The organism is Bacillus sp. TH13 (genome assembly GCF_016651175.1).
GTDB lineage: Bacteria > Bacillota > Bacilli > Bacillales > Bacillaceae_G > Bacillus_A > Bacillus_A thuringiensis_S.
In genome coordinates this window covers 4,185,442-4,243,112 of record NZ_JAEKEJ010000025.1, presented here as the reverse complement: position 1 = coordinate 4,243,112, position 57,671 = coordinate 4,185,442, and the positions used below count along the sequence as shown (strand labels likewise).

Genomic DNA, 57,671 nt, shown 5'->3' with positions numbered 1-57,671 from the left:
CTTTGCATTGCTTCATCGATTTCAGAAACAGATGAAGACCATGTTTTCAAACCATTTCTCATGATATAAGCCATATATTCATTACCTTCAAGTCCTGTTACTGTTCCAATTTCACCAACAACATAACTAGCTACAATACTATCTGATGCCATACCGAGCGTACAATCTAACACTGTCATTCCGCTCTCTAATTTAGCAGCTTGTACAAACGGATCGTGTTCTCCACGCATTAACCTTTTCACACGAAACATCGCTGAGTTCGGATGAAAGAAAAATGATTCTTCCGTACCTTTCGGATAAATAGCTAATCGGTTCTTTCCTACGACAAGTACATCTTGTTCATACTGCTCATGTAATTTATGTACTGGTATTTCATTACGTTTAACGAATGAACGATTTAATTCTGCGGCTACCTGCTTTGCATAATCTGTCATTTCTTTATTCGTTCTTCCTGCTGTTGTTACTATCATTGTTTCACCTCTATATAAAGAAAAGAGGGAGATTTACTCTCCCCCTTCTTTAGCAATTCTTTTCGAAAGCTTGCTCTAAGTTCGTAATAATTTCGTCCATAGTTGCACCTTCAATTTCATGACGGTGAATGAAGTGAACAACTTCTTTTCCATTTAATAATGCCATAGATGGTGAAGATGGAGGAATTTCTCCGAAGTATTCACGCATTTTTGCAGTAGCATCTTTATCTTGACCTGCGAATACAGTTACAAGATGATCCGGTTGTTTTTCAGCACGAACAACCGCTTGACCTGCTGATGGACGTGCTAAACCAGCTGCACAACCACAAACAGAGTTTACAACTACTAAAGTTGTACCTGATGTATTTTCCATAAATTCTGTTACAGCTTCTTCTGTAGTTAACTCTTCAAACCCAGAACGCACTAACTCTTGGCGCATTGGGATTACCATTTGGCGCATGTATTCTTCATAAGCATTTGACATCTTGTAATCTCTCCTTCAACTTTCATTCCAAATTCATCATATCACGCTCTATTAATAGGTGCAAAAGAAAGATAACGATGATTTCATTTTTTTGTAGGGATTTCACAAACCCCACCGCGGCAATGTCCCACTGGAACAAGTTTTCTATTGTTAGCGATATAATCGTATACTTTACTTCCAAAACCAAGTACGATTGATAACTTTATAAAAGGAACGGCAAACCAATAAGATGGAACGGCCTTTGCTAGTACATCTATGCTCTGAATGCCGTCATACCACTTATTATTTTTAAAAATATACAGTCTTTGTTCCATCTTACTTTGTAGTTCTTGAGAAAGCTCATACTTCTCAACTACATCTTCATCTCGAAATGAAACAAATTTCATCTTACCTTTTTTATCTAATTTTTTCGTACGTTCTGCAACCGCCGTACACATCGGACACCAACTATCATAGAAAACAATCATACATTATTCCCCTTTACGAGACTCCGTCATTTGTTTCCATACAGAACCTTTTGCTTCTTCTCCGCCTTCAATACGCTCTAATGCTAGACGCGCTTGCATCGCTACTTCAAACTCTGGATCATCTTGCGCTGCTTTTAATGCTGGAATCGCACTTTCATCTCCAAGCTCAAATAAGAACATCGCTGCACGCCAGCGTACTAATTTACTTGAATCTTTCAGAGATTTAATCATAACGAACATCGCTGCTGGATCACCTACGTCTGATAAGCAATCGCCTGCTGTACGGCGAACACTTACTGAACGATCTAATAACGCTTTATATAATAATGGCAATACTCCATCACCTTTTACCATACCTAAATACGCTGTTGCTAAACGGCGTATTGAAACTTTTTCATCATCTAACGCCATCTTCAACACTGGCATATCTTCTTCAGTAGGATCCATTTGTTCTAATGCTGCAAAACGGTTTTTCCAGTCAGAATCTTTCATCATCTCTTCTGTTACTTTATATGGCTCACGCTTTTGAATCGTTACTTCAACAGCCCCTGCTTGATTTAATAATTCTTTAACCGTTTCATTTACACGTTCTTCTGAATATGCAGCAACAATCTCTTCCACTACTTCTTTCCCAATTTCTTCAAAATTACCGTAACGTGTACTTTGTTCTACCCATTTACGCTCTTTTACAACGTTTGGTGCAGACATTTGTACTTTCATAATTGATTCTTTGAAACGATCTGGTAAGCCAACACGTTCTTCCGATGTTCCATCTGTTAACTTTACTTGCATTGGAATTGTAAAGAACATTTGAACAAACACTTTCACTTCTCCAAAATGAGCAAGTTGTTGTTCTTCACTTTCTTCCACTACTTCTTCGCCAAAAACAGCACGAACTTGTTGTAATAAAACTTTCCAGTCATACTTTGCATTTCGCTCGACTGCTAAAAAGTCAGCTACATGATACACACCTTTAATACCTTCAATTTTCAAAATTTCTTGCACTTGCATTGGTGCTTGTTCTTTATTTTCATTTGTATAATTATTACGCGCTCCTGATGGTAATACTTCATTCAAAATAACTTTCATTGTATTTGGACTTGGCGTCGGTTCAATTGCTTTAATCTTCACGTAAAAAACTCTCCTTTATTGCTTGTTCTTAGCTGTATTGTAACATGTTATTACTCTATACTCCTACTCAGGTGCTTAATTTTACTACTTTCTTCCCGCTACCATACTATTTCATTCTTTTTACATTTTAAATTAGGAATGGGATTTTAAAAGCTTTCGTTTCCAATGATTTTTATTTTTTATCCATTTCTTGAGGTACCGCCAGTATAAAAAAAAACACGCTAAGCAAAAAATATAATAAGCTGTCCATATGGACAGCTTATTTACATAATTTTCGTTAGCGGAAGTTGATTTATAAAAAATGTTCCAAGTATTTTCAATTTCTTTTTAAAAGATATCTTTCACGGGAACCGTAATTTTGCTCAGCTTGAAAATATGCAAGTTTGTCTGGGACACATGAAATGATAGAAGATAAACCATAAAAAGCTATTTTTTCTACCGCAATGTGTAAAGGTAAGTGTTTACCGTCTATATCTTCGTTTAAGGACATAACATAACAGTTATCCTCGGCACCATGATTTTTTAATAGTTGTAGGAGTTCGTCGATGTTAGCTATACGTTGTGTGATGCTTACGATGTATTTCTCATTCAAGGCAACGCTGTAGTTATGATTTAAACGCCATAAGGCATCTCTTCTTTTTTTAGGAGAAAATAATTCAAATAGAACCCTGTCACGTAATCTCTTAGAAAAAAATTTTTTGACAAATGCTTCTTCATATTCTTTGTCCATATATAGTCCTCCGAGTAAATGATTTCTTTAAGGTTGTATTCCATACTAATCAGAGGTAACCTTCTCCGTATATCATATTCATAGTTGGTTAACATAACGTCCTATTATCGGTAGCAACAAAAAGGAGGATTCCTTACTCTCAGAAGGAATCCCTTTTTTTATTTTCTATCACTCGATTCATCTTTTTATACATTTCTATCCTGTGATGGGTTTTACGGTTCTCGTTTGTTACTGGATTAGCCAAAAAACGTTATAAAATTTTGTATACTCTTTACTTGTTTTTTCAAAAAAGTTGGAGATATTCCTTCTTTAAGTTTATTAAAATACTTTCCACAATTTTTTCCGAAGCTATTACTTAAAATCACCTTTTATTACGATGCCCCCTCCCGCCTTCTCTCCAAAAAGGTAATACTCTCAATCACAACTTCAGTTCTATATATTCTCTTGCCTTGTTCATCATCGTAATTACTCGTCTGAATACGCCCTGTAATCCCAACAAGTGACCCCTTCTTACAATATTCAGTTACATTCTCAGCCGATTTTCGCCAAACGACACAATTAATAAAATCGACTTGTTGTTCACCTAAACTATTTCGAAATCCTCTATTCACCGCAATACATATTCTTGCATAAGCGACGCCTTGTTTTGTGTAGTATAATTCTGGCTCCTTTGTCAATCTACCGATTAATACAACTCGATTCATCATAAGTTATACCACCTCACATATTTTTCTTCATTGTAATGAGAAATGTTTGAATGGTAAAAAGCACAAAATGATATATCCGTAAGTAAAAAGTATTATTTTAGACCCTACAAAACAAAAAAAGAAACCATACATAGTTCAAACATGTATGGTTTCAAAATTTATTACACTTCAGTACAAGATATGTAATATCCTCCGCGAGCCATCTTTATTTCAGCACGGTACATTACATTTTCTAAGTAAAACGTAATCGGTTTAACTTTACTCTCAAATTTTAGTCTCTCATTGCACTCAGTTGCATATCCTTCAATCGCTGAAGTAATAACTTCTGATGATGGATACGTTAAAGCTTCATCTAGTTCTATGAAAAAACTTTTAGAAAATAGTTTTTTCATAATCTCCTTCTTCTCTTTCATCATATTCCATCTCCTTCAATTCAAATTGATAACATCCATATTATACCATACGTTCAATTTATCTTTGAAAATAAAAAAATCCTGCATTTTTCATGCAGGATTTTTTTATTAGTCATTTTTCGTAAAGTAAGAAACGAAACGAAGAATTTCTAAGTATAACCATACTAATGTAAGCATTAGTCCCATCGCAGTATACCACTCCATATATTTCGGAGCTTGACCACGTACACCATTTTCGATTAAATCGAAATCTAGTAATAAGTTTAATGCAGCAACTACGATAACAACTGCACTAATAATAATACCGATTGTACCACCTTGGTGAATGTATGGAACAGTTACACCAAACATATTTAGTAGGAATACGACTAAATACATAACCATAATTCCAAGTGTTGCTGCCATAACGCCTGTACGGAATTTATCCGTTACTTTTACTACGCGTGTTGCATATAACACTAACATTGCAAATAGAATTGAGATTGTTAGTAATACAGCATTTAAAACGATAGAATCGCCAAATTTCATTGTATAAACTGCTGAAATACTTCCTAACACAACCCCTTCTACCGCTGCATAGATTGGTGCACCAAAAGGTGAAATACGTGGGAAGAACATAGACGCAAATGCGATGATTGCCGCAACGATTAAAGCACCAATTAATACTGGCATCTTCATCGTCCCCTGCATCATCTGTATGTATGAATAGACAGACGTTGCAAGTAGCAAGATAAGCATAATGAACGTTTTGCCTACTGTTCCGCCAATCGTCATCGCAGAAGCGCTTGCTCCCTCTTTACGGAATGCCTCTTTTTTCAACATTGGATTAGATGTTCTCATTTTTTCCCTCCTAAAATAGGTTCTACCAATAGTGTAAAGTTTTTCTCTTTACTTTTCAATATATGCAGCTTGTTTTTATTTTAATCCTTCAATGATGTCTGATAGTTCACTCCATCTTTCCATCTTTTTTTCTAGCTCTTCTTCTGTTTTCTGCTGTGCTTCAGATAATTCTTGTGCCTTTGTGAAGTCAGATCCAACTTTCGCAAGTTCTTCTCCAATTGACTCAATTTTCTCTTCAAGTTCGGCAATTGTATCTTCAATCGTTTCCCATTCACGCTGCTCATTGTATGAAAGTTTACGTTTACGTTGTTGTTTTGGAGCTTCTTCTACAACTTTTTTCTCTTTTTGAACTTCCGCTTTCTCCATAAGTTCTCTCGTTTTTTCCATTTCTAAATAATCTGTATAACTACCTAGGAACTCACGCACTCCGCCTCCGCCAGTAAAGATGAACAGTTCATCTACTACTTTATCTAAGAAGTAACGGTCATGCGATACAGTTAAAACGACACCTGGGAAATCTTCTAAATAATCTTCTAGTACTGTTAATGTTTGTGTATCTAGATCGTTCGTAGGTTCATCAAGTAAAAGTACGTTTGGTTCTCCCATTAAAATACGTAATAAATATAAACGTCTTCTTTCACCACCAGATAGTTTACCAAGCGGTGTACCATGTGAATGAGTCGGGAATAAGAAACGTTCTAACATTTGAGATGCACCAATTACTTTTCCATCTGTTGTATGAATAACCTCTGCAATCTCTTTAATGTATTCAATCATACGCTGATTTAAATTCATCTCTTCATTTTCTTGCGTATAATAAGCAACTTTTACAGTTTGTCCTACTTCAACTTCACCACTATCAGGAGATAACTTACCTGCAAGCATATTTAATAGGGAAGATTTCCCGCTTCCATTCGCCCCAATAATTCCGATACGATCACCCGGTTTCACAATATGATTAAAATTATGTAATACCATCTTATCGCCAAATTTTTTCGTTACATCTTTTAATTCAAGTACTTTCTTTCCTAGACGACTTCCACTTAGTGCAATATCAACTGACTGTTTTGCAGCTGGTCCTTCTTGTTCCTTTAGCTCATCAAAACGCTGAATACGCGCCTTTTGTTTCGTAGAACGGGCTTTTGCACCACGACGAATCCAAGCAAGTTCACGACGATATAAATTTTGGCGTTTCGATTCTTGTGCCAATTCTTGCTCTTCACGAAGTGCTTTCGCTTCTAAAAATGTACTATAGTTTCCTTCGTAGCTATATAGTTTACCATTATCTAATTCAAAAATACGGTTCGTCACACGATCTAAGAAATAACGATCATGGGTTACAAGTAATACCGCACCTGTATATCTTGCTAAATATTCTTCTAACCATTCAACTGTCTCATGGTCAAGATGGTTCGTAGGCTCGTCTAAAATTAATAAATCAGGCGTTTCAATAAAACATTGTGCCATTGCGATACGTTTTTTCTGTCCACCAGATAAATTCCCAACAATTGCAGTGAAGTCCGTAATTCCTAATTTCGTTAAAAGAGATTTCGCATTTGCATTTGCTTCCCATGCACTCATTGCATCCATACGTTGCTGCACTGCAAATAATTGTTCCTGTACTTTTTCATTACTTGGATCTTTTTCAATATTTAATAGCGCTTTTTCATAATCACGAAGAAGACGAATTAAAGGTGTATCACCATGGAACACTTGCTCTAATACTGTTAGTTTTTCATCAAACTCTGGTTGCTGTGATAAATAACTAATTGTATACCCACGTGAATGCGTCATATCACCTGTATCAGGAGTTTCTAATCCTGCAATAATTTTTAATAATGTCGATTTACCAGTACCGTTTACACCAATAATTCCGACACGTTGTCCTTCTGTAATACTACATGATAATCCATCAAATAACGGCTTTTCTCCATATGATTTTGATAAGTTCTCCACAGTTAACATTTTCATATTTGTGCATTCCACTCTTTCATAAATTGTTCAATAAACTGTTCCATATAACGATGACGAATTTCAGCCTCTTGTTTTGCTGCATTCGTATTCATTAAATCTTTTAATTTCAAAAGTTTTTCATAAAAATGATTTAAAGATGGATCATTATTTTTTCTATACTCTTCTTTCGTCATTTCTTCACGCGGCGGAATAGTTGGGTCATACATTAATCTGCCTTTTGCCCCGCCATATGCAAATGTACGAGCAATTCCAATTGCACCAAGAGCATCTAAACGATCCGCATCTTGAACAATTTTCCCTTCAAGTGACTCTACTGTGCCGCCATGGCCACCTTTATAAGACATATTGGCGATGATATGAAGAATATGTTTACTTTCCTCTTCTTCAACACGTAGCTCTTCTAACCAATCAGAAACTTTTTTCATTCCTGCTGCTTCACTTTCATTTAGCTTTTCATCTGCCACATCGTGAAGTAATGCTGCCATTTCAATTATAAAACGATTTCCACCTTCTTGCTCAGATAAAGAAATCGACAGTTTATGTACACGCTCAATATGATACCAATCATGCCCACTCGCATCTTTTTCTAAAATATGTTTTACAAAAGTAATTGTTTTTTGGATTTTTTCTTGTTTTGTCATTTTATCTTCACCCAGTTACTTATTGTAACACGCCCGCATTTTTTCATCACATATTTTCTTGTCCGCCCATACACTAGGTGGTAGGCATCATCATGAAGGAGGAATAAACATGTTCTATAATAATCAACCGCCTTATCCAAGGCAACCATTGTATCCTCAACAACAAGAACAGAGATACACAGAACAATACGAAGAACAAGAGTTACAACAGCAAGAACCACAATATGACGAAAACCCATATGCAACAACGCAAAATCAAGAAACTGAATTTCAACAAAATCCATATGAAACACGTCCAAATTATGAATATCCTCAAAATCCATATGCAGCACCACAAAATCAAGAACAACAATATCAACAAAATCCATATGTAGCACCACAAAACCAAGAACAACAATATCAACAAAATCCATATGTAGCACCACAAAACCAAGAACAACAATATCAACAAAATCCATATGCAGCACCACAAAACCCATACACAACTCAACCACAACAACCGCAATACCAACAACAAATGTATCAACCAAACTACGACGCACGTGTCTCACCACCTAAACCACCAACAATAGATCCAACTCAACCACAAATCTTACCACCTGGACCAACACTAGACATTACACAACCACAAATCTTACCACCTGGACCAATTACTGAACCAACACAACAACAAATTCAACAAGTTGTCGGTACACAGTTTTTACCGTTCAAGAAACCCGTACTAGATTTCGTAAAACCATGGGTAGATTACGGTTTAAATGAAGCAAAACATACATCACATGAACACGCATTAACAGAAGTTGCTGCGATTATGTTTTTAGTTGGTAAAGGCTTCAATCCGACGATTGCACATTATATCGTTGAATCTTGGGAGAAGAATGAGCAGTTTTAGGGTTGTTTATTTGATAAAATATAAAAAACACAAAAGTGCCAAACCCCTTATACCACAAGGGTTTTGGCACTTTTTAATATCTAAAACAAATTTTATTGAAATAATTATTTTTATAGATTTTCATACTTTTTTATATAGTACGTGAACATATACAGTACAAAATTACACTTTTGTATACACATTTTTAGAAACATCTTACGTTTATCAAACAATAACCAAAAGACGTACCTGCAACCTCATCATATAAATAATAGATATTAAAAAGAGGACACTATAAGCGCCCTCTTCCTTAGGTTTTAAATATGTTCTCCATGATCCATAAACACTTCAATTGCTTCGTTTTGTGGTATGTCTTTTACATTAGTAAGACCAAAAGTAAAAACAGCGGATAACATCATCATTAATAAGATTGCTTTTTTCATTTTAGCGCCCTTCTTTCTATGCTCTTTTTGTCTGCATCTAAAGCGATGTGCAAATACTTGCTTGCTTTTCTGTGATTTTCTGAACCATAGAATCTTTCACCTAAAAGAGAAGCATATTCTTTTACCCAATCATATAATTCTTCTTTTTCAAAATACGAAATACCTTCTATAACCACATTTTCTAATTCTTCTTGCGGTACATAGTTATGTACTGCTTTTAAAATTCGGAAATGATGACGATAACATAAGTCGCTAATCTTATAGCCATTCTCAATATATTCATTAGCGATATGACTATAACCTAACTTAAAATGTTCTCTTGCTAAAAGAAACATAGTTTTAGCGTTATTTTCTAATGAATCCTCTAAGTGTTTAATTGCTAACTCTGGCATGTTTTGACTTGCGTATAAAAGTCCTAAATTATGCTTAACTCGTTTAATAAGAAGTTCATCATTAGATTTTTGGAAGGTACCTAGTGCTGAAAGTAAATATTCCTCTGCACTTTCGAATTCATTTAGTCGAATGTGTGCCATTCCTAAAGTATTTAAGCATGCTGCAGTTTTTAATTCATACCCTGGACTAATTGAAAATACTTCATTCGCCTTTGTAGCAAATTGAACTGCTAGGATCGGTTTTAATACGTGATAGTAATGGACTGCAAGCCAATAATTAAATTCAGCTTTTTCAATTTCATCATGCATGTACTCTAAAAACGTTTCAGCTTTTTCAAATTGCATTCTTGCTTCACTATGGTTTGCTTTATTAATAGCGTAAATTGCTTTAAACAAATGATGATAGTACTCTAAAAATGTTTCTGTAGACTCTGGTAAAGGCTCGATTTTGTCCAGAATATCTTTTGTACTATCCATATCCCGAATTAGCAGTTTATACCGTGCATTCAATAAAGCGTAGTAGACTAATATTGTTTGGTCTTCCTTAATATTATTGATTTTATTTGCAATATCTTCTTTTATTTTCTGAGACTGTAATACACGTTGTGAAATCATAGCTTGATACCATTCGTTTAATAATTTTGTGATTTCTTCTTTAGAAATAATGTCAACACTCATCTACTTCTACCCCCTTTTGTTAAATGTTATCATGACATGCTTGTTTGCATAAATAAGTTTTTGAATATTCTAACTTGAAAAAATTATTTTTGAATATTCATGTTAACAAAATGGTCCCTTTTCAAACCTTAAAAAAGAACACATGTTTGTTTGTAGTGGAGTTAAAAAAACAAAAGTGAGGTATTACATCATGGGATATAACAGCTTTCCTGTAGTACGTGGAAGAGGTATGGTGAAATGGAATCCGTTTGCTTCAATACCGGAGCAATACGAGGAAATACATAGAATGTTTGAGGAACAATATAAAGTACCTAAACCTTTTTTAACACAAGATACTATGGAACGAATAGAAAGAGCGTTAATGCAATCTTTTCACGAGGAAGAAGAAATACATATCTCATACTATCGTGATGGAATGGTGCAAGACATGTACATAAATGTATTACATATTGAACCGATGATGAAAACTATATATTGTACAGATGCCTTTGGTTTGAATACTAAGTTTAAGTTTGATGAATTGGTGAATATAAATTAAAAGAAGCCGCCCGACAGGACTGAAGTGCCCCCCAATTGTTAGACACAGCCTAACAATTGGGGGGCACTTCACATATATAGGTGGCTTTTGTACGACAAAAAAAAGAGCTCTGCTATACAGCAGAGCAAAAGAAAAATATATAACCCTATAAAAATAATACAAATTATTGATACTTTCAAAAGACGAAATTTAAATTTCCATCACAATAATAGCTATGTTTAAGTATGAAACATTCTACCTTCACTATAGCTATGAATATTCTTATTTTAGAATTCCATAGTATCCAAATAGCTCTTTGAGAGATACCTCAATACCGAACTTCTTCAAAGAATCTTTTCTTTGTTCAAAGAGAAGTTCTAAAACTTTTTTCTTATCTTTGTCTCTTCCATAATGAATCAACCTATGACAGTTCGGACATATACTAACTATATTTCCAACAACATCTAAACTATTTTCAAAATCATGTTGCATTCTTAACGGTATTAGATGATGGGCCTCCATATAATTTTTTCGGCTGGCTTCCGATACAAATGTTTCATGTGTGTCATCTATTTCACATTTAAATTCTGCCTGTTTAATAGCTTGTTTAGCTTTTTTCGGATCACGAGGCCATACTTCCCTACCAGATTCCATTTTAGTTTTTTTTCGATTTTCCGGTTTCTCTTCTTCTGCAATCTTTACTTTACTAAAATCCGAATCAATATTAGCCTGATACATATCTTCCTCTTGCTCATCCTCAGAAAGAATAAAGCTCTCATTCAACGCTTTAATAATATTATCAATAGATTTATATTTTGCTAATTTTGTTGAATCAATATATGAATATATAAATTTAAAAGATTAAAATAAAAATAAGTACACATGTTTTATTAGGAGGTATATGTATGTCCAACAGCACTTCATGGCTAGATGAAATTATAGCAATATTAACCGAACTAGATGGAGCAGGAACACTGAATCAAATTAAAACAAAGGTTATGGAGCGTAATAAAATTGACTTGAATAGATACCAACACGAACAGTCTATAGCTGCAAGAATTAGAAAGACCATTTATCAGGTAAACTATCATAAAAACGTTCAATGGCCGCTACTAAAACTAAATCTTCTAAATGAGCAGTTTTAAGGTTGTTTATTTTTAAAAACATCAAAAATGCCAAATCCCTTATATCACAAAGGATTTGGCATTTTTAAGTATCTAGAACACGCGCTAAATTTAAGGAGAAATTAACAGACATGAGTCCGGTATAATGCCGTGTCCACACCCAAGGATCGGTTACATAAAATAACGTATCTAACCTGGGAAGTCTATTGGCCTTTTCCCCTTATAGTAACACTCTCTTCTACTAAGACCTTTTCTTTCTAGGGCCTATAATTAATTTAATCGCTGTTCTCTCTTCATTATTGATAGAAATCTCTTGAAATGCTGGAACAAAGGCTAAGTCAATACCACTTGGAGCGACGAACCCTCTTGCAATCGCAATTGCTTTAATCGCTTGATTTATAGCTCCAGCCCCAATCGCTTGAATTTCCACATTACCACTTGTTCTTAGTACTCCTGCTATTGCACCTGCGACTGAATTTGGGCTTGATTTTGAAGATACCTTTAATATATTTTCCATGTAAGTTGCTCCTTCTATTATTTAATCTCTCTTTCGTTACAATTTTAAATATTTTAGCGTATCTTTAATTACTATTCACACCAAAAACAAACGATGCTTCATATGTACATTTATTCTATATTTTCTGACATATACCTGCTCAGCTACGCAAATAAAAAAATAAACTAAATAATCTAATATACATACAATTAATAGAGTAAAGTGAAACTTTAATCAGTGGGGGTTTTGTTCATCCCCACCTAACTTCTTTGCTTTCGCTGAATTTTGAGGTGGGAGTCTTACTGCTCGGAAAATAGCGGGATAAACGTTTCCTCGTTACTTCAATCCATTTAGAAATCCCATTCATTTTTCTATCAAATTATGAACCTTATCATCTTCAAAAAGTGTTAAAGGTAATACCCCAATACTACATTTCATCATTTGACCACTTTATATTCCAAATCTATCTCCTTTTATAGTACAAGCATACACGCCAATTGTGATTCATTTTCATAAACTATTATGTGTTTTAAATTTATTAAGAATAGGAGGTAATATATTGGGTTCATACTATCATTCTTCAAACTCGTATAAAAAATGCTCATGCAAATCTTCTTCCAGTTCAAATAAAAAATGTTCATGTGACCATTCACATAAACGAAGCTGTCCTGCATACGGAACTTTTTGGCAAACTGAATTTATAACTGTTCCTTTTGGCAACCCTTTTCCATTTAATCACGTTGGACCTTTAGCAGGAGGCGTTTCCTTACTAAACCCTACTACTATACAATTTAGACAAGCTGGTGATTATAGAGTTTCGTTCATTTCCAGTATTAATACTACTTTAAATCCTGTATTTCCACATATCCCAGTCATAACTATATTTTTAAATAACAATCCACTTGCTAATAGTCAAGGTGACTTCGCTATTCAAATGAATACTTCATCAAATGACGAATGTCTTCAACTCGTTGGCGAAACGATTGTTACAGTGCCAGCTAATTCAACTCTTCAACTTAGAAATAATAGTGGCTTTAATCGTCAAAGTATTGTAACTTGTGACAATGGTATAAATTCAGTTGAATTAACAGTTACAAAACTAAGTTAATATTATTTCTTCACATTCAGATGCTATTTCAGCACCTTTTTTATTGGATAACAGTTTCTTCGACTTCTATTATCTCTTCTCACATAAAAAAGTGCAGAATTCCTTCTAACACAAGATTTCTGCACTTATTTATGCTTCCTTATTTCTCTACATAAACCGACTTAACAATCGTACGATTATATGGTTTTCCTTCTTTATTCATCCCTTTTATATCCATCGTAACGTTATATACTCCCGGTTGTTTTATATCTTTCAAAGCGCCTGTAAATGTATTCGTATTAACATTTTGTAATTCATTAAATTCAGAGACTAACTTACCTTCTTTATTAACGACTCTTACTGTTATGGAAAGATCCCCTTTCATTTCAGGTGCCACTGGTGATTTTTTCAGTTTATACTCAGGTTTATTTACTTTAACTTTTGTAGGTATTTGAAGAACAAATGGTGCGTCATTCTTGTAATCGCTTACAATTAAATATGCATCTTTCGACTGCTTCGCCATCATTTTGATTTTCCATTCGCCTACTTCCAATTTATCAAACTTAAATGTTCTAATTGTCGCCCCATTAAAGAAAGATTCGCCTTCACTAGTAGTTATAACGCTATCTTTGTTTTCATAGATTTTTCCTTTTGGAGATACCATTTGTACTTCTACATCAGAAGAAGCAGTTAGTACAGAAACTATTCCTTCAGCCTTTTTATCAACAGCAATACTTTGCTCTATCCACTGATTTTGTGGTAATTCGCCTCCTAAAATATTTTGATTTGAAGTTGTATTTAATTGTTCTAGATTTTCATTTGAACTAGTGCTGGATGCTACTAAAGCTGGTAACCCCACATTTGTCGTACGTAAATATGGTTCAATTCGTGCAAAAACAGCTGATCCTTTTCTTATATTGTCATGATCAAATCTGGAATCTGTAAATAAATGTGTACCATACGGCAGCTTCGCACTCCATTCATTTACTAGTCCATCATTTGAACCGTACGATGATAAATATACCCCCCCCATAGATAATGCAGAAAATGTTGGCCCCCAGCTAGTCCCAGTAGCCGTATAGTAACGGTTTAATTTAGCTGCTGGGTTATTATCTATTGTTGAACGAAACTTTGCCATTTCACCTATTTGTAACGAATACGTACCATCATCTTTTTGACCTAATATAGAAGCAAGCCACCCTGCCCACCAACTATATGACAAATCTGCTAAATTTGAGCCGTGATGCGGTGTAGCAAGTGTAATAACATTTCCAACAAATCGATTCGCATCATATTCAACTAATGCGGCTTGTGTATCAATACCACCTTTACTATGCGCTACAATATTAACTTTTTTACCGAAATGATTATATATTTCTTCAAGTTTTTGTGCTAACAGTTTTCCGTTATCCCACTGACTAGCCGAACCTTTCCCCGCAGCATCATATAATTGTATAAACACTGTTTGATAGCCTGCTTTCAAAGCATAATCATACATATCATTTATATCATGATATACTGTCTTTCCATACCAACTATCCGCATTACCATTTCTTCCTTGTACAAAGAGAATTGGTGGTTTATTCTCATCATAATTAGCAGGTTTTTGGCCTAAAAACCATTCCCCAGGTGTAAATACTTCTGTGTCAGGAAACCCCTTTCCAAGCTCTTTTACAACTTCTGCCTGTACATTTGTGCTAATCGTTGGAGCCATGATAAAAAATACAATTAGTAAGGCCACATATCTTCTCATCAGTCTCATATTACTCCCCCTATTTTTTTGAAAGAAGGTGTTCTTTATAATATTTTATATTTTCCCTTCCTTAATAATAGCTAATCTTTGATTTTAAAAAGATGTTAGCCCTATTTTTAGAAGGTTACTAGTTGTGTACCCTCTTCCTTAACTCTCGTTATTCTCTTTGTTTCTACCTCTTCCTTTTGATAGAATACGACAAAAAAGTTTCTCAATAATTGTTAACTTCGCTACATCCAGATATTTTTTAAATCATTATTGTTTATATAAAGCATACAAATCTTGAAAAAATTTTAGTAAAAAAACATTTTATTACTAGTTAGTTATTTAAAAACATAATAAAGATATGTACTTTCTTTTCATTAAATACAAAATAATTTTAAAGGACCCTATATTGTAAGGCTTTCCTACAATTAAAAATCAAACTGAAATTTCCGAATAAACAATCATATTTCCAGAAACATATATTATGATAATTTCCGCGCACTTGAATTAACCTTGTAGAAGTACTAACCTATCGGTGAGCAGAAGAAAATTCTGTAAAAAGAAAGGAGAATACTTTATGATGACCAATTTACAAAAGGAGTTTTTTGAACGCTTAAAAATTCCTGCAAAAGAAATAACATTTGATGATTTAGATGAAATCTTATTAAAAATGGGAATGATTCTCCCCTATGAAAATCTTGATATTATGGCTGGTACTATTAAAAATATCTCAAAAGATAACTTAATAGAAAAGTTACTTATTCAAAAACGAGGTGGACTTTGTTATGAATTAAACTCCTTATTGTATTATTTTTTAATTGATTGTGGGTTTCAAGTATACAAAGTAGCCGGTACTGTTTATGATCTTTACGATAATAAATGGAAGCCCGATGATGGTCATGTCATTATCATATTAAGTCATGAGAATAAAGATTATGTTGTGGATGCAGGTTTTGCATCTCATCTCCCTTTACATCCAGTCCCTTTTAAAGGAGAAGCCATCTCCTCTCAAACAGGAGAATATCGAATTCGTAAACGAAATACTCGAAAAGGTACGCATATTTTAGAAATGAGAAAAGGAGCTAACGGAGAATCTACAAGTTTCTTACAATCTGAACCTTCAAATGAATGGAAAATAGGTTATGCTTTCACTTTAGATCCAATAGATGAGAAAAAAGTGAATAACATTCAAAAAGTGATTGTAGAGCATAAAGAATCTCCTTTTAATAAAGGGGCTATCACTTGTAAATTAACTACTTATGGTCACATATCGTTAACAAATAAAAATTACACAGAAACCTTTAAAGGCACCAAAAATAAACGACCAATAGAATCTAAAGATTATGCTCGCATTCTTCGTGAATCTTTTGGAATAACGCAAGAGAAATATGTAGGAAAAACACTAGAAAGAGGTTAGTTGACTAGAAGTATTTCATAATAAAGCAGATTCTATATTTAGAATCTGCTTTATTTTATATTTTGTTATAAATTAATTTAATTTTGTTGTTACCCTTTAATTTTCAATTATATACTCATCATCATATTTATCGTATTGTAACCCTTTCCCTATCTTTGATTCTGTAACTTGATCTCTTAAAAACGGTGCAGCACCCATTTTGCTAGTTGCAATTTCAATTCCATATTTTTTCGTTAAATGAGCTAACTCTATTAAAAACCACTCTCTTCGCAATGTAACTGGAATATCAAATGTTTTTCTTTTCATATATAATAGCACCTCTTTTATTTTCATAGCTTAAAAACATCACTGGATGCACTTATTAAAACTACCTTCCACCCCTAACATCCAATGAAACATTATAGTATATGCATGTCCATTTCAAACGTGCTATCACAAATATGATATTAAAGTTTACATAATTATATTATGTAATAATAGAAGAGAAAGGCATGTCCCTTCCTCTTCTATTATAGATATTTAAATTAAGAACATCTTGGTACACCTAAAGCTAAAAATAAACCTGCTACTCCCGCAGTAATCGGTACTTTTAATGTAATAACATCGTCTACCTTCGTTACTAAAAAGTAAGCATTACCTTCTTGTAATATACAAGTTACCAACAATTGAAATTCCATTCAAATCTCCTCCTTTCAATCGATATACTATAATTTATGAAATCTCTTTCAAAAAGTAATAGTAAATATATCTATTTTCCCTTATATGCAAATAAATGTTTATAAGTCTAGTAAAAATATTAATTTTCTAAATTTATATAAAACGTGTAATATCCAATAAGTTCCTATATAATCAATAAGAAAAATCTTACAAATGGAGGTATGAAAATGGCGATTTTGAGTAATATTGGTGTAGCTTTATTTTTTATTGCTTTTATTCTTTTAATCTTATGTATCATTTCATTCTTTAAAAAAAATGGAAAAGCAAAACAATATGGACGTCCTACCGTTATTCTTTTTATGATTTCAATTATATTAATAGTGACTGGTACAACAAAATCTGAACACCCAGTCATCGAATTTTTTGCTATTTTAAGTTTCATTCTATTTATATTCTTCCTTGTACTTGCAATATTATCTGTTATTAAGAAAACAGGTGTAGCAAAAAAACAATTTATTATTACAGCCGTATTATTTGTCATTTTTGTTGCGCTATTAGGTATTTCAGCTCCTTCTTCTGAAAAAACGACAGCAACTAGTACAAAAGTTGCCTCTAACAATGAAGAACAAAAAGATAGCGAAAAGAAAAAAGAACTAGAAAAGAAAGAGGCTGACGAAAAAACTCAAAAGCAAGAAGATGAGAAGCGTCAAGCCGAGGAACAAGCTCGTAAGCAAGAAGATGAAAAACGTCAAGCCGAGGAACAAGCTCGTAAGCAAGAGGATGAAGAACGTCTAGCTGATGAACAGGCTCGTAAACAACAAGAAGAACAAAAACGTCAGGCTGATGAACAAACTCGTAAGCAACAAGAAGAGCAAAAACGTCAGGCTGATGAACAAGCTCGTAAGCAACAAGAAGAGCAAAAAGCACAGCAAACTCAAACACAACCTACCTCAGGAAATACTAGTAGTGCATATTACAAAAATTGTGATGCAGTTAGAGCTGCGGGGAAAGCTCCTCTATATAAAGATCAACCAGGATATAGTCGTAAACTAGATAGAGACGGCGATGGAGTTGCATGCGAATAATAGTAATAAAAAAGAAGCTTAGTAAAAGCTTCTTTTTTTACTGTAATGCCTTACATTTAATATCCCTTTCTCTTATTTAGATGTGTTCTTAAATAAATTTCATACTATTATTCTCAAAAATGACACATAATAAGTGATTTCAATCACCACATTGATTTTCATTTATCGCTATTCTTAATTTAGTAATTACATTCAAACTTTATGGAGGCGTTCATATGAAACATACATTTACTGAAACTTCTATTGTCGGTGAGATCGTTACACAATTCCCGAAAGCTAGTGATTTTTTTAAATCATATAGAATAGATTTTTGTTGTGGTGGCAATAAACCGCTTATTGATGCAATTCATGAAAGAAATTTATCAGCTACTGAAGTGCTTACAGAGTTAAATACGCTTTATAATAATATGAAACGATTAAATGAATCTGAAATTGATTGGAAAAATGCTTCTTATCGCGAATTGATTGATTATGTTATAAATAAGCATCATCGCTATTTAAATGAAGAGTTGCCACAATTAAGTCCGTATGTGACAAAAGTATTACGTGTTCATGGGGCAAGTCAGCCTCATTTAGCTCAAATTCATAAGCTATTTCATGAACTAAAGATGGAACTAGAACAACATTTAATTAAAGAAGAAACAGAAGATTTTCCATTAATTTTAGAATTTGAACAAAATCCAACTGAAGAAAACTATGTGAAGTTACGTAAAGTAGTAGATGAGTTGGAAAATGAACATAACCACGCAGGCAACATTATTAAAGAGCTTCGTAAAGTTACAAATGACTTTACTCCTCCAGAAGGAGCTTGCGGCACTTATCGACTTGTTTACCAACGCCTTGAAGCACTAGAGTCTGATTTATTTGAGCATATTCATTTAGAAAATAACATTTTATTTCCACGTGCAATTACGAGAGTGTAAATTAAGTGCAGGACATGAGTGTAAGTAAATACTTATGTCCTGTTTTTTCATTTGGTAAAGAATATACACATCCCTCTCGAATAAGTCCGAATTTTAACAATTTGTGAATCATTGTAAAAATGTGATAAATATCACATCTCCCTCTTTTTAAATTTTCTATAATAGAAATATAATCCTTTGTTCAACACTTCACATAAAAAGGGGAAACGAAAATGAAAAAACGTTTAGTTATGATCGGAAATGGTATGGCTGGCATACGTTGTATGGAAGAAATATTAAAACATGATAGTGATTCATATGAGATTACTATTTTTGGAGATGAACCACATCCAAACTACAATCGCATTATGCTCTCTCATGTTTTACAAGGCAAAACAAATATGCAAGATATCATTATGAATGAATATAGTTGGTATGAGGAAAATGAAATAACTTTGTATACAGATGAAAGGGTTCAAAGTATTAACCGAGAAGAAAAAATAATTATCACAGAAAAAAATCGTACTCTTACATATGACAAACTAATTATCGCAACAGGTTCTAGTGCTTTTATTTTGCCCGTTGAAGGTTCTACTCTTCCTGGCGTAACAGGATTTCGAACTATTGAAGATACACAATTTATGATTGATACCGCTAATGAAAAGAAAAAGGCTGTTGTCATTGGTAGTGGATTACTTGGCTTAGAAGCTGCAAGAGGTCTTATTGATTTAGGAATGGACGTATATGTCGTTCATTTAATGCCAAGCTTAATGGAGCAACAACTAGATGCCAAAGCAGCTTCTCTATTACGCGAAGATTTAGAAGCGCAAGGCATGCAATTTCTAATGGAAAAGAAAACTGTAAAAATTCTTGGTACAGACCATGTTGAGGGCATTCAATTTGAAGATGGTGAAGTTGTAGATTGTGATTTAATCGTAATGGCTGTCGGAATACGCCCAAATACGCAAATAGCAAAAGATGCTGGTTTAATTGTAAATCGCGGTATTGTAGTCAATGACTATATGCTAACAAATGATGAATCTATTTATGCAGTTGGAGAATGTGCAGAACATGACGGTATCGCATATGGACTTGTTGCTCCTCTTTATGAACAAGGTGCGATATTAGCAAAACATATAACGAATTTACAAACTGATGGATATACGGGCAGTATCGTCGGTACACAATTAAAAGTTGCAGGTTGTGATTTATTCTCTGCTGGCCAAATTTATGAAGATGACCAAACGAAAGCAATATCCATCTTTGATGAATGTAAACGTTCCTATAAAAAAGTATTAATTCGTGACAATAAAGTCGTCGGTATCGTTTTATATGGTGACACAGCTGACGGTACCCGCCTCTTTAGCATGTTAAAGAAAGAAGAGGATATACAAGAATATACAGCCGCTTCCCTTCTCCACAAAGCTGGTGAAGAAAGTGCACTTGACGTTGCTACAATGAGTGCGGATGACACGATTTGCGGATGTAATGGTGTTACGAAAGGTACAATCGTTCACGCCATTTTAGAACAAGAGTTAACGACTTTTGAAGAAGTTAAGGGCTGTACGAAAGCCGCAGGTTCTTGTGGTAAATGCCGTCCGCTTGTGGAACAAGTTTTATCTCATACACTTGGAGATGCTTTTGATGCCTCAGCGCAATCTGCCGGTATGTGTGGATGTACAACTTTATCCCGTGATGAAGTCGTAGCGGCCATTCACGAGAAAGGCTTAAAATCTCCAAAAGAAGTACGAAATGTTCTTGGTTTTATACATGAAGAAGGCTGTTCAAAATGTCGTCCTGCTTTAAACTACTATTTACGTATGGCGATTCCAGAAGAATATGAAGATGATAAATCGTCCCGTTTCGTTAATGAAAGAATGAATGGTAACATCCAGCACGATGGTACATTCTCTGTTATTCCACGCATGTACGGAGGCGTTACAACAGCTGATGATTTAATGAAAATTGCTGAAGTTGCGAAAAAGTACGATGTTCCTCTTGTGAAAATTACAGGTGCAAGCCGAATCGGCTTATATGGTGTTAAGAAGCAAGATTTACCTAACGTATGGGCTGACTTACATATGACTTCGGGATATGCATATTCAAAATCGCTTCGTAATGTAAAATCATGTGTTGGTTCTCGCTTCTGCCGTTTCGGTACGAAAGATTCATTAGGACTTGGTATGTTGCTTGAACAATCATTAGAAATGGTAGATACACCTCATAAAATGAAGATGGGTGTAACGGGCTGTCCGCGTAACTGTGCGGAAGTACTGACGAAAGATTTTGGCGTTATTTGTGTCGAAAATGGATACCAACTTTATATTGGCGGAAATGGTGGTACGGAAGTACGCGAAGCTGATTTTGTAATGATTGTCCCTACTGAAGATGATGTCCTTCGCATCGCTACAGCTTATATGCAATATTATCGTGAAACTGGTATTTATGGAGAGCGTACTGCCTACTGGACAGAACGTTTAGGCTTCGATCACATAAAAGAAATACTGCAAGATGCAAATATGGTCACTAAGTTAAATGAACGTTTCCAAAAAGCTCGTGGCACATATAAAGAAGCATGGGGACAAGCACTAGAAACGAAATCATTAAAAGCGATGTATGAAGTAGAAACTGTGAAATAAGGAGCTGTGATCTATATGATACAAACGAAAGAAAAAATAAAAGTTATGCGTGCGGAAGACCTTCCTATTCAAATCGGTAAAGAGGTGCAAATGAATGGTATGTCTATCGCCCTATTCCGCCTTTCAAATGGAGATATTCGAGCTGTAGAAAATCGTTGTCCTCATAAAAACGGACCGTTAGCAGAAGGAATTGTATCTGGAGAATTCGTCTTTTGTCCACTGCATGATTGGAAAATTTCATTACTAACAGGTGAAGTGCAAAAACCTGATGACGGCTGTATCCAAACATACGAAGTAGAAGTTATTGATGGTGACATTTATATAAACATGTAATTTACGAAAGGAAGCCTCCTCTGGCTTCCTTTTACATAAAAATAGAAGAGGTGCGATTATGAACGGATATGTATATTTAGTTGGTGCAGGACCAGGTGATGAAGGGCTTATTACAAAGAAAGCGATAGATTGTTTAAAGCGTGCAGATATCGTTTTATATGACCGTTTATTAAACCCTTTCTTTCTTAGTTATACAAAAGAAACATGTGAACTTATGTATTGCGGCAAAATGCCAAAGAATCATATTATGCGACAAGAAATGATTAACGCCCACCTCCTTCAATTCGCACAAGAAGGAAAAATCGTTGTCCGATTAAAGGGCGGAGATCCATCTATTTTTGGCCGCGTTGGTGAAGAAGCAGAAACTTTAGCAGCAGCGAACGTTCCATATGAAATCGTACCAGGTATTACATCTAGCATCGCCGCTAGTAGCTATGCAGGTATCCCCCTCACCCACCGTAACTACAGTAATAGCATCACTTTATTAACTGGGCATGCAAAAGGCCCTTTAACCGATCATGAAAAATATAATTCATCCTATAATAGCGACACGATCGCCTACTACATGGGTATAAAAAACTTACCTACAATTTGTGAAAACTTACTACAAGCAGGAAAGAAAAAAGATACACCAGTAGCCGTCATTGAATGGGGTACAACTGGTAAACAACGTGTAGTCACAGGGACACTGTCCACCATTGTTTCTATCGTCAAAGACGAAAATATTTCTAACCCTTCTATGACAATTGTTGGTGATGTTGTTACTTTACGGAATCAAATCGCTTGGAAAGAACGTAAACCATTGCACGGCAAGAAAGTTTTACTTGCATCTGCAACGAATAAAAAAAGCGCAATAAAGCAAATGTTACAAGAGTCCGGTGCAGAAATATATCAAATTCCAATTTTCCAAAAGAAAGAATACACATTAACCTCTGAACAAATTAATAAGATTTTTAACGTTGATCGTCTTGTATTTTGTTCCGCTGAGAGTGTAGACATCTTAGTGCAATCATGTAGTAAATATCATAAAGATATTCGCTCCTTACAGGCAGAGCTTCAGTATATGAACCTTTCTATTCAAGAAAAGCTTATGCAATATGGATTGTTAAGTAAACCTGCGCAATTTTCTTCGAATTCAACGATTTATTTAGGACGAAACATTAACCGAATTGCTGTTATTCAAGAAAAAATTGGTGCTGGTTCCTATATGATGACTCATGAGTACACAATTGATCATCGCTTCGATGAAATTCATTCCCGTATGCTTTCTGAATTCTCATGGGACAGCATTGTATTTGAAGGTCGTGCTTCTATTGATACGTTTCTAGCAGAAATAAAACGCCTAGGCTTTATCAATATTCTTACTCTCCCATTCTCGTATACCGACGTTCCAACTTTACACTATGCGAATAAAGTCGGTTTTCATAATGTAGATGAGCAATTACAAGACATGATTATGAAGAAAGATTTGGTGGTACGATGAAAGGAATTGTATATGTTGGACACGGGAGCCGCTTGCAAAAAGGTAACGAACAATTCATTCACTTTATTCAATCTGTTATAAAAGAACGTAACGAACAGATTCAAAAAATAGCTTTCCTAGAACTAACGACACCTACCATTTCGGATGCAGTTACAGAAGCAATACTAGAGGGTGCAACTGCAATAATGATTGTACCTGTTTTATTATTTGCAGCAGCTCACTATAAACGTGATATTCCTTTTGAGATAGAGAAAATACAAAAGCAATATCCACATATAACATTTTCAGTTGTACAACCTTTTAGTACACATCCACATATGGTTGAACTTGTAGTAAAAAGAATACGTGAAACTATGCCAATGCAAGGTAGTAGTGTTTTACTCGTAGGGAGAGGCAGTAGTGATCCACAGCCGTTACATGAATTACAACAAATCGGAGCAGCCGTCGAACGAAAACTCAGTATGCCAGTATCGTGCTCCTTTTTAACGAAAGGAACTCCCTCTTTTACTGCTGAGCTCAAGGCTATAACATCGACTTCATCCCATGTATATGTCATGCCGTACCTTCTCTTTACCGGATTATTACTTCAAAAAATTAAATTGCATGCAAACAAATACGATCACGTTACAACTTGTAACTGTCTTCAGTTTGATAGATACATGAAGTTAACATTATTAGAACGAATGGAGGAATGCATATATGTATAACATGTACCCTCTTATGTTTAATTTAAATAAAAAAGTGGTCGTTATAGTTGGTGGTGGTAAAATCGCATATCGAAAAGCGTCCGGATTAAAGGATACAGGCGCTTTTGTCACCGTTATCAGCCCAGAAATTTGCGAGGAAATGAAGGAACTTCCTTATATTACTTGGAAGCAAAAAGCTTTTAGTAATAATGATATTAAAGATGCTCATCTTATTTATGCAGCTACAAATCAACATGCTGTAAATATGATGGTCAAACAGGCCGCCCATGATTTCCAGTGGGTTAACGTCGTAAGTGATGGTACAAAATCATCGTTTCACACACCTGGTGTCATCCGACATGATGAATATGTTGTCACTATTTCAACTTCAGGTAAAGATCCATCGTTTACGAAGCATTTGAAGCAGGAACTAACATCTATATTTCCTAAACTTATAAACAAGCTTTCTTGTACTCATAAAATGTAATCTATCACTTAGCTAAAATAGTAATTAACTTTGAACAAACGTTTTTTAGAGGCGTTTGTTCCTTTTGCTTTAGTTTCGCTTTTTAGGATCAGACAAACAATTGAACAAGAATCTGTGAAGAAAAATAACGGCAACAATTACGGACAAAAAAAGCAGTTGCTTGAGAGCAACTGCTTCAATACAGGTTTTATATTGGATATTCATTCAACCAAATTAGCGCTTGTTCATAATCATCAAAAAATCTCACAGATTCTTTCGTATTAGATTGTTGTAAATAATCCATTATCTCCCCCTCTTCAAGGAGAAATGCAATTGCCTTACTGTTATTCAAAATGATTTCATTGAAGAACTTCTCTTTCCATACTTTTTGAACAGAAAAATGATTTGGCGTGTATCCTTTTCTATCCACCAACAATTTGTATTTCCGCCCTTCAGAAATGAATTGCTGACAAACCTGCTCAAAACCATTAAACCATTCATACACATCATCTGTTTTTATATTTCCAACTAGATGGGTAACAATTATATCTCCTGAAACTGTTGTGCTGATATTCTGTTTACTCAACTTGGAATCCCTCCTTAGTTACAATTTTGCGGAAAAACCGCATAAAATCAATAAAGAAAAAATTCTTACTTGACACTCCCACCCCATCGCTATCAAACTAAGCTCATGTAACGTCAATTATAAGCGAAATTGTGTCTTTTTTCGCAAGTCTATATGTAGATGCTTTAAAGATTTGCATCCGAAATAGCCCCTAATGCGTTTCCTTTTTTTGAATTAAACTGCTTGATGATCAGACATGGTACAATTGTAAACGACACCCAATATATCTAAGACTGTTTTCTTCTCATATCGATGGGATTTCCGTCCATCATTTACCGCCTCAAATCTAATCGTTTTTGCACGTATATTCAAAACAAAATATATGACAAATAAATAACGACAGTTACTGTAATAATGCTGAAAAGTGTTGAAAATAAAACGATTTGTGCATGTAATTCAGGTTCTATTTGATACTCCATAGCAATGGTTGATGTATTTCTTGAAGTAGGAAAAGAACTTGCAATAAATAATGATTGTGCAACAATACCATCAATGTTTAGTAGATAGATCATGGCAAGTGCTAATAATGGTCCCATCAGTAACCTTCCAATTAAAGCCCATGTTATGACTCGATGGAAAAAATTAAGCTTAATGTTAGATAATTGCGCTCCTAGCAATATGATTGCTATTGCAACAAAACTATTCGCAAGCTGATTAAGAGGTAGAAAGATAGAATTAGGTATTTGAATTTTAAAAGATTGAAAGAGAACCCCTAATACAAGCGCATGAAGTACAGGCAGTCTTAGAAATGATTGAATAATACTTCCGATTGTTTTTGTTGCTGATAGTAAGTTATATATCCCATATGAATAAGTTAAAAGATTCTGGAAAATCACAATAAAAATTTGAATGGAAACCCCCACTGGATTGTGACTGAAAATCAATTGACTTACTGGTAATCCATAATTACCGGAATTCATTAACGAAATACTATTTTTTAGAGCTGCACTTTCTCCTTTTTCTAACTTTAATGTTTTTGAAATGAAATGACTTACTATGATCAGACTCAAACTATAAAGCATTAAATAGTATATTATCTGGAGCAACAAACCTGTCTCTATACTAATATCATATATATTCATAAATACAGCCGCTGGCATCAAGCAATAAGTAATAAGTGTAGATAGCTGCTTTAAGTTAAATTGGAACTTCCTTTGTAAAATTGCACCAATTAACAGCAATATTAATATTGGTAATATTACGTCTAATATAATAAAAATAATCATTTAAAACCTCATTCTACATATATTTTAGTTGGATTAAACGCTCTCTTTTCTTTAACATATCAAATATGACTCATAAAGAAAATTATAGATTATTTATACAAATTCATAACTTTATCTTATTGAACTAAACTGTATTCTTTAGTTTAAGTGTACTTTTTTCACAATATCCGTTAGCCTTACCAAAAAATCTTGCCCTAAAAAAATCTGATACTGCAGTTACTATGCGAAGAATACTTACATCAATTCCATACTTGTCGCTTGAGTCACCTAACACACCTGATACTTGTTTATCTTGAGTGGACTTATATTTTTTTCATCTAAACATCCCGATTCAATTAAATATTTGCATTCTAAAAATGAGTTCGATCTTTAGAATAGATTTAAGATTTCCTTAACTAATCTGCCCTTTAATTAAATAACTTTTGACATCTATATTTTAAAATAAAATTCCATCAACCTTCTGTTTTTCATTTTAAAAGCACATTCTTATAGAAAACAAGCGTTTGTTGAGATAGCAATAAAAACATGTTGAAGCCTATTACTAAAAGAACCATCCCAAAATACTTTGGGATGGTTCTTTTTCCTTATTAATGATTCTTTAACATCACTAACAATTTCTCTTGGCTATACATCCATACTGTAATGATTAAACAAGCAAGTGCGACTTCTGATAACGCCATAAATCCAATTGCATAATGACCTGTTAATTGGAATAGTAATGTTAAAATTAGTGGCGGGAAGAATCCTCCTAGTCCGCCTAAAGCTGAAACGAGCCCATTTACAATACCGGCTTGTTCTGAGAAGTACATTGGAACGAGTTTGAAGATTGTACCATTTCCAATCCCTGCACAAAATGCGACTAGTAGGCAACCAAATGTATACACGTTCATACTAGGCATAAATGATAAAATAATACCTGAAAGTGTTAAACCGATAAATACGAAGATTAATATTTTAAATGGATTAAACTTATCACCGAGCCAACCACCAATCGGGCGCATAATTGTTGCGAGTACAATGAATCCGGCTGTCCGCATACCTGCATCTACTTTTTCTAATCCGAAGTGAGATACTAAAAAGTTTGGTAAGTATACTGTAAATGCGACAAATGATCCGAATGTTAAAAAGTAAAAGATACATAAAAACCAAAGTTTTTCATTTTTATATACACCTTTTATTTGTTCCATTAATGGTGTATTCACCTTTTTCTCCTTACGATCACCTAATAAAAAGTTCATAAGTGCAAATGCTGCAAGTAAAACTAAATAACATTGTACTGTCGTTCTCCAACCAACTGAAGTTGCGATAACAGGTGCTAAAAACGAAGTGATTGCTGTTCCGGCGTTACCGACACCGTAAATACCATTTACAAAACCGTGGCTCTCTTTCGGAAAGTATTTTGGTAAAGAAGTTACCCCTACTGAGAATACAGCTCCACCAATTCCTACAAATAATCCACCAATAATTAAATCCATCATAGAATTGGCAACACTAATATAAAAGACAGGAAATAATAATAGAATAAAACTAATAAAGAATAATTTTCTTGCTCCGAAACGATTTGTCCAATAGCCAATTGGAATACGAAGAACAGAACCTAAAATAACCGGTACTGCTGTTACCATAGAAATTTGTCCCGCAGTTAATGGAATATCCGCTTTAATATAAGGCATTAATGATGATAAAATAACCCATACCATAAAACCGATAACTAGATTAGAAGTTTGTAAACTTAATTGAAAATTAGGACCTTTCATCCTGTTCCCTCCTATGTATGCATAGTTATATTCATTCCCTCCAGCCTAATCACGTCCTAACATGATTAGGCTGAAAAGAATCAACCACCACTTACTGGCGGAATCATCGCTATGACATCGCCAGTTTGAATGATATCATCCTCATTTGCATACTCTTCATTTATAGCGACCATTATCTCACTTGAAATTGCTACGTTGTATTTCGTAATAAGGACTTCCTTTAGTTCAGCAACCGTAATATTTTCACAACCTATGTGTAATGCTGACTTACTTACTTCTTCTTGTAAATGTGCAAATAATAGTACTTCAATCATATTCTCATCTCCTTTCCAGGCTCACCATTTGCATACGCTACCTTCTCTAACTGATCACCTATCCATGACTCACCATCTTTCCAAAACTCTTTCTTCCATATTGGAACAATTTGTTTTATACGCTCCATAATATATTCGTTCGCCTCATAGGCAGCTTTCCGGTGTGGTGTAGAAACAGCGACGACAACAGCAAGATCAGAAATTTGTAATGTACCAATGCGATGTGTAATGGCGACATTTGTCCCAGGCCACATCTCTCCTACTTCGGTGCCAATTCTCTTAAGCTGTTTCTCCGCCATTGACTTATATGCTACATACTCTAAATATAGCGTACGACGGCCTTTCGTAAATTCTCTAACAGTACCAATGAAAGTCGCAACTGCGCCACATTCACGACGAATTACTTTGTTTGTAACTTCTTCAATTGAAATAGGTGTATCAATTACTTCATAATACGTATGTGCCATCTTGCACCTCTTATCTTTGTATAAGTTAGCAATCTATTTTTCTATTATTTGTATGATCGAAGTGGTTCTTCCCACGGCCACTCACTTCCGGCGCTTGATTCTAATAACAGTACCGAGACAGTTATTCCTGCTTTAAATCCTCTCGTTCCTCCTGGCAGGACGATACATGCATTCGCCCCTGCAAGTGAAGAAATTGCACTAGATTTGTCTAAACCAACTGGTGTAGCTTGCAATGTTCCATCTACAATTTCCACTTTCCCTCGTACAAAACGAGTAAATGGGTTTGCTTTCAGAAAGTCTTTCTGTAATATTGCCTCTGTACGATATACGTGCGAATCTTTTCTATGCAAATATGTTCCAATGACTGGCCGAACATATAATTCACAACCGACATAACAAGCTGAAGGATTACCAGATAGACCAAATAATAGTTTTCCTTCTAGCTCAGCTACAGTTGTCACACTTCCTGGTCGCATCGCTATTTTGTTGAAAAGCACATTAGCTCGTAATTCCTCATAAATAGCAGGTAAATAGTCATAGTCTCCTACCGAAACGCCACCAGTTGTAATTAAAATATCGACTTCTTTTATCGCTTTTTTCACAGTGTTATAACACGTCTCAAAATCGTCAGCGAATTGTCCATAATACTGTACAACTCCGCCCGCTCGTTCAACTTGAGCAGCTATCATATAGGAGTTACTATTTCGAATCTTCCCTGGCTTTAATTGTTCATGTACTTCAAGCAGTTCGCTTCCTGTCGTTACAATTCCGATAACCGGCTGTTTTACAACGTAAACGGTACTATAACCAAACGTAGAAAGAAGCGCCACTACTCCAGGGTTAATAACAGTCCCTTTTTTCACAAGGATGGTATTTTGTTTTACATCTTCACCTTTAAAAGAAATGTTATCCCCAGCAATAAAGGAGCGTTTCAATTTCATATAAGTCTTTTCACTTTCTTCAAATCCTTCAGTTAGCTCTAACATAACAACTGCATTACATCCGGCTGGAATTGCGGCACCTGTCATAATACGGACAGTTTGAAATGGTTTCACTTCTTCTGGAAAAACAAAACCTGCTCCAATTTCGCCAATCACTTCAAACTGAATGGGGTTACTACTACTCGCTTCTTTTGTATCTTCTGCTCGAATCGCAAACCCGTCGTATGGAGAGCGATCAAAGTGAGGGACATCATGATCTGCAATAACATCTTCTCCAAGAATTCTTCCGTAACTTTCTATAAGAGAAACCTTTTCTATTTCACCTTGATGAGCGTATTTCATTACACGTGCCACTGCTTCTGCCACCGGAATTGGTATACGTTTTTCTAACATTCTTTTTCACCTCGTTTTAATAAGGGGCAACGCTCTTTCTGTTCATCCTATATATTTTGCGTATAATCGTTTTGCTATTTTCACATCATTTGTTCCATGAATAAATGCCCTACCGTCTGTAAATAAAACGAAACGATATTCATCAATTAGAAATGATAGTAAGTAAGGCGTTTTTTGGACATGTACACTTTTTTGTAATCGTTTTTGAATTTCGTTTAAATTAAGATCTCTCTTTATTCCTGAACGGATTTGAACTGTATTCCGTCCGCATAGCACTTCCGTTTTCATCTGCGCTTCAAATGCTAGACTTGGATACGTTCGTGATTTCCCACAAGATGGACATGTACTTTTTTTCTGTCTATTTACTTTTAATGAAAGATATTGATTGTTCCAAATATCAAATGATAACATCGTTCCTCTTAACGACTCATAATCATCCACCAATATTTTCATCGCCTCTGTTACTTGGTGAGCAACGACCATTTGTACAGCTGGCTGAATGATTCCGGCTGTATCGCATGTTGCACCGCCCATAGGATGATCCATTAGACAGCGAAAACATGGTGTTTTCCCAGGAAGAATTGTATACGTTACACCGTAACTTCCAATGCATCCACCATATATCCAAGGTATATTTTCTTTTTGTGAAATGTCATTTATAAGTAGGCGCGTATCGAAATTGTCAGTCGCATCTATGATGAGATCCACTTCTTTTGTTAACTCTTCTATTTCTTGCATTGTGACATCCGTTACAACTGGTACAATTTTTACTTCAGAATTAATCTTCCTTACATGTTCTGCCGCTGCAATTGCTTTCGGTTTGCATTGCTGCGCATCTTCTTCTATGTATAACTGTTGCCGCTGTAAATTACTCCATTCCACGTAGTCACGGTCAGCGATTGTCAATTTCCCAATTCCCATCCTAACGAGTGTTTCTGCATTCGCAGCTCCTAATGCACCTGCACCAATTAGGAGCACATGCTTTTCTCTTATTTTTCTTTGTCCTATTTCACCAATTCCAGAAAACAATATTTGCCTTGCATATCGCTCTTGCATAGGGAATCCTCCTCTCACTATCCGCCAATGTAGGACATTTCAACTTTTGGACGTTGATTTGTACTTTCCGCCGTTCTTTCATCTGAATATCGATCTGTTCTATATCGCCATGTATGTTGTAAAATTTTTAATAGTGATGCATCAGAAATATTTCCTCGAAGAAGCGTTCGCAAATCCGTTCCTTTCGTTCCAAATAGACACGTGAAAAACTTGCCATCTGCCGAGATACGAGCTCTCGTACAAGAAGAACAAAATGACTCAGATACTGAAGTAATAAACCCAACTTCTGCATCGCTCCCTACATATCGATACAATTTCGCAACTTCTCCAAAGTAACGAGGCTGAGCGGGCTCAACTGGATATACGCGATTAATCTTCTCTATTAATTGTTCCTTCGTAATAACTTGTTCAAAGTTCCAGTCGTTTGTACTGCCCACATCCATAAACTCTATAAAACGGAGCTGAATGTCTTGTTCTTTAAAATAACGAGCCATACGAAGAATTTGACTATCATTCATTCCTTTTTTTACGACTATATTTACCTTTACTTCTAATCCAGCAGCCTTTGCTGCTTCAATTCCTTTCAGTACAGGTTTTGTATTTACATTTCGTCCATTAATTTTTTTGAAGACATAATCCTCTATCGCATCTAAACTAATATTTACACGTTTTAATCCCGCTTCTTTTAACGCCTTTGCTTGTTTTGCTAAATGAATACCGTTTGTTGTGAGTCCAATATCTTTTAAGCCTTCTAGCTTTGCAAGTCTTGCAATTAACATCGGTAAGTCTTTACGCAATAACGGTTCACCGCCAGTAAGCCTAATTTTATTGACTCCCAGACTTATAAATAATCTCGCTAATCTTTCTATTTCATCAAACGTTAATAAAAGCTCTTCCTGTAAAAAAGCGTAATCAGGTCCGAACACTTCAGCAGGCATACAGTATGTACACCTAAAATTACAACGATCAATAACTGAAATACGTAAATCTTGAAGTGGACGTTCTAAAGAATCTTTCATGTTCTCGTGCATCTATATCCCTTCTTTTCTGCTGTAATCCTTAGTAAGCTTTCATTTTTTTATTTGCCTTCATTATAAAAAAGAAGCTACATATTCAATGTGACTTTTCTCACATTACTTTCCCCATTCAAAAATTCTTCACAAATCCGTTCGAATTTTGTTCACATCTTTAATCTCATCCACTTTGTCTATTGAATTTTTCAAACTAAAAATTGAAAATCACTTCCCCTTACGGTCATTGAAATTTCAATGTATTTTTAAAATAGCTCTTGCATTTTCATCATACTTACACTCAAAATAGGAAATGTATTGCTTATAAGAAGAAAGGTGATCACTGTGGCAAACAGTATGACATTATCTCAAGATTTAAAAGAATTACTTGCATCTGTTGAATATAAAATGCAAATTAAAAAAGGTAGTTTTATTTTTCAAGAAGGTATGGAGGCAACAGAGCTCTATATCATCCACTCAGGAAAAGTACAAATTAGTAAATTAAGTGCTGACGGGCAAGAATTAACACTCCGTATTTGTTCGGCATACGACATTATTGGAGAATTAACATTATTCACGGACAATGCGAAGTATTTATTAAATTCAAAATGCCTTGAAGATGTTGAAGTAGGGGTTATAAAGCGTGAAACCTTAGAAAAAGCATTGCTCCAAAAACCCGCACTTGTATTTGAATTTATGAAATGGATTAGTGAACATTTAAGAAGAATGCAAACGAAGTTCCGAGATTTAGTATTACACGGCAAAAAAGGTGCCCTGTATTCTACTCTTATACGAATGACAAATAGTTACGGTGTATTAAAAGAAAATGGGATTCTCATCGATTTACCATTAACGAATCAAGAACTTGCTAATTTCTGTGCAACTTCACGTGAAAGTGTAAATCGAATGTTAAATGAATTAAAAAAGCAAGGTACAATTTCTATTCATAAAGGAAAGATTACAATCCACGATTTACAATTTTTAAAATGTGAAATTGCTTGTGAAGATTGCTCTGCCTCTGTTTGTAGCATTGATTAGCATCTTATTTAGATGCTAATCTTTTTTCAATTTAAGCTACTTATTAACGGTTATTCCCTATATAAACAAAAACGAGGCCTTCCATATTAGACCTCGTTTCGTTTTAACCATTAGCTCCTATCCGTTTACAGCAGTATTATTTTTTCAACTCATTAGGAATACGTCTTCTGTAAATTACATAACTACGGCTTACATATTTAATTGGGGCACTAAATACATGTACAAGTCTTGTAAATGGCCATACTGCGAATAAACCCATTCCTGCAAGAATATGAATTTTAAACCATACTGGTACTTCCATCATATATTCAACTTTCGGTTGGAGAATAAAGAGACTTCGGAACCAAGGGCCAATCGTTGTACGATAATCAAATCCTTTTGAATCTATATTTAAAAATGTTGAAGAAAGTCCTGCTAGCATTACGATAAGTAATAAAATAAGCGCAATATAATCTCCCTTTGTACTCGTTGCAATGATACGCTTTACTGTTACACGGCGGTACGTTAATATAATTAAACCGATAATAGAAGCAATACCTGCCGGAAGCCCAAAACTAATTGCTACTACATGATACATATGCTCAGAAATACCTATTGAACGATATACAGCTTCTGGAATTAAAATCCCCATAACATGGCCGCCAATTACGAACATGATCCCAAAGTGGAATAATAGACTTCCGACCCGGAGCATCTTCTTTTCTAATAGTTCACTAGATTTTGATGTCCATCCAAATTGATCATAGTTGTATCTAAAAATATGTCCACCGATAAAGATCGCAAAAATGATATAGGGAAACAATACCCAAAGAAATTGATCCATCATTTTGACAACGCTCCTTTCTAATTTGTCTGTACACCCCATGTTTCGATAGCGAGTAGCACAGACGCAAGAATTGGTTCATACATACTACCCGCTTCTTTTAATTGAACATGTAATGCTTGTATATTTTCCGTGTATTTACTCATAATTGGTTCACTGTCTTGCTCATTTGCATTTGCAAAAAACTCAAGTAAAAGTGGTAAATAGTCAGGTAGTTCTTTATCTGTTACGCTAAAACCTGATTTTTTATAATGTTGTTTTAACTCTAGTAATTCAATACCTCTTTCTCTTTGTTCACCAGTGTTCATATAAGTAAGATACATATTTGTTTTCTTCCCAAAATCGAATGTATATACGTAACTATCAATGAGTTGATCATTCGTTTTATCTAGCGCTTGCTTTATAAAGCCTGTAAGTGACGCTTTAACGTCTTCCTGTTCTATTGTTTCAACCTCTTCTTGCAATTCAGTTAAAGCTTCTCTCCACCCTAGTTCGGGATAGGAGAGAAGAAAAGAAGAACAAGAAAAAGCTGTTTGTAAACTTTGTTTCATAATTTTCTGCCCCCTTTATTTAAGAAATTGTCATACAAGAGCCTGGACCACCTGTGAATGATAAACCACAGCTTCCTTGTTCGCTATATAAATCTGCCACTTGTTCACGGTGAGATGTCGGAATAACGAAGCGATCTTTATATTTCGCGATGGCAAGAAGACGATACATATCTTCTACATCCTGTTTCGTTAAACCAAGTTCTTTTAATACAGCTTCATTTGGCTCTTTATTAATTTGAAGTGCTCTCATATGCGTTCGCATAACAGCCATTTTCTTCAATGTAAGACGAATGTGTGATTCATCCCCCGCAGTGAGTAAATTCGCTAAATATTGAATTGGAATACGCATATTATCAATAGCAGGGAAAATCTCTTCTGCTTGCCAGTTACTACCTTTTCCCTCCACCATATTCATAATCGGGCTAAGCGGCGGGATATACCAAACCATTGGCATTGTACGATACTCTGGGTGAAGAGGTAGAGCAATTTTCCAATCGATAATCATTTTATAAATTGGCGATTGTTGCGCCGCTTTAATCCATTCTTTAGGAATTCCTTGTTTTTTCGCTTCAGCTGCCACTTCTGGATCATTTGGATCTAGAAAAACAGTAAGCTGAGATTCATATAAATCTTTTTCGTCTTCAACAGAAGCTGCTTCTTTTACTTTGTCAGCGTCATATAGCATTACCCCAATATACCGAATACGTCCTACACATGTTTCCGAACAAATCGTTGGCATACCCGCTTCAATACGTGGGAAACACATTGTACATTTTTCAGCTTTATTCGTTTGCCAGTTAAAATACACTTTTTTATATGGACAAGATGATACGCAGAATCTCCATGCGCGACATGCATTTTGATCGACAAGAACAATCCCATCTTCTTCACGTTTATACATCGCACCAGATGGACAAGATGATACGCACGAGGGATTCATACAATGTTCGCATATGCGTGGTAAATACATCATAAAGACGTTTTCAAAATCTGTTTTAATTTCTTCTTCCATTTTCTTTACGTTCGGATCTTGCAATCCTGTTATATGTCCGCCTGCTAAATCATCTTCCCAGTTTGGACCCCATTCAATTTTGTCGATAAATTCGCCTGTAATTGCTGATTTCGGACGAGCAACTGGTTGATGCTTACGTTGCGGACTATTTGTTAACGTTTCATAATCATAATTCCAAGGTTCAAAATAATCATCAATTGTTGGTTGATCTGGATTGTGGAAAATGTTCATAAGACGTTTCATTTTCGAACCAGATTTCAGCTGAATTTCACCATTTTTCAATTCCCAACCGCCTTTATATTTCTCCTGATCTTCCCATTGTTTCGGATAACCAATTCCAGGCTTCGTTTCTACGTTATTGAAGTACATATATTCAGCACCTGGACGATTTGTCCAGGTGTTTTTGCACGTTACGCTACAAGTATGGCAGCCGATGCATTTATCTAGATTCATTATCATTCCGACTTGTGCTTTAATCTTCAAGCCAATCTACCTCCTTCAGTTTGCGAATTACAACGTTTAAGTCACGCTGGTTCCCAGTCGGACCGTAATAGTTAAATCCATAACTTAATTGACCATATCCACCAATCATATGTGTCGGTTTTACGTGAATTCGAGTTGGACTATTATGCGTTCCCCCGCGGTTACTTGTTAATTTCGTACCAGGTACGTTAATGTGACGATCTTGTGCATGGTGCATAAACGCCATTCCTCTCGGTATACGATGCGTTACAACAGCACGGGCTACAACAACACCGTTACGATTAAAGCACTCAATCCAATCATTATCTGCTACACCAGCTTCTTCAGCATCCTCTTTATTCATCCAAACAGTTGGACCACCTCTAAACAGCGTTAACATCGGTAATGAATCGAAATACATACTATGAATGGACCACTTATTATGCGGCGTTAAATAATTTAACGTAATCTCTTTTCCTTCTACTTCAGGTCGTGATTTACGGAACGGTTTATGTTGCAGAATCGGTTTAAACGTTGCCATCGTTTCACCAAATTCTTTCATCATGTCATGATCTAAGTAGAAAGATTGTCGTCCAGTGATTGTTCTCCAAGGGATGAGGCGTTCCACATTTGTTGTAAACGGTGAGTAACGACGTCCACCTTTTTCAGAACCTGTAAAGGCCGGAGAAGTAATTACTGTTTTTGGCTGCGCTGTAATTTGTTCAAATGTGAAGCATTCTTCTTCACGTTCTTCTGCTAAATCACGTAATTTTAAATCCGTTTGTTTTTCAAGTGCTTCCCATGCTTTTACAGCCATATGACCATTTGTTGTAGAAGAAAGTGTTAATACCGCTTCAGCAGCATTGATTGCTTCTTTTATGTCTGGGCAACCTTTTGCAATAGAATCCGTTCGAACAACTCCTAATCGGCTCTTTAATTGCTCATACTCTTTTTCTGCGGACCAAGAAATCCCTTTCGTACCAATCGGTTGTTTTCCCGCATTTGGTCCTAGCGAAGTCATTTTGTCATAAATTGTTTTATAATCTCTTTCAACAACATGAATTTGTGGCATTGTTTTACCTGGTATTGGCTCACACTCACCTTTGCTCCAATCTTTAATCTTGCCAAGTGGTTGCGCTAATTCTTGCGGTGTATCGTGAAGAAGTGGCGTTGCAACAACTTCTTTCATTGGTTCAAGATCAATTTTCTTCGCTAAATCTGACACAGCTTTAGAAAGTGAAGTGAAAATATCCCAGTCAGAGCGCGCTTCCCACGGTGAACCGATTGCTGGATTAAATGGATGCACAAATGGATGCATATCTGTACTACTTAAATCATGTTTTTCGTACCAAGTTGAAGCAGGTAAGACGATATCAGAATAAAGCGCTGTTCCAGCCATACGGAAATCTAAGTTAATGAGTAAATCTAACTTCCCTTCTGGTGCTTCTTCATGCCATTTAATTTCTTCTGGTCGTAATGAATCACTATCGTCATTCATTAACCCGTTTGTTGTACCTAATAAATGTTTTAAGAAATATTCGTGTCCTTTACCAGAACTTGAAATTAAGTTCGCACGCCATACGAATAAGTTGCGCGGGAAGTTGTTTTTGTTATCTGGATCTTCAATCGCAAATTTTAGTCCTTTTTCTTTTAATCTTTGTGCAACATATTTTCCGATTTCTTCTTGCGTTGTTGCACCAGCAGCAACAGCTTCTTTATATAATTCAATCCCATTTTTCTCGAATGTCGGATACGAAGGTAGCCAGCCAAGTCGTGCCGCTAATACGTTGTAATCACCGTGATGTTGATAACGAGAGTTGCCTTCTACTGGTGATGCTAGATGTCCAACCGGTGTATCTTCATAGCGCCATTGATCTGTTACGAAATAGAAGAAAGATGTACCATTTTGTAATTTCGGTGGCCCTTGCCAATCTTTTGCCATCGCGATTGTTTGCCATCCTTCTGCTGGTCGTAATTTTTCTTGCCCAACATAATGCGCCCATCCCCCGCCGTTTACTCCTTGTGCTCCAACTAGAAGAACAAGATTTAAAACTGCGCGATAAATCGTATCAGAATTAAACCAATGGTTAATACCAGCTCCAACAATAATCATCGAGCGACCATTTGTATCAACGGCATTTTGTGCGAACTCACGAGCGATTTGAATAATTAGTTCTCGTTTCACTCCTGTCATTTTCTCTTGCCATGCAGGTGTAAACGGTACATCATCATTGAAGTCTTTCGGCTCTTGTCCGCCAAGCCCTCGGTTCACGCCGTAATTTGCTAACGTTAAGTCGTATACAGTTGTAACGAACACTTCGCCTTCTTCTGTCATAACCTTTTTCACTGGAATTGTACGTTCTAATACTTTGTTTCCATCATCAGAGAAGTACGGAATTTGTACAGTTCCAATCGATTCTTCCATTCCAAGTAAAGAAAGACGTGGGTCAATCTTTTCACCTGTTTCTTCATCTTCTAAACGCAAGTTCCATTTCTTTTCGTTATCCCAACGTGAGCCCATTGTGCCTTGAGGTGTTGCAAAATCATTCGTATTCTCGTTCCAAAGAACAGGCTTCCATTCTCCTAACTTCGTTTCGCGTCCAATATCAGAAGCGTTTAAGAAACGATCAGCAACGAATTGATCTCCTTTTTGTTTCAATGTGACAAAGAAAGGAAAATCAGTATATTGCTTCGCATACTTTGTGAAATATTCCACTTGATTATCTACGTAAAACTCTTGTAAGATCACATGCCCCATTGCCATCGCAAGTGCACCATCTGTACCTTGTTTTACACTAATCCAATCATCGGCAAACTTTGTAGATTCAGCGAAGTCAGGACTGACAGAAACGACTTTCGTTCCTTTATATCGAACCTCTGCTAAAAAGTGAGCATCTGGTGTTCTCGTCATCGGTACATTTGAACCCCATGTCATAATGTAACCAGAGTTATACCAGTCACTACTTTCTGGTACATCTGTTTGATCGCCCCAAATTTGAGGAGAAGCTGGTGGTAAATCTGCGTACCAATCATAGAAACTAAGCATTGGCCCGCCCATAAGTTGCATAAAACGACTACCAGCAGCATGACTTAACATCGACATAGCTGGAATTGGTGAAAAACCAACATTTCGGTCTGGACCGTATTTCATTACTGTGTAGAGTAATGAAGCAGAAACAAGTTGTAACACTTCATCCCAATTCGCACGAATGAATCCCCCTTTACCACGTGCCTGCTTATACTTGCGTGCTTTTTCAGGGTTTTCCACAATGCTTTTCCAAGCATCTAGTGGTGACTTGTTATTTTGTAATTCCTCTTGCCACATACTCCAAAGAACACCACGTACATACGGATATTTCACACGAAGTGGACTATAAATATACCAAGAAAAACTCGCTCCACGCGGACATCCTCGTGGTTCAAAATCAGGCATATCTGGACCTGTAGTTGGATAGTTAAGCTCCTGTCCTTCCCAAGTTACGATTCCATCTTTCACATATATATTCCAGCTACATGAACCAGTACAGTTCACACCATGTGTAGAACGAATTACTTTATCATGCTGCCAACGCTTTCTGTACACATTCTCCCATTCACGATCTTCATATGTTTCTTGAGTATGATTATCGTTATAACGATCTATTGGTGAAAAATATTTTAAACGTCTCATTAGTGCTGAAGGTTTCTTCTTCATACTGTTCACTCCTTTAATACGTCTCTCTTACATACCCTTACTATAAGAGAGGTTGTAAAATACAGATGTGACATTTCGCACAGTTCAAGAGATTGTCAAAAATTCAGTAGAAAATAAGTTTGTGAGAAAATCTTTTATTCCGTTTTGAAGGGTTATGATTAATCGTGATTATTAGGAGAATGGTATTTTGAGGTATCGACTATTTTGCAAAAGAAAAACGCAGGAGAAATTCCTACGTTTTTCTTTATAAATATATAAAAAAGAGTTTTGATATTATTTCAAAACTGCCATAAGAAAGAGTTTAGAAATTGTATATAAGGAATTTTTTCTTTAACAATACTATTTTATATCCAGACATATTTTACATAAAACTACAAATCATTATTTACTGTATTGCCCTTAGTTACGGAAACAATTATACTAGATGTAATCGAAATAAATATTCTGAATATTCTTAGAATTAATGACAAAATTTTTACTACCTGCAAATATAATTATAAATTTGTCCACTAAATAGATTAGAAAACGATAATAAAATTAGGAGGATTACGATGCCCCAGCTTGATTCATTACATCCCACTGTAGAAAAAATAATCAATAATATTGAAAAAATAATGGTCGGAAAACGAAAAGAAACAATCTTAGCTTTGACAGCTCTCTTAGCTGAAGGTCATGTGCTATTAGAAGATGTTCCTGGTGTCGGCAAAACAATACTAGTACGTGCTCTTTCTAAATCCATTGATGCGGATTACAAGCGAATTCAATTTACACCTGATTTACTGCCATCAGATGTAACAGGAGTTTCTATTTATAATCCGAAAGAGCTCCAATTTGAGTTCAAGCCTGGACCAATTATGGGGAATTTTGTACTTGCTGATGAAATTAATCGTACATCTCCTAAGACACAATCTGCTTTACTTGAATGTATGGAAGAAGGCAATATTACAATAGATGGCATTACAAGGCCTTTACCAAAGCCGTTCTTTGTCATGGCTACACAAAATCCGGTCGAATATGAAGGAACATATTCTCTACCAGAAGCTCAGCTCGATCGTTTCTTATTGAAACTAAAAATGGGATATCCTACACCAGAAGAAGAATTTGAAATTTTAAACCGGATGGAAAAAACAAATCCACTCTCTCAATTACAGGCCATTACTACAATAGAAGAATTACTTTATTTACAACAAAGCGTACGGGTAGTAAGTATGGACAAAGCAATTAAGCATTACATTGTAAAGCTTGTTAATCAGACTCGTACGTATAGCTCTATACAGCTAGGAGCAAGTCCACGTGGCTCAATTGCTTTAATGAAAGCTTCACAAGCTTATGCATTTATCCATGGCAGAAATTATGTTATTCCAGACGATGTTAAATTTTTAGCTCCTTACGTTTTAGCGCATAGGCTCATTCTAAAAATGGAAGCAAAATTTGAAGGGATAACAGGAGAACAAGTTATCGCAAAAATCGTTGCACGAACTACCGTGCCGACTCAAAGGACGATGAACCCTTGATGAAACAAATGCTGCGAGCGCTATATCACGTTATGAAGTTATTGCTACTCCCTTTATGCCTAGTCTTAACATTTGTGTACGCTATGTTTCAAGGAGGGTTTGTAAGTTGGTTTTTATTTTACAGCACAATTCCCATTGCTCTTTATTCACTACTACTCCCCTTCTACGCTTTACGGGACGCTGAAGTAAAACGAACAACAAACCAAAATGGATATGTAGTAGGAGAACAATTTGTAAGCACGATTACAATAAAAAGAAAATTTCCTTTTCCCTTACTTTATTTAGTTATAGAAGATGAACTGCCACCACAATTTATAAGTTGTAAACAAACAAAGATGAATAAGGTAGTACTCTTCCCAGGATTGAAACGAAATATTTCGTTTCAATATGTTATTGACACAATCCCTAGAGGCGAGCACACTTTTTCAAGCGTCCGTGTCAAAACTGGCGATTTATTCGGCATGATGGAGAAAGAAGTAACTTTTTCAGTTCCAGATACATTTTTAGTCTATCCCCAGTATGTAGATATAGCGTATCGACAATTGGAAAATCATTTCGAACAAGGAGCGCTTTCAGCAAATATAAATTCTGCAAAAGACTCTACAATCTCTGTCGGTGTCAGAGACTATAAACCTGGAGATCGCTTTTCATGGATTGATTGGAAAGCAACTGCACGAACAAACAATATTATGACAAAAGAGTTTGAACAACAGCGCAGCCATAATATCATGATATTCATAGACAGAACCGAGTCTCCTCTATTCGAATCAGTCGTCACATTTACTGCCTCTATCGTAAGGGCTGTCTTGAAACAAAATTCACCAGCATCATTCGTGTCTATCGGAAAAGAACAAACTATTTTCCCTTTAGATAATGGAGATACGCAGTTACAACAAATCCTTTGTCATTTAGCAAAAGTACAAGCAGACAGTGTATTCCCGCTCTCCCAAAGTGTAGAAATAGAACTAAGAAAAATTTATGAGCCCGTCACGGTTATACTCGTGACAAGTAATCTTTCTCCCGATATTCAAAAGGCGGCTGATTGTGCTGCTATAAGAAATAGAAAATGTATGATTTTTGTCGTGAAAGAAAAAGCGAATCAACTTTCACACCGAGAACTCAGTATATTAGAAACTCTAAAAAAACGACAAATATTTGTAAACACGGTTTATGAAAACCGGTATACAAACGTGTTTTTTGAGGTGAGCAAATGATAACATTACAAGCAAAATACAAGTGGGATACGAACAAATTCTTCATGCATGCATGTGTATTTCTTCTTTTACTAGAATGGATAAGACCTCTTATAGGTATTACAAATGTAGGTAGATTAGATATTTTCGTAACATTTATAGGAATTTGCTTCGCTCTCTCTTTTTTCAAACGAGGTGGCAGATTCCAATAAAAATTGTCACAGTCCTATTTATCATTCATTCCCTATATTATAAAAATGCTTTTATAAATCCATCTTGGCTAACAACACTCTTTTCTGATATGTCTCGAAATTCCTCCCTATTTTTCCAAGGGAATTTACTAGATATTTCTCCAGTTTTTCCGACGGTTTTATTTTTTCTCTCATTTTGGTTTTTGAGTTCTTTCACTTCATTTTGGATTATTCATAAAAAACGTGGGTTTTTATTTCTTGTATTGACTATTATTTATATCGCAACTTTTCATAACTTACATTTATACAATGCAAACTACGCTATTATTCGTACTGTTGTCATCGGCTTTTTTATGCTTAGTCTTCTTCAAGTAGAACGAATAAAAGAGCGCGAACACTTACAAAATTATGCTAGGGAAATCTCAAAATTACTTAGACCACTTACAATATTTATTGTATTATTAGCAACCATCGCATACTTTGCTCCAAAATTTGGCCCTCAATGGCCAAACCCAATGGATTTTTTAAAATTCAACACATCTGAAGCAAGTAAAGAACAAAAAGTTTCTACAATTGGGTATGGTTTAGATGACTCGCGATTAGGTGGTCCTTTTAAGGCGGATCCTACAATTGTTTTCACAGCACGAACGCAAAACAAACAATATTGGCGAGTAGAAACAAAAGATTTTTATACAGGAAAAGGCTGGGAAATTTCTGAAAATCCGAAAAAGGTTTCTTTTAAAAATAAAAACGACGTCGTAAGCTGGTACGAACAAAATACAAAAACGGAAACGACTGAGGCAACAATTACCATGCTAAAAAGTTATCCTCACCTTACCTATCCAGCAGGATTAGTATCAGTTGAGGCTTCTTCTGATGTATCATACAGTGTTAACTCGTTTTCAGAAAAAATTTATACAATGAATGGAGACTCTTCTACTACTTTACATTCGTATAAAGTAACATATGAGATCCCTGAGTTTTCCATAGAAAACTTGAAAGCTGTAAAAACAAATGAAGGTCAAGAAACAAATCCTTATTTTATGACAAAGTACACACAACTTCCCGAGTCATTACCACAGCGCGTAAAAGACTTGGCTGCCAATCTTACAAATGATAAAGACAACCGATATGATAAAGTATTAGCTATTGAAAATTACTTCACAGACAACTCTTTTACATACGAATCAACGAATGTCTTATTTCCTGCCAAAAGCCAAGATTATGTAGATCAATTCCTTTTCGATACAAAAAGCGGCTACTGTAATAATTTTTCGACGTCTATGATTGTACTACTTCGTTCTGCCGGGATTCCTGCTCGCTGGGTAAAAGGCTATACAGAAGGAACTCTTGACAATACACTTGCCTCTGCAGAAGGTGCGGATGTTTATACAATCACGAACGATAACGCACACTCTTGGGTCGAAGTATATTTCCCAGGATACGGATGGATTCCATTCGAACCAACAAAAGGATTTACCAATCCCTATAATTTTATAAATAATACGCCTGCTCCTATTTCACAAAATAGCGAAGCAAATAATTCTAATAACGAGCAAATACACCAACGAAATAATGAAGCAAAACTTAAAAGTTTAATAGAACATACAGAAGAAGCTTCTACTAAAAAGGTCACAAATTCTAAAACTAGTTTTTCTTGGTGGTACGTATTCCTCTCTACGATACTAATTAGTATTATGGGATACATTCTCTTCATCACTAGAATGAAATGGATGACATTTCTTATTATTCATTTCTATAGATACCGAAAAGATGATGCTGTTTATCAAAAAGCTTACGGTGCACTTTTAAAACAATTTGCGAGAATTGGCATACCACGGGGTGAAAGTCAAACATTCCGAGAATACGCTCTCCATATCGATACACTTTACAAATCGGCCGATATGCAACAACTTACTGCCAGTTATGAGAACGCTATGTATCAACAGGGGCAGGCTGCAGCAGAATGGAAGACATCCGTACACTTATGGGAAGTGCTTATGAAAAAAGCAGGTTCTCTACCTAAATCAGATGGCTTTGATACAGTTATTTAATCTTGAAAATGTGAGTTTAAAGAAAACGTCTCAAAGAACTACATTGTTCTTTGAGACGTTTTTTAATAAAGTGAAACTCCTAATTATTCTCCAAGTACCTTCTCAATCTCAACCTCTAAATCTACCGGCTTCGTCTGCGGCGCAAAACGCCCTACTACTTTCCCGTCTTTTCCGATTAAAAACTTCGTAAAATTCCATTTCACTGCTTTCATACCGAGTAAACCTGGTGCTTGTTCTGTCATGTATGTATATAAAGGATGAGCCTTATCACCTTTCACATCAACCTTTGCAAACATTGGGAAGTTTACACCGTAGTTTAATTCACAAAAACTAGTAATGTCCGCTTCTGTACCTGGTTCTTGTCCCCCGAATTGGTTACAAGGAAATCCGAGTATTTCGAGTCCTTGGTCTTTATATTTATCATACACCTCTTGTAATCCTTTATATTGCGGTGTGAAACCACATTTACTAGCTACATTTACAATAAGAAGTGCTTTTCCTTCGTAATCTTTTAACGATTTTTCTTCACCTGTAATTGTTTTAGCTGAAAAATCATAAACTGTCATTGTCTTTGCCCCTCTCTTCACTATCATTCTATGTTTATACTATACTACATTCGTGAATATACAGCTCTTATTACGTACTTATACGCTATAATGATAGCGCTTTATTTCCGTTCGGAAATTCGGCACAAACTACTAGACTTTTATGATGGAAAGTTTTACAATCGAAATGTGAACAAAATGTGACAGTTTATATTCCATTATAAAAGAAAAGGATGGTGTTCATTATGAAAACTGCACAACATGAAACGATTTCAAATCGCGAGTTTTATTTCGTACTATATATGATGTTATTGTATGTTACTGGCTGGGTAATCGATGTAAATGGTTTATTCTTAAGCTCCTACTTTAATTTAGCAGGAGAAATTATGCTTCCATTAGTTGGTGGGATTGTTGGACTGTTCATTATGTCTATTAATAAACAACAAACGAAATAATAGTATTACAAAAGGCAGAAGACGAGCTTTCGTTTTCTGCCTTTTTTCTATTTTAGCGTATAATAGAAACATGTAATATATAAGGAGTGGTAAATATGAAAAAAGTAGAGCAATTATCTTCTCACCTATATCTTATTGATGATTTCGATTTACAGCATAATGAACGAACAGGTACGTACGTTTTATTAGGTGACGATATTACTTTAATTGAAACTTGTGCAGCCCCTTCTCTTCCGTATATTTTAGACGGCTTACAACAATTACATATTGATTTAAACGAAGTTAAAAACATTATCGTTACACATGTTCATTTAGATCACGCCGGTGCTGCTGGTTTAATGATGGAAAAATGCCCAAATGCTACGTTATATGTGCATTCTCGTGGTGCTCGTCATATGATTGATCCAACAAAACTTATTTTAGGTGCAAAAGCTGTGTACAAAGAAGATTTCGATAAACTCTTTGATCCAATTCTTCCAATTGAAGAAGAACGTGTTCATATTGTACAACATGGTGATACGTTAAAAATTGCAGAAGACCGCATCCTTACATTTTATGATACACCAGGGCATGCGAAGCACCATATTAGCATTCACGATTCATTAACAAACGGGATTTTTACTGGCGATACAATTGGAATTTATTATAGAGAACTCGCAGACGTTGATGTAGAGTTATATCTACCATCAACGTCCCCTTCACAATTCCAACCAGATGCGATGATTGCTTCTAAAAATCACATTCAAAGCATGAATGTAGATACTATTTATTTCGGTCATTACGGCGCATCCTCTCATGTTACAGAAATATATAATCAACTGGAACATTGGCTACCTATTTTCGTTCATACTGGTAAGGAAGTCTTTGAACAGTATAATGATTTCGATGAAGCGACTAAAGCTTTACAAACTTTATTAATGGATAAAATCTCTTCTCATCTTACAAAGTTAAACGTTCCAGCAGATCATTCCGTTTATAACATTTTACATCTAGATATAGAAATTAGTGCGATGGGCATTATTGATTATTTCACGAAGCAAGAAAAAGCAAACTCCACTATTAACTAACAGTAAAAGAAGAGATATACAACAGTAGTTATTGTATATCTCTTCTTTTTTTGAATATATTTTGAGTAAAGGATGGTGGAATATAATGCAAAGAGTAATGCTATACCTCTGCTTCACATTATTTATCGTCTTATTATTATTTGTTGGAGTGAAGATTCAATTTTATTTAGATACAGACGCGCAAGTGAACTTTAACGTTTATCCAAGATTATTCTACTTTACACTCTTTCCTCTTTTGGTCGGCATTTTATTACGATTCCTTCAATCCATTAATCGCGAAACAAGTAAACAAAACTGGCGTTTTCAACCGGATAAGTTTATCGCTATTACAGTGCCTACAATATTAATTTCCTTTTCTCCAGCACTACTTTTCTCACCACTTGGCGAATACCTACCTTATTTAGCTAATGTTATTCTTATAAATACAACTTTTGTTACGATAATTAGTTTAATAGCTGGTTATTCACTATTAGATTGTTTTATACAAAAGGACAATGCAACGATGAAAAAATATAATTGAATGCTCTATTTAATCGTGCAAGTCAAGGATTGTACCTCCTTGGCTTGTTTTTAGAATAATTATATTCCTGTATAATACAGTTATCGACTAAAATTCGGAGGAATGATACAATGTTTTTTCAATTTTTTCTACTAGCAATCATTATGTCTTTTATTAGTGGTCGACTAATTGGTACAAAACTAAATCTTTTCAAACAAGCAAGTGCAGCAACTTTAGGTGTTTCACTTACGTCAGCTCTGTATTGGTTTTTATATTTACGCTATCAAGATGAATCGGTTGTCGGTGTTGATAGATATTTTTGGCTAGGAAGCTCATTAATTGTATCCATGCTTTGTTACCTAGTTTTTGAATTATTTGATCCTATTAGACGAGGCGAAATGGATGACGTAGTAACGGAAAGCCGAAATCCTATTTCAAAATTCTTCGCAAAGGTTGGTAGACAAAAAAGATATATGCGTGTCTCTTCTATTGCAATAAAACACGGAATGGGTAAATATTTAGCTTTAAAGCGCTCGCCAGAAGCAGATCGTAAGCTCGCCACTTCACTTCGAAATACACTAGAAGAATGCGGCGGTGTATTTATTAAATTCGGACAAGTTTTATCAACTCGCTCTGATTTATTACCACCTGCTTTTATTCACGAGTTATCAAACCTTCAGGAAAATGTAACGCGTTTATCACAAAAACAAGTTGAAGAAATATTAAAAAAGGAACTACATATACCAAAAGATGAAATTTTCAGCTCCTTTGAAATGGAACCGTTAGCTGCCGCCTCTATTGGCCAAGTACATAAAGCGAAGTTGAAAGAAAACGACCAGGATGTCGTCGTTAAACTACTACGTCCTAATATTTCTGAGACAATTAAACGTGACTTAGATATTTTAATTCATTTTTCTTTATGGATTTCCAACAAATCAACTTGGGCTAAAAATATCGGATTTCTTGATTTAGCACATGGCTTCTCCATCGCAATGAAAGAAGAAATTGATTTCAAAATTGAGGCTCGTAACTTCGAACAAGTGTCTGATTCACTAAAAAATAGCGAAACGAAAGTAAAAATACCGAAAGTATATAAAGAATACAGTAATTCAAAAATACTTGTGCTTGAATTTTTAGATGGAGTAAGTGTTAAAAGTGGGTCAGCATTATTAAATGAATTACAAATTGATACGAAAAAAGTACAACGACAACTCTTTGATTGTATTTTAGAGCAAATTTTCTTTAAAGGTATTTTCCATGCAGACCCTCATCCAGGTAATGTGTATATTCTTCGTGATGGCACACCTGCATTACTTGATTTCGGTTCCGTCGGGCGATTAGGAACACTACAACAAGATGCATTCAAGCGACTACTTATCGGCTTTGAGCGCAAAAATTCTTATGTCTTGCTTGATGGACTGCTTCAATTAGTTGAAAAGAAGCCAAATGTTGATAAAGAGGCATTAGAACAATCTATCAGTCAATTATTAATCCAAAGTACGTATGGTTCTACAAATGGTTCTGAAGAATTCATTCAGGGGCTATTTCAAATAATCGCTGAGTTTGAATTAGCATTTTATCCAATGGTTGCAGGGGCTTTCCGTTCTCTAATTACGCTAGAAGGAACGATGCTGCAACTAAATCCCGAATTCAATTTAATGGACGAAGCGAAACGCTTTGCGAAAGATCATGCAGCTAGTTTCATGTCAGTTAACAATTATTCTAGTTTAAAAGAAGCTGCAACAAACGAATTACTCGCTATGTTACCTGCCATGCGACGCATTCCTAGAAAACTAGATGATTTAAGTTCAAAACTAGAAAACGGAGAACTATCCGTTAAGGTTGGCTTTTTCTCTGACGAAACAAATGCATCGTTTATTACTACATTTATCTCACAATTCCTCATTGCATTTATTGGAACTGCATTTGGTGGGATTTCGGTAGGCGTATTGCATTTAGCAAACAGTGCGACAGAGCCAAATGATCAATTTTTAAGTGTCGTTGGTTACGGTGGTTTATTTATAAGTGCGATATTACTTGTAAGAGTCGCTATTCATGCGGTAAGGAAATTTAAGTAATAATAAAATGAGTATACAATCACGTAGATTGTATACTCATTTTTTATTGTTTACATATTCAATATGTAATAGTTAAACGAAAGAAAGCTTTGAGCTTTTTTACTTATCTCACCTTTTCATCTACATACTCCATAAACTGCTCCGCTTTAATAAATCTTTCTTTGTACGCCTCAGGTACTTCTTCTACTGTTATCCCGCCACTCGATTTCGTTTTTACTAACACAGTTTGATATGACATTAATGCCTCCATATATTGTTCATACTCTTCAGGAGTTAGTACTTCTTTACTAGATTTATGGCCATTTAATTTATCAAAATACGGATGAAGCTCCATTACTACCTTTTTCAATTCCTCTTTTTTAGCTGGTGATAATTGATCGTAATCTATATTACCGTTCGAATCTCCGTACGCAAGCTTTGCACTAGTTAATTTTTTCATTTCTTTTGTAAACTCTTCATATTCCTTCGTACCCATTTCATCTTTCGCTTCTGATAATTTTGCATTAAAACGCATATACGTTTCTAATGTCATTGCTCCGGCATGTTTTTTTAAATTCTCAAAAGATCCGTATATACCATCCGCCATAATAGATTGATACGCAAAACCAGTCGTCGGGATTAAAAGAGCTGCTGCAAGCACTCCTGCAATAAGATGTTTCTTTCTCTTACGCCCTCCTTGATTCATTTTAATTTGAACGATTACTTTTTCTTTTAACTCCGGCGGGGCAACAATCCCCTTCGCTTCTTCTCGTATAGATTCTCTAACTCTACAATCTAAACTCATTTCACATTCCCTACCTCTCCTAAAAAGATTTCTTCTACTTGCTCTTTTTGACGTAGTTTCTTTAATGCCGAATGAATTCTAGATTTCACAGTACCAATTGGAATATGTAATATTTGTGCTACTTCTTCTTGTGAATAATCGTGTAAGTATCTTAAGATAATAACTTGTTTCAATTTATACGGTAATTTATGAATGAGTTCAATTAGTTTTTTGTTTGATATTTTACTTACAACATCGTTAGAAAAATCAATTTGTACTGGTTTTCTTTGCTCTTCTGCTTTTTTTATAATGCGTAGTCGCATCCACCTCTTTCTTCTATAAGAGTGAATTTGTTTAATCGCAAGTCCAATTAGCCAAGGACGAAATGGCTTCTCACTATCATACTTACGAAGCGATTCATATAGTTGTATGTATATTTCTTGAACGACATCATCTACATCTGTTTTATCTTCAATTAAAAAATGTGCTGTTTTATATACTTCTTGAATCGTTTTATCATACAATTCGCTATACGCTTCTTTATTTCCTGATAAAGTCAATTGGATTAAATTTGTATACACTGTTTCATCCTTCACATACCATCCCTCCTTTGTCCTACACTATATATTGGCAAGTAATTACTATTTCGTTCGATTTTTTAAATTTTTTTATATAGATTAATATAATGATTCAATATGTACATAAGCTTCACTTATAAAGTCGCATAACTATTATATAATTTCCCAATTTCTAATGAACATTTAAAATGTTTTATATAGTCAAATTTAGGAGGACATATAATGAAAGCTATCGTTGTAACGTCGTTCGGTGGTCCTGAAGTGATGAAATATACAGATGTGGATATACCCGCTATTTCAGAAGATCAAGTTTTAATTCGTGTTGTTGCTACTAGTGTGAATTTCGCCGATATTAAATCCCGTTATGGTAAAAAAGGAAATAAAGCACTACCTTTTATACCAGGGATAGATGCCGCTGGTATTGTAGAACGTGTCGGTTCTCAAGTGAAAAATATTCATCCTGGACAACGTGTCATTACTTTTCCTCAAAATGGATCTTACGCAGAATACGTTGTCGCAAACGAAAACCTTACTTTCGTTTTACCTGATGAAGTCGATTTTCAAACTGCAGCTGCTTGTCCGATTGTATCTTTTACAAGCTATAATTTACTCGCAAATGTTGCAAGGCTTCAACAAGGCGAGTCTGTACTCATTCATGCTGCGGCTGGCGGAATTGGTACAACAGCTATTCAACTTGCAAAACGATTAGGGGCTGGAACCGTTATTGGTACTGTCGGAAGTGAAGTAAAAAGAAAAATAGCTTTAAATGCTGGAGCTGATTATGTTATTTGTCACCAAGATGAGGATTTTGTAAAGAAAGTCAACGAACTGACAAACGGTGAAGGGGTTGATGTAATTTTAGACTCTATTTCTGGAACGGTTTCAGAAAAAAGTTTAAATTGTCTCGCTTATTATGGTCGCCTCATTCATTTCGGTAATGCTAGCGGTGAAATTGGTAATTTCCAAACGAAAGATTTACACGCAAGTTGTCGCTCTATACTCGGTTTTAGCTTTGGCACTACACGAAAAAAACGTCCTGAACTACTCCAAGAAACTGCAAATGAAGTTTTCCGTTATTTACGTGATGGCAGTCTAAAAGTAAAAGCAACGAAATCTTTTCCGCTTCAAGATGCAGGGAAAGCACATGAATGGGTCGAAAGTAGAAAAAGGACAGGGAAAGTAATACTAACTGTTCAGTCCTCTTCCTGAAATGAATACTTGAAACCGAGGTGTCATTCATGGGATCACGAATTATGCATGCTATTATCGCTATCAAGATTGCCGAAAAACTATATATCCAAGATAAAACTTCTTTCATACTTGGAGGTGTAGCCCCTGATGCGGTTCATTCAGCAGAAGAAAAAGGAACTTCACACTTTTACGCTGGTACAACGAAAAACTATACGAGAAGGATAGATTTCAATTCTTTTTTTCAAAAATATAAAGCTCATATGGATTCCCCTTTTCTCTTAGGCTATTACACCCATCTCATTGCCGATGACAATTGGCTAAGCGGCTTTTTTCTACCTTGGCTAAAAAATAGAATCGAAAATGACGAAACGATCGCACCCCTGTACTATAACGATTTTAAATTATTAAATGCAAAGTTGCTTCATCATTACGATACAGAACAGCAACTCTTCTCTCTTCTCAACCAAGAGGCTCACATCATGGATATTGAAGAAGTTTCTAAAGAAAACGTTTTTTCTTTTCGAAAGTATCTTTTTGAAGATATGTTGTATCCGGAGCAAAATTTGCATGAAGACTTACAAGTGTTTACGTTTGACCAAATCGTTGGTTATATTGAGACAGCCATTGAAAAAGGCGTATTTTATATTAATCAATTCTCTAATGAAAAATCCACTTCAAACATGTAATCCCCCTCAATATATTTGAGGGGGATTTTCACATAGTAATATTACTATTTGTTCTTTTCCATAACCGCAAAATAATTCCCTTCGCTATCAGCAAAGTTAAATACTTTACCAGAAGGCATAGTTACCATTTCTCCAACAGTAACATTTTTATTTTTTAAATCTGCATATAATTGATCCAGATTTTCTGAGAAGAACATTAAGGACGGTGTACCAAGATTTAATTCTGGGCTCATTTTCGAAATAACTTCTTTATTATGTAGTATAATGCTCGTTTCAGCACCATTAGTCGGAGCGATTTCAATCCATCTCATTCCTTGCTTGTTATCTTCCTCTGCTACTACATGAAACCCTACCTTTTCCGTCCAAAAATTTACTGCCTCATCTTGATTATTTACATACAGCATAATTTGTCCAACTTTATGGATCATTTCATTTCCCCCTAATGGTTTTTTATATTCTATGTAGGTTTCCACAGGTGCTATCGTTATTCCTTTTGAGTTGGTATGTACTTCTTTGCAAAATTTATCGACTGACTCATCCCATCCAGTTCGTCAAAATAATCATTTCTTTCAATCATGTTATATCCGTCGAATCCAATTTCATCTAATACTTTGAAAAATATATCGAAATCCACTTCACCATTTCCTACTGCTACTTCTATATACTTACTTGAACGATCGCTTTTCACTTCTTTACAATCTTTAATATGAGTTTGTACTATATAATCTTTTAATAGTAATAAACTTTCTTCCGGATTTTCATTTACATCACTTATTAAATTTGCTGGGTCAAAGTTAACAGCTAGTCCTTTCGAGTTTACAGTTTCTAAAAATTGTTTTAATACTATTGTTTTTTCAGATCCCGTCTCAATAGCAAAGACTCCCCCAAGTTTGAATGCTAATTCCCCTATCTCATAACAAACCCGTATCATTTTATCATAGTACTCACTTTTTTCATCATCTGGAACTTTCCCAATATGAGCTGTTATTATCTTTGCTCCCAGCTCCAAACCTCTGTCAGTAATATATTTAATCTGATCTATTGCACTGTCAACTTCTGTTCCTGTAATTCCATTTTCTCCAAAACTAATTGCTAATGATGGAATCTTTATTCCATTAAAAGATAAGCTTTTCTTTAAAGCAGTCCATTCTACCACTGGAATATTAGCTAAGTTGAAGTTTTTATTCATAGCATATAATTGAATATATTCTAAATCCCATTCCCTTGCTTTTTGTATTCCTTCGTTTACTTCAATATATTTCGTATTCAAAAACATTCCTAATTTCCTATCCATATATGTACCTTCTTTTTATTATTTCGCATCAATTTAATATTCGACTTTTTTTATATTACTTCCTTTTACATATGTTGATTTAAAAAATGATGATAGATACATTTTAATAACCATTAATAAACCTCCTTGTATTATTCAATTGCAAATAAAAAAGACGTAACTACAAATAGTTACGCCTTCCCCATTATTTATCTAGGCTTTTTCTTCCCAGTAAATGCTGGTTTCTTTTTCTTTGGTGCTTTCGGTTTCGTTTCTACGAATGATCCGTTGAACATTTCTTGCTTCGTAAATACGATGCCTAGTTTTTTCGCAAATTGCAGTAATTTACGTTCTTCTTGTTCTGTTACAAGAGAAACTACTGTTCCTTCTTTACCCATACGTCCAGTACGTCCTGAGCGGTGAATGTATTGGTCTACTGTGTCTGGTAACTCTAAGTGAATTACATGTGTTAAATCATCAATATCGATACCGCGTGCTGCAATATCAGTAGCAAGGAGAATCTCTAGTTTCCCACCACGGAATGCACGCATCGTCGCTTCACGCTCTTGCTTACTTGCTTCTGCATGAAGAGCTGCTGCTTTCATTTTACGGAATTGCAATTTCTGAGTAATTTCATCTAAACGGAATGGGTCATTTAAGAAAGCAACTGCTTTTACATCGCCCATATGCATAATTCTTCTTACGTAATCATTTTTTTCGCGTCGCTCACAAATGATATACGTATGTTCAACTAAGCTTTTTGACTCTGCACGTGTTATACGCACTAATTGTGGTTCAACTGCTAAATCGCGTGCAGCATCTTCTGCCGCTTTTGTAATTGTCGCCGAGAAGAATACTAATTGACGATCTCGCATTGTAGATTTAATTACATCTTGTACTGCGCCCATCATCTTTTGTTTTACAATTTGATCAAACTCATCAAATACAATCGTTTTTACTTCATGCATCTTTAACTTTTTCATTCGAATTAATTCTAAAATACGTCCTGGTGAACCGACAATTACTCTCGGGTGTTTCTTTAATTTTTCAACTTGGCGCTTAATATCTGCACCACCAATTAAAGATGCCCCTGAAATTTCAGTTCCTGCTGTAAACTTTTGAACCTCTTCATGAATTTGCATGACAAGTTCACGTGTTGGTGCTAAAACAACAACTTGTGGCTGTTTTACTTCAGGATTAATTTTATGTAAAAGGGGTAATAAGTACGCTAATGTTTTTCCTGTTCCAGTTGGAGATTCAGCTATAACGTCTTGTCCTTCTAAAATAGTTGGAATCGCTTGTTTTTGAATTTCAGTTAATTCTTTAAAACCAGCCTTCTCCCAAGCTTCTTGTAAAAATGGTTGCATATCTTTTATCATTTGTTTTTCTCCTTTATCTCTATTTTTGAAGAAAATGCTGTATTGTTCGCACCGTTTCTATCATGTGTGAAATAACAGCTATTAAATCATCAACATGGTCTTCTGTAATCGCTTTTTGAAATAGAACCTCTACCTTATTATGATATGAAATCGCTTGCTTATTATATTCGTATGAAACTTTCTGCATAATCATTCTTTCTTTTCCCCATATAGAACGCATTAAAGTTTCAATTTCTTCGCATCCTACTTCTGGTTGTTCTAACGGGAATGAAAATGCTAGCTTCATTTCACAACCTGGTGTAAACTGAGGCACTTCTAGTATTTCACCAGACAAGTTCTTTGCATCCACAGATAATGAAAATGTTGCTTCTACTAATGGTTCAAACGGTTCTGTTAATTGAAATGAGATATGATATATACGACTTAATGAAGCAAGGTCCATCATATCTTTTCGATCTGTTACAAGAATATCTCCATGTAGATCAAAATCATACACAGCACCTTCTACGATTACTTTTAAATTGTCAAAAGCAGTTGGATCAAACATAATTTCCTCCAAAAAACAGGCGCCTTTCGATGGAAAGGCGCCACTTGATGTATATATAGTTTACAGATAAACGAGATGAATTACAACCTTTTAGAATAAACCTACTGCTTTTCCATCTTCATTTACATCCATTTGAAGTGCTGCTGGTTGTTTTGGAAGACCTGGCATTGTTAACATTGTACCTGTTAACGCAACGATAAAGCCTGCACCGATAGATGGTTTTAACTCACGAATTGTAACGATAAAGTCAGATGGACGACCTAATTTTGTTGCATCGTCAGAAAGAGAGTATTGAGTTTTCGCCATACAAACTGGTAGGTTACTCCAACCTTCTCCTTCATATTGAGCTAATTGCTTACGTGCTTTCGGAGCAAATTCAATATCTTTTGCGCCATATACTTTTTGAGCAATTGTACGAATTTTTTCTTCTAAGGGTAATTCTAATTCATAAAGTGGTGCGTAGTTGTTTTCACCTTTTTCGATTTCTTTTAGTACTTTTTCAGCAAGATCAACTCCGCCTTGGCCACCTTTCTCCCAAACTTCTGTTAAGGATACTGCATAGCCACGCTCATTACACCACTCTTGTAAGTATGTAACTTCTGCATCTGTATCTGTAATGAATTTATTAATTGCAATTACGAAAGGCACACCGAAGCTTTGAATTGTTTCAACATGCTTCTGTAAGTTTTCCATACCTTTTGCTAATGCATCTACATTTTCTTCTTTTAATTGATCTTTTGCAACGCCGCCATGCATTTTAAGCGCACGAATAGTCGCAACAATAACAACTGCTTCTGGTTTAATACCAGCTGCACGGGCTTTAATATCTAAAAACTTTTCAGCGCCTAAATCAGCACCGAATCCAGCTTCTGTAATAACATAATCACCTAATTTTGCTGCCATTGTCGTAGCGATAACACTGTTACAACCGTGAGCAATATTCGCAAATGGTCCACCATGAATAATAGCTGGTGTATTTTCTAACGTTTGTACTAAGTTTGGCTTTAATGCGTCTTTTAATAATAGCGTTAACGCACCTTCTACACCTAAATCTTTAACCGTCACAGGTTGATTTGCAAAGTTATAAGCAACTACGATGCGAGATAGACGTGCTTTTAAGTCTTGAATATCTGTTGCAAGGCAGAACACGGCCATAATTTCAGATGCTACTGTAATGTCAAAACCGTCTTCACGTGGTACACCTTGTACAGGTCCACCAAGACCAATTACTACATTACGAAGGGCACGATCATTTAAGTCAACACAGCGTTTCCAAACGATTTTACGCGTATCAATTCCAAGTGTGTTTCCTTGTTGGATATGATTATCAATAAACGCTGCTAATGCGTTATTAGCAGTTGTGATCGCATGGATATCTCCAGTAAAGTGAAGGTTAATGTCTTCCATAGGTACTACCT

General features: G+C 35.2%; 58 protein-coding genes and 1 pseudogene (2 of these 59 only partly in view). 22 read left to right on the top strand and 37 right to left on the bottom strand.

From position 1 onward, the window contains the following. The 10 genes from JFU02_RS30310 to JFU02_RS30265 all read right to left on the bottom strand — a co-directional run. On the bottom strand, positions 1 to 470 hold the 5' portion of the coding sequence (locus tag JFU02_RS30310) for a class I SAM-dependent methyltransferase (protein WP_201072068.1). It extends 307 nt beyond the left edge of the window; 470 of the gene's 777 nt are visible here — the first part of the coding sequence; its start codon is at positions 468 to 470; the stop codon falls past the left edge of the window. 49 nt (positions 471 to 519) lie between these two features. Further along, positions 520 to 954, bottom strand: coding sequence for a BrxA/BrxB family bacilliredoxin (locus JFU02_RS30305; protein ID WP_000063708.1), 435 nt, complete (start codon positions 952 to 954; stop codon positions 520 to 522). A gap of 83 nt (positions 955 to 1,037) precedes the next feature. Continuing rightward, a complete protein-coding gene (locus tag JFU02_RS30300) occupies positions 1,038 to 1,421 on the bottom strand; it encodes a thiol-disulfide oxidoreductase DCC family protein (protein ID WP_000634874.1) in 384 nt (127 codons plus the stop codon). Positions 1,422 to 1,424: 3 nt separating this feature from the next. Next, entirely contained in the window at positions 1,425 to 2,552 is a 1,128-nt protein-coding gene (locus JFU02_RS30295) for a conserved virulence factor C family protein (protein ID WP_000692568.1), read from the bottom strand. 316 nt (positions 2,553 to 2,868) lie between these two features. Continuing rightward, a complete protein-coding gene (locus tag JFU02_RS32330; RefSeq protein WP_061665964.1) occupies positions 2,869 to 3,282 on the bottom strand; it encodes a hypothetical protein in 414 nt (137 codons plus the stop codon). A gap of 371 nt (positions 3,283 to 3,653) precedes the next feature. Continuing rightward, positions 3,654 to 3,989 (bottom strand): single-stranded DNA-binding protein, encoded by a 336-nt coding sequence (locus JFU02_RS30285; protein WP_000982013.1) that lies wholly within the window; start codon positions 3,987 to 3,989, stop codon positions 3,654 to 3,656. A gap of 161 nt (positions 3,990 to 4,150) precedes the next feature. Then, entirely contained in the window at positions 4,151 to 4,405 is a 255-nt protein-coding gene (locus tag JFU02_RS30280; protein WP_097960459.1) for a DUF4318 domain-containing protein, read from the bottom strand. A gap of 105 nt (positions 4,406 to 4,510) precedes the next feature. Beyond that, positions 4,511 to 5,242 carry a Bax inhibitor-1/YccA family protein gene (locus tag JFU02_RS30275; protein ID WP_001260648.1) on the bottom strand — a complete coding sequence of 244 codons (732 nt, stop codon included), beginning with the start codon at positions 5,240 to 5,242 and terminating at the stop codon, positions 4,511 to 4,513. Between the two features lie 75 nt (positions 5,243 to 5,317). Further along, positions 5,318 to 7,213, bottom strand: a complete 1,896-nt coding sequence (locus JFU02_RS30270; RefSeq protein WP_201072066.1) for an ABC-F family ATP-binding cassette domain-containing protein — start codon at positions 7,211 to 7,213, stop codon at positions 5,318 to 5,320. Next, complete coding sequence (locus tag JFU02_RS30265; RefSeq protein WP_000165962.1) at positions 7,210 to 7,857, bottom strand: HD domain-containing protein; 648 nt, start codon at positions 7,855 to 7,857, stop codon at positions 7,210 to 7,212. The genes JFU02_RS30270 and JFU02_RS30265 overlap by 4 nt, the downstream gene beginning before the upstream one ends. Before the next feature lie 109 nt (positions 7,858 to 7,966). Here JFU02_RS30265 and JFU02_RS30260 point away from each other — a divergent pair, with 109 nt between their 5' ends. Further along, a complete protein-coding gene (locus JFU02_RS30260; RefSeq protein WP_201072064.1) occupies positions 7,967 to 8,749 on the top strand; it encodes a hypothetical protein in 783 nt (260 codons plus the stop codon). A 296-nt stretch (positions 8,750 to 9,045) separates the two neighbouring features. Here the strand turns inward: JFU02_RS30260 and JFU02_RS30255 are convergent, their stop codons facing one another. Together JFU02_RS30255 and JFU02_RS30250 are read right to left on the bottom strand one after the other, a co-directional pair. Then, positions 9,046 to 9,171: a hypothetical protein gene (locus JFU02_RS30255; protein WP_000709202.1), complete on the bottom strand. Its 126-nt coding sequence runs from the start codon at positions 9,169 to 9,171 to the stop codon at positions 9,046 to 9,048. Further along, on the bottom strand, positions 9,168 to 10,241 hold the full coding sequence (locus JFU02_RS30250) for a response regulator aspartate phosphatase (RefSeq protein ID WP_000109862.1): 1,074 nt from the start codon (positions 10,239 to 10,241) through the stop codon (positions 9,168 to 9,170). The genes JFU02_RS30255 and JFU02_RS30250 overlap by 4 nt, the downstream gene beginning before the upstream one ends. A 190-nt stretch (positions 10,242 to 10,431) precedes the next feature. Here JFU02_RS30250 and JFU02_RS30245 point away from each other — a divergent pair, with 190 nt between their 5' ends. Beyond that, on the top strand, positions 10,432 to 10,779 hold the full coding sequence (locus JFU02_RS30245; protein WP_061666622.1) for a YolD-like family protein: 348 nt from the start codon (positions 10,432 to 10,434) through the stop codon (positions 10,777 to 10,779). A 261-nt stretch (positions 10,780 to 11,040) separates the two neighbouring features. Here the strand turns inward: JFU02_RS30245 and JFU02_RS30240 are convergent, their stop codons facing one another. Beyond that, positions 11,041 to 11,496, bottom strand: a complete 456-nt coding sequence (locus JFU02_RS30240) for an HNH endonuclease (protein WP_000283853.1) — start codon at positions 11,494 to 11,496, stop codon at positions 11,041 to 11,043. A gap of 167 nt (positions 11,497 to 11,663) precedes the next feature. On the opposite strand from JFU02_RS30240, the gene JFU02_RS30235 reads away from it, so the two are divergent. Beyond that, positions 11,664 to 11,903, top strand: a complete 240-nt coding sequence (locus JFU02_RS30235; RefSeq protein ID WP_000071988.1) for a hypothetical protein — start codon at positions 11,664 to 11,666, stop codon at positions 11,901 to 11,903. 220 nt (positions 11,904 to 12,123) lie between these two features. Here JFU02_RS30235 and JFU02_RS30230 read toward each other — a convergent pair whose 3' ends face one another. Continuing rightward, positions 12,124 to 12,399, bottom strand: coding sequence for a stage V sporulation protein S (locus JFU02_RS30230; protein WP_000427800.1), 276 nt, complete (start codon positions 12,397 to 12,399; stop codon positions 12,124 to 12,126). A 538-nt stretch (positions 12,400 to 12,937) separates the two neighbouring features. On the opposite strand from JFU02_RS30230, the gene JFU02_RS30225 reads away from it, so the two are divergent. Continuing rightward, complete coding sequence (locus JFU02_RS30225; protein WP_000536155.1) at positions 12,938 to 13,486, top strand: hypothetical protein; 549 nt, start codon at positions 12,938 to 12,940, stop codon at positions 13,484 to 13,486. A gap of 139 nt (positions 13,487 to 13,625) precedes the next feature. Here JFU02_RS30225 and JFU02_RS30220 read toward each other — a convergent pair whose 3' ends face one another. After that, complete coding sequence (locus JFU02_RS30220) at positions 13,626 to 15,227, bottom strand: esterase/lipase family protein (protein WP_097960458.1); 1,602 nt, start codon at positions 15,225 to 15,227, stop codon at positions 13,626 to 13,628. Positions 15,228 to 15,780: 553 nt separating this feature from the next. Here JFU02_RS30220 and JFU02_RS30215 point away from each other — a divergent pair. Beyond that, a complete protein-coding gene (locus tag JFU02_RS30215) occupies positions 15,781 to 16,620 on the top strand; it encodes an arylamine N-acetyltransferase family protein (protein WP_000988895.1) in 840 nt (279 codons plus the stop codon). A gap of 96 nt (positions 16,621 to 16,716) precedes the next feature. Here JFU02_RS30215 and JFU02_RS30210 read toward each other — a convergent pair whose 3' ends face one another. Beyond that, positions 16,717 to 16,926: a hypothetical protein gene (locus JFU02_RS30210; protein WP_000824195.1), complete on the bottom strand. Its 210-nt coding sequence runs from the start codon at positions 16,924 to 16,926 to the stop codon at positions 16,717 to 16,719. A 218-nt stretch (positions 16,927 to 17,144) separates the two neighbouring features. After that, entirely contained in the window at positions 17,145 to 17,297 is a 153-nt protein-coding gene (gene exsG, locus JFU02_RS30205; RefSeq protein ID WP_000395679.1) for an exosporium protein ExsG, read from the bottom strand. A 207-nt stretch (positions 17,298 to 17,504) separates the two neighbouring features. Between exsG and JFU02_RS30200 the strand changes: the two genes are divergently transcribed. The 7 genes from JFU02_RS30200 to JFU02_RS30170 all read left to right on the top strand — a co-directional run bounded on the left by JFU02_RS30200 (position 17,505) and on the right by JFU02_RS30170 (position 24,892). Beyond that, a complete protein-coding gene (locus JFU02_RS30200) occupies positions 17,505 to 18,362 on the top strand; it encodes an excalibur calcium-binding domain-containing protein (protein ID WP_098867545.1) in 858 nt (285 codons plus the stop codon). A gap of 215 nt (positions 18,363 to 18,577) precedes the next feature. Further along, entirely contained in the window at positions 18,578 to 19,285 is a 708-nt protein-coding gene (ric, locus tag JFU02_RS30195) for an iron-sulfur cluster repair di-iron protein (RefSeq protein WP_097960456.1), read from the top strand. Between the two features lie 212 nt (positions 19,286 to 19,497). Next, a complete protein-coding gene (gene nirB / locus JFU02_RS30190; protein ID WP_201072062.1) occupies positions 19,498 to 21,903 on the top strand; it encodes an NADPH-nitrite reductase large subunit in 2,406 nt (801 codons plus the stop codon). Positions 21,904 to 21,918: 15 nt separating this feature from the next. Beyond that, on the top strand, positions 21,919 to 22,236 hold the full coding sequence (gene nirD, locus JFU02_RS30185) for a nitrite reductase small subunit NirD (protein WP_000616697.1): 318 nt from the start codon (positions 21,919 to 21,921) through the stop codon (positions 22,234 to 22,236). Positions 22,237 to 22,294: 58 nt separating this feature from the next. Continuing rightward, entirely contained in the window at positions 22,295 to 23,719 is a 1,425-nt protein-coding gene (locus tag JFU02_RS30180; RefSeq protein ID WP_097960455.1) for a uroporphyrin-III C-methyltransferase, read from the top strand. Next, entirely contained in the window at positions 23,716 to 24,426 is a 711-nt protein-coding gene (locus JFU02_RS30175; protein WP_000676488.1) for a sirohydrochlorin chelatase, read from the top strand. The genes JFU02_RS30180 and JFU02_RS30175 overlap by 4 nt, the downstream gene beginning before the upstream one ends. Continuing rightward, positions 24,419 to 24,892 (top strand): precorrin-2 dehydrogenase, encoded by a 474-nt coding sequence (locus JFU02_RS30170; protein ID WP_201072060.1) that lies wholly within the window; start codon positions 24,419 to 24,421, stop codon positions 24,890 to 24,892. The genes JFU02_RS30175 and JFU02_RS30170 overlap by 8 nt, the downstream gene beginning before the upstream one ends. Before the next feature lie 187 nt (positions 24,893 to 25,079). On the opposite strand, the gene JFU02_RS30165 is transcribed toward JFU02_RS30170, so the two are convergent. The 8 genes from JFU02_RS30165 to moaA form a co-directional block, all read right to left on the bottom strand. Next, positions 25,080 to 25,457, bottom strand: a complete 378-nt coding sequence (locus JFU02_RS30165) for a hypothetical protein (protein WP_000043368.1) — start codon at positions 25,455 to 25,457, stop codon at positions 25,080 to 25,082. A 347-nt stretch (positions 25,458 to 25,804) separates the two neighbouring features. After that, positions 25,805 to 26,722 carry an AEC family transporter gene (locus JFU02_RS30160; RefSeq protein ID WP_061666627.1) on the bottom strand — a complete coding sequence of 306 codons (918 nt, stop codon included), beginning with the start codon at positions 26,720 to 26,722 and terminating at the stop codon, positions 25,805 to 25,807. Between the two features lie 587 nt (positions 26,723 to 27,309). Then, positions 27,310 to 28,479, bottom strand: a complete 1,170-nt coding sequence (gene narK / locus JFU02_RS30155) for a nitrate transporter NarK (protein WP_000678170.1) — start codon at positions 28,477 to 28,479, stop codon at positions 27,310 to 27,312. Positions 28,480 to 28,559: 80 nt separating this feature from the next. Further along, complete coding sequence (gene moaD / locus JFU02_RS30150; RefSeq protein ID WP_000573687.1) at positions 28,560 to 28,793, bottom strand: molybdopterin converting factor subunit 1; 234 nt, start codon at positions 28,791 to 28,793, stop codon at positions 28,560 to 28,562. Further along, positions 28,790 to 29,260 (bottom strand): molybdenum cofactor biosynthesis protein MoaE, encoded by a 471-nt coding sequence (locus tag JFU02_RS30145; RefSeq protein WP_000951544.1) that lies wholly within the window; start codon positions 29,258 to 29,260, stop codon positions 28,790 to 28,792. Before JFU02_RS30145 ends, moaD begins: the two co-directional genes overlap by 4 nt. 44 nt (positions 29,261 to 29,304) lie before the next feature. Next, on the bottom strand, positions 29,305 to 30,594 hold the full coding sequence (locus tag JFU02_RS30140; RefSeq protein ID WP_000890797.1) for a molybdopterin molybdotransferase MoeA: 1,290 nt from the start codon (positions 30,592 to 30,594) through the stop codon (positions 29,305 to 29,307). Between the two features lie 42 nt (positions 30,595 to 30,636). After that, positions 30,637 to 31,650, bottom strand: coding sequence for a molybdopterin-synthase adenylyltransferase MoeB (locus JFU02_RS30135; protein ID WP_001158062.1), 1,014 nt, complete (start codon positions 31,648 to 31,650; stop codon positions 30,637 to 30,639). A gap of 17 nt (positions 31,651 to 31,667) precedes the next feature. Next, positions 31,668 to 32,681 carry a GTP 3',8-cyclase MoaA gene (moaA, locus tag JFU02_RS30130; RefSeq protein ID WP_097960454.1) on the bottom strand — a complete coding sequence of 338 codons (1,014 nt, stop codon included), beginning with the start codon at positions 32,679 to 32,681 and terminating at the stop codon, positions 31,668 to 31,670. A gap of 324 nt (positions 32,682 to 33,005) precedes the next feature. On the opposite strand from moaA, the gene JFU02_RS30125 reads away from it, so the two are divergent. Next, the gene (locus tag JFU02_RS30125) at positions 33,006 to 33,698 is read left to right on the top strand and encodes a Crp/Fnr family transcriptional regulator (RefSeq protein WP_000013863.1); all 693 of its coding nucleotides are present in this window, start codon (positions 33,006 to 33,008) and stop codon (positions 33,696 to 33,698) included. Between the two features lie 136 nt (positions 33,699 to 33,834). Here the strand turns inward: JFU02_RS30125 and narI are convergent, their stop codons facing one another. The 4 genes from narI to JFU02_RS30105 are packed head-to-tail and all read right to left on the bottom strand — an operon-like array spanning position 33,835 to position 40,240. After that, a complete protein-coding gene (gene narI, locus JFU02_RS30120; protein ID WP_000969224.1) occupies positions 33,835 to 34,524 on the bottom strand; it encodes a respiratory nitrate reductase subunit gamma in 690 nt (229 codons plus the stop codon). Positions 34,525 to 34,541: 17 nt separating this feature from the next. After that, positions 34,542 to 35,072, bottom strand: coding sequence for a nitrate reductase molybdenum cofactor assembly chaperone (gene narJ, locus JFU02_RS30115; protein WP_000814227.1), 531 nt, complete (start codon positions 35,070 to 35,072; stop codon positions 34,542 to 34,544). A 19-nt stretch (positions 35,073 to 35,091) separates the two neighbouring features. Then, the gene (gene narH / locus JFU02_RS30110) at positions 35,092 to 36,567 is read right to left on the bottom strand and encodes a nitrate reductase subunit beta (protein WP_201072058.1); all 1,476 of its coding nucleotides are present in this window, start codon (positions 36,565 to 36,567) and stop codon (positions 35,092 to 35,094) included. After that, entirely contained in the window at positions 36,557 to 40,240 is a 3,684-nt protein-coding gene (locus JFU02_RS30105; protein ID WP_000729101.1) for a nitrate reductase subunit alpha, read from the bottom strand. The genes narH and JFU02_RS30105 overlap by 11 nt, the downstream gene beginning before the upstream one ends. 551 nt (positions 40,241 to 40,791) lie before the next feature. On the opposite strand from JFU02_RS30105, the gene JFU02_RS30100 reads away from it, so the two are divergent. The 3 genes and pseudogenes from JFU02_RS30100 (at position 40,792) to JFU02_RS30090 (ending at position 45,192) form a co-directional block, all read left to right on the top strand. Beyond that, positions 40,792 to 41,754, top strand: coding sequence for an AAA family ATPase (locus JFU02_RS30100; protein WP_201072055.1), 963 nt, complete (start codon positions 40,792 to 40,794; stop codon positions 41,752 to 41,754). Next, a complete protein-coding gene (locus JFU02_RS30095) occupies positions 41,754 to 42,968 on the top strand; it encodes a DUF58 domain-containing protein (protein WP_000812152.1) in 1,215 nt (404 codons plus the stop codon). The genes JFU02_RS30100 and JFU02_RS30095 overlap by 1 nt, the downstream gene beginning before the upstream one ends. Continuing rightward, a pseudogene (locus tag JFU02_RS30090) lies at positions 42,965 to 45,192 on the top strand (transglutaminase TgpA family protein). The gene JFU02_RS30095 and the pseudogene JFU02_RS30090 overlap by 4 nt, the downstream one beginning before the upstream one ends. An 83-nt stretch (positions 45,193 to 45,275) precedes the next feature. On the opposite strand, the gene bsaA reads toward JFU02_RS30090, so the two are convergent. Beyond that, positions 45,276 to 45,758, bottom strand: coding sequence for a glutathione peroxidase (bsaA, locus tag JFU02_RS30085; RefSeq protein ID WP_000219434.1), 483 nt, complete (start codon positions 45,756 to 45,758; stop codon positions 45,276 to 45,278). A gap of 224 nt (positions 45,759 to 45,982) precedes the next feature. Here bsaA and JFU02_RS30080 point away from each other — a divergent pair, with 224 nt between their 5' ends. The 4 genes from JFU02_RS30080 (at position 45,983) to JFU02_RS30065 (ending at position 49,836) form a co-directional block, all read left to right on the top strand. Then, a complete protein-coding gene (locus JFU02_RS30080) occupies positions 45,983 to 46,192 on the top strand; it encodes a DUF3925 domain-containing protein (protein ID WP_000844984.1) in 210 nt (69 codons plus the stop codon). A 95-nt stretch (positions 46,193 to 46,287) separates the two neighbouring features. Then, complete coding sequence (locus tag JFU02_RS30075) at positions 46,288 to 47,259, top strand: MBL fold metallo-hydrolase (RefSeq protein WP_000754983.1); 972 nt, start codon at positions 46,288 to 46,290, stop codon at positions 47,257 to 47,259. Positions 47,260 to 47,344: 85 nt separating this feature from the next. Then, positions 47,345 to 47,779 carry a hypothetical protein gene (locus JFU02_RS30070; protein WP_061666630.1) on the top strand — a complete coding sequence of 145 codons (435 nt, stop codon included), beginning with the start codon at positions 47,345 to 47,347 and terminating at the stop codon, positions 47,777 to 47,779. Between the two features lie 110 nt (positions 47,780 to 47,889). Further along, complete coding sequence (locus JFU02_RS30065; RefSeq protein ID WP_000465998.1) at positions 47,890 to 49,836, top strand: ABC1 kinase family protein; 1,947 nt, start codon at positions 47,890 to 47,892, stop codon at positions 49,834 to 49,836. Positions 49,837 to 49,939: 103 nt separating this feature from the next. Here JFU02_RS30065 and JFU02_RS30060 read toward each other — a convergent pair whose 3' ends face one another. Together JFU02_RS30060 and JFU02_RS30055 are read right to left on the bottom strand one after the other, a co-directional pair. Beyond that, a complete protein-coding gene (locus JFU02_RS30060; RefSeq protein ID WP_000050700.1) occupies positions 49,940 to 50,620 on the bottom strand; it encodes a DUF3600 domain-containing protein in 681 nt (226 codons plus the stop codon). Next, positions 50,617 to 51,195, bottom strand: coding sequence for a sigma-70 family RNA polymerase sigma factor (locus tag JFU02_RS30055; RefSeq protein WP_000651123.1), 579 nt, complete (start codon positions 51,193 to 51,195; stop codon positions 50,617 to 50,619). The genes JFU02_RS30060 and JFU02_RS30055 overlap by 4 nt, the downstream gene beginning before the upstream one ends. Positions 51,196 to 51,399: 204 nt before the next feature. On the opposite strand from JFU02_RS30055, the gene JFU02_RS30050 reads away from it, so the two are divergent. Continuing rightward, complete coding sequence (locus JFU02_RS30050; protein ID WP_201072052.1) at positions 51,400 to 52,386, top strand: quinone oxidoreductase family protein; 987 nt, start codon at positions 51,400 to 51,402, stop codon at positions 52,384 to 52,386. Between the two features lie 29 nt (positions 52,387 to 52,415). Next, entirely contained in the window at positions 52,416 to 53,054 is a 639-nt protein-coding gene (locus JFU02_RS30045; protein ID WP_000535582.1) for a zinc dependent phospholipase C family protein, read from the top strand. Positions 53,055 to 53,098: 44 nt separating this feature from the next. Here JFU02_RS30045 and JFU02_RS30040 read toward each other — a convergent pair whose 3' ends face one another. From JFU02_RS30040 to JFU02_RS30020, 5 genes are all read right to left on the bottom strand, one after another. Further along, positions 53,099 to 53,482 carry a VOC family protein gene (locus tag JFU02_RS30040; protein WP_000581472.1) on the bottom strand — a complete coding sequence of 128 codons (384 nt, stop codon included), beginning with the start codon at positions 53,480 to 53,482 and terminating at the stop codon, positions 53,099 to 53,101. A gap of 56 nt (positions 53,483 to 53,538) precedes the next feature. After that, on the bottom strand, positions 53,539 to 54,348 hold the full coding sequence (locus tag JFU02_RS30035; protein WP_061666633.1) for a sugar phosphate isomerase/epimerase family protein: 810 nt from the start codon (positions 54,346 to 54,348) through the stop codon (positions 53,539 to 53,541). Between the two features lie 188 nt (positions 54,349 to 54,536). Beyond that, the gene (locus JFU02_RS30030) at positions 54,537 to 55,706 is read right to left on the bottom strand and encodes a DEAD/DEAH box helicase (protein WP_000588599.1); all 1,170 of its coding nucleotides are present in this window, start codon (positions 55,704 to 55,706) and stop codon (positions 54,537 to 54,539) included. A gap of 19 nt (positions 55,707 to 55,725) precedes the next feature. Then, entirely contained in the window at positions 55,726 to 56,253 is a 528-nt protein-coding gene (locus tag JFU02_RS30025; protein WP_000460216.1) for a hypothetical protein, read from the bottom strand. Positions 56,254 to 56,343: 90 nt separating this feature from the next. Beyond that, positions 56,344 to 57,671, bottom strand: the 3' portion of a protein-coding gene (locus tag JFU02_RS30020) for a formate--tetrahydrofolate ligase (protein WP_013141915.1). The gene runs 361 nt beyond the window's last position; 1,328 of the gene's 1,689 nt are visible here — the last part of the coding sequence; its start codon lies beyond the right edge, outside the window; the stop codon is at positions 56,344 to 56,346.

What these genes read in the sequence shown, in the direction of transcription:
- JFU02_RS30305 (WP_000063708.1), bottom strand. Translation starts at nt 954, where the DNA reads ATGTCAAATGCTTATGAAGAATACATGCGCCAAATGGTAATCCCAATG.
- JFU02_RS30300 (WP_000634874.1), bottom strand. Translation starts at nt 1,421, where the DNA reads ATGATTGTTTTCTATGATAGTTGGTGTCCGATGTGTACGGCGGTTGCA.
- JFU02_RS32330 (WP_061665964.1), bottom strand. Translation starts at nt 3,282, where the DNA reads ATGGACAAAGAATATGAAGAAGCATTTGTCAAAAAATTTTTTTCTAAG.
- JFU02_RS30285 (WP_000982013.1), bottom strand. Translation starts at nt 3,989, where the DNA reads ATGATGAATCGAGTTGTATTAATCGGTAGATTGACAAAGGAGCCAGAA.
- JFU02_RS30280 (WP_097960459.1), bottom strand. Translation starts at nt 4,405, where the DNA reads ATGATGAAAGAGAAGAAGGAGATTATGAAAAAACTATTTTCTAAAAGT.
- JFU02_RS30275 (WP_001260648.1), bottom strand. Translation starts at nt 5,242, where the DNA reads ATGAGAACATCTAATCCAATGTTGAAAAAAGAGGCATTCCGTAAAGAG.
- JFU02_RS30270 (WP_201072066.1), bottom strand. Translation starts at nt 7,213, where the DNA reads ATGAAAATGTTAACTGTGGAGAACTTATCAAAATCATATGGAGAAAAG.
- JFU02_RS30265 (WP_000165962.1), bottom strand. Translation starts at nt 7,857, where the DNA reads ATGACAAAACAAGAAAAAATCCAAAAAACAATTACTTTTGTAAAACAT.
- JFU02_RS30260 (WP_201072064.1), top strand. Translation starts at nt 7,967, where the DNA reads ATGTTCTATAATAATCAACCGCCTTATCCAAGGCAACCATTGTATCCT.
- JFU02_RS30255 (WP_000709202.1), bottom strand. Translation starts at nt 9,171, where the DNA reads ATGAAAAAAGCAATCTTATTAATGATGATGTTATCCGCTGTTTTTACT.
- JFU02_RS30250 (WP_000109862.1), bottom strand. Translation starts at nt 10,241, where the DNA reads ATGAGTGTTGACATTATTTCTAAAGAAGAAATCACAAAATTATTAAAC.
- JFU02_RS30245 (WP_061666622.1), top strand. Translation starts at nt 10,432, where the DNA reads ATGGGATATAACAGCTTTCCTGTAGTACGTGGAAGAGGTATGGTGAAA.
- JFU02_RS30240 (WP_000283853.1), bottom strand. Translation starts at nt 11,496, where the DNA reads ATGTATCAGGCTAATATTGATTCGGATTTTAGTAAAGTAAAGATTGCA.
- JFU02_RS30235 (WP_000071988.1), top strand. Translation starts at nt 11,664, where the DNA reads ATGTCCAACAGCACTTCATGGCTAGATGAAATTATAGCAATATTAACC.
- JFU02_RS30230 (WP_000427800.1), bottom strand. Translation starts at nt 12,399, where the DNA reads ATGGAAAATATATTAAAGGTATCTTCAAAATCAAGCCCAAATTCAGTC.
- JFU02_RS30220 (WP_097960458.1), bottom strand. Translation starts at nt 15,227, where the DNA reads ATGAGACTGATGAGAAGATATGTGGCCTTACTAATTGTATTTTTTATC.
- JFU02_RS30215 (WP_000988895.1), top strand. Translation starts at nt 15,781, where the DNA reads ATGATGACCAATTTACAAAAGGAGTTTTTTGAACGCTTAAAAATTCCT.
- JFU02_RS30210 (WP_000824195.1), bottom strand. Translation starts at nt 16,926, where the DNA reads ATGAAAAGAAAAACATTTGATATTCCAGTTACATTGCGAAGAGAGTGG.
- exsG (WP_000395679.1), bottom strand. Translation starts at nt 17,297, where the DNA reads ATGGAATTTCAATTGTTGGTAACTTGTATATTACAAGAAGGTAATGCT.
- JFU02_RS30200 (WP_098867545.1), top strand. Translation starts at nt 17,505, where the DNA reads ATGGCGATTTTGAGTAATATTGGTGTAGCTTTATTTTTTATTGCTTTT.
- ric (WP_097960456.1), top strand. Translation starts at nt 18,578, where the DNA reads ATGAAACATACATTTACTGAAACTTCTATTGTCGGTGAGATCGTTACA.
- nirB (WP_201072062.1), top strand. Translation starts at nt 19,498, where the DNA reads ATGAAAAAACGTTTAGTTATGATCGGAAATGGTATGGCTGGCATACGT.
- nirD (WP_000616697.1), top strand. Translation starts at nt 21,919, where the DNA reads ATGATACAAACGAAAGAAAAAATAAAAGTTATGCGTGCGGAAGACCTT.
- JFU02_RS30180 (WP_097960455.1), top strand. Translation starts at nt 22,295, where the DNA reads ATGAACGGATATGTATATTTAGTTGGTGCAGGACCAGGTGATGAAGGG.
- JFU02_RS30175 (WP_000676488.1), top strand. Translation starts at nt 23,716, where the DNA reads ATGAAAGGAATTGTATATGTTGGACACGGGAGCCGCTTGCAAAAAGGT.
- JFU02_RS30170 (WP_201072060.1), top strand. Translation starts at nt 24,419, where the DNA reads ATGTATAACATGTACCCTCTTATGTTTAATTTAAATAAAAAAGTGGTC.
- JFU02_RS30160 (WP_061666627.1), bottom strand. Translation starts at nt 26,722, where the DNA reads ATGATTATTTTTATTATATTAGACGTAATATTACCAATATTAATATTG.
- narK (WP_000678170.1), bottom strand. Translation starts at nt 28,479, where the DNA reads ATGAAAGGTCCTAATTTTCAATTAAGTTTACAAACTTCTAATCTAGTT.
- moaD (WP_000573687.1), bottom strand. Translation starts at nt 28,793, where the DNA reads ATGATTGAAGTACTATTATTTGCACATTTACAAGAAGAAGTAAGTAAG.
- JFU02_RS30145 (WP_000951544.1), bottom strand. Translation starts at nt 29,260, where the DNA reads ATGGCACATACGTATTATGAAGTAATTGATACACCTATTTCAATTGAA.
- JFU02_RS30140 (WP_000890797.1), bottom strand. Translation starts at nt 30,594, where the DNA reads ATGTTAGAAAAACGTATACCAATTCCGGTGGCAGAAGCAGTGGCACGT.
- JFU02_RS30135 (WP_001158062.1), bottom strand. Translation starts at nt 31,650, where the DNA reads ATGCAAGAGCGATATGCAAGGCAAATATTGTTTTCTGGAATTGGTGAA.
- moaA (WP_097960454.1), bottom strand. Translation starts at nt 32,681, where the DNA reads ATGCACGAGAACATGAAAGATTCTTTAGAACGTCCACTTCAAGATTTA.
- narI (WP_000969224.1), bottom strand. Translation starts at nt 34,524, where the DNA reads ATGATGGATCAATTTCTTTGGGTATTGTTTCCCTATATCATTTTTGCG.
- narJ (WP_000814227.1), bottom strand. Translation starts at nt 35,072, where the DNA reads ATGAAACAAAGTTTACAAACAGCTTTTTCTTGTTCTTCTTTTCTTCTC.
- JFU02_RS30105 (WP_000729101.1), bottom strand. Translation starts at nt 40,240, where the DNA reads ATGAAGAAGAAACCTTCAGCACTAATGAGACGTTTAAAATATTTTTCA.
- JFU02_RS30100 (WP_201072055.1), top strand. Translation starts at nt 40,792, where the DNA reads ATGCCCCAGCTTGATTCATTACATCCCACTGTAGAAAAAATAATCAAT.
- JFU02_RS30095 (WP_000812152.1), top strand. Translation starts at nt 41,754, where the DNA reads ATGAAACAAATGCTGCGAGCGCTATATCACGTTATGAAGTTATTGCTA.
- bsaA (WP_000219434.1), bottom strand. Translation starts at nt 45,758, where the DNA reads ATGACAGTTTATGATTTTTCAGCTAAAACAATTACAGGTGAAGAAAAA.
- JFU02_RS30080 (WP_000844984.1), top strand. Translation starts at nt 45,983, where the DNA reads ATGAAAACTGCACAACATGAAACGATTTCAAATCGCGAGTTTTATTTC.
- JFU02_RS30075 (WP_000754983.1), top strand. Translation starts at nt 46,288, where the DNA reads ATGAAAAAAGTAGAGCAATTATCTTCTCACCTATATCTTATTGATGAT.
- JFU02_RS30070 (WP_061666630.1), top strand. Translation starts at nt 47,345, where the DNA reads ATGCAAAGAGTAATGCTATACCTCTGCTTCACATTATTTATCGTCTTA.
- JFU02_RS30065 (WP_000465998.1), top strand. Translation starts at nt 47,890, where the DNA reads ATGTTTTTTCAATTTTTTCTACTAGCAATCATTATGTCTTTTATTAGT.
- JFU02_RS30060 (WP_000050700.1), bottom strand. Translation starts at nt 50,620, where the DNA reads ATGAGTTTAGATTGTAGAGTTAGAGAATCTATACGAGAAGAAGCGAAG.
- JFU02_RS30050 (WP_201072052.1), top strand. Translation starts at nt 51,400, where the DNA reads ATGAAAGCTATCGTTGTAACGTCGTTCGGTGGTCCTGAAGTGATGAAA.
- JFU02_RS30045 (WP_000535582.1), top strand. Translation starts at nt 52,416, where the DNA reads ATGGGATCACGAATTATGCATGCTATTATCGCTATCAAGATTGCCGAA.
- JFU02_RS30040 (WP_000581472.1), bottom strand. Translation starts at nt 53,482, where the DNA reads ATGATCCATAAAGTTGGACAAATTATGCTGTATGTAAATAATCAAGAT.
- JFU02_RS30035 (WP_061666633.1), bottom strand. Translation starts at nt 54,348, where the DNA reads ATGGATAGGAAATTAGGAATGTTTTTGAATACGAAATATATTGAAGTA.
- JFU02_RS30030 (WP_000588599.1), bottom strand. Translation starts at nt 55,706, where the DNA reads ATGATAAAAGATATGCAACCATTTTTACAAGAAGCTTGGGAGAAGGCT.
- JFU02_RS30025 (WP_000460216.1), bottom strand. Translation starts at nt 56,253, where the DNA reads ATGTTTGATCCAACTGCTTTTGACAATTTAAAAGTAATCGTAGAAGGT.